This window comes from Mannheimia cairinae (assembly GCF_028649535.1).
Classification (GTDB): Bacteria; Pseudomonadota; Gammaproteobacteria; order Enterobacterales; family Pasteurellaceae; genus Mannheimia; species Mannheimia cairinae.
Window position 1 is genome coordinate 55,921 of sequence record NZ_JAQSJE010000005.1, and the last position, 40,830, is coordinate 96,750.

Genomic DNA, 40,830 nt, shown 5'->3' on the forward strand with positions numbered 1-40,830 from the left:
GCCATAAAGGTTAGAGCGTCAGAAATCACGACATCTTTGCCGATACGCACGTGTTTGAGCTTCATTCCTTTTTCATATTTCCCTGAAACCACACGCATAAAGGCAACACGATCTCGGTGTTTTGGATCCATATTCGCTTGGATTTTAAATACGAATCCGCTGAATTTCTCTTCACTTGCTTCAACGGTACGGCTGTCTGACTCACGAGGTTGCGGAGCAGGAGCCCATTCGGTTAAGCCATCTAAGAAATGATTTACCCCAAAGTTACCAAGTGCAGTACCGAAGAATACCGGTGTTAATTCGCCTTTGATGAAAGCATTATGTTCAAATTCGTTAGACGCCCCTTGCACTAATTCCAATTCATCACGTAATTGCTGGGCTAAATCATCGCCAACTTCTTGATCTAATTCAGGATTGTTTAACCCTTTGATTACACGCAATTCTTGAATAGTATGTCCTTGCCCTGTTTGGTAAAGATAAGTTTCATCTTTAGCAATATGGTAAACCCCTTTGAATAATTTACCGCAGCCAATCGGCCAAGTGATTGGAGCACAACGGATTTTTAGTACGCTTTCCACTTCGTCTAATAATTCCATTGGGTCACGAATATCACGGTCAAGCTTATTCATAAAGGTAAGAATTGGTGTATCACGCAGGCGAGTAACTTCCATCAATTTGATTGTACGTTCCTCAACCCCTTTGGCGGAATCAATTACCATTAAGCAACTATCGACAGCGGTTAAGGTTCGATAAGTATCTTCCGAGAAGTCTTCATGCCCCGGGGTATCGAGTAGATTTACCAAACAATCGTTGTAAGGAAATTGCATAACGGAGGTAGTAATAGAGATCCCACGTTGCTTTTCCATTTCCATCCAGTCGGATTTTGCGTGGGCAGCGGAGCCTTTACCTTTTACCGAACCAGCTGTTTGGATGGCATTTCCGTATAAAAGGACTTTTTCAGTAATGGTGGTTTTACCCGCATCGGGGTGAGAAATAATCGCAAAGGTGCGACGTTTATTAACTTCTTGTGGATATGACATTCTTTTCTCGACAAATTTAAATAAAAAAGGGCGGAAAGCCGCCAAAAAATTGCCGTTATTTTCGCTGATTTAAGCTCATAGGGCAAGCGGTTAAATTTTTCAAAAAATTTACAAAAATATAGAAAAATTTAGCCGCTTGCACTTTGGCACAAGGTTAGAAAAAAGGTAGAATAGCCTACTTTAACTCTTAAATTGAAAACATAAATGAAAAAACTACTTCCTTTAATAGTTGCTGCAATGGTGCTAAGTGCTTGTTCTTCAAAGCCTGCGACTAACGTAAAAGCCCCTCCTCGCATTAAAGCGACGGCCGCTTATATTCCAACTGAAAATTCAGCTTATGTTGTATTTGATTTAAACCAGAAAAAGTTTTTAGAAGGTAAAAATTTTAATTTGGTTCGCCCGATTGCTTCGGTAACTAAATTAATGACAGCGATTGTTTTTTTAGAAGAAAACAGATATGGCAATGCCTGTCAAACGGCTATTTTGCCTTCAGACGCAGATTTTATTAAAGGCACAACCAGCCCACTGCCGAAAAATGTGAATATTCCTTGTAATGAATTATTAAAAGCGATGCTAGTTCGTTCAGATAACTACGCTGCCCACGCACTAGCTCACGCTACTCATTTAAATAAAGCACAGTTTATGGCTCGTATGAATAGCAAAGCTCGTGAAATTGGCATGACACAAACCTATTTTGCCGATAGCTCTGGTTTATCGCCAAATAATGTTTCAACCGTGGTTGATTTAGCCAAATTGGCAGGCTATGCAGCAGGCAAAGCAGAAATCCAACAGCTTTCTAATGCTCCATTAATAGGGGTGAATGCAGGCGGTAAACATTTTTCAATGCGTAACACCAATAGCATTGTACGTTCACAAAGTTATCCTGCAATGGTAAGTAAAACAGGCTACACCCGTGAAGCTGGGTATAATTTAGCCTTTATTGCTCAGCAAAATTGTAATGGTAAACGCATTGGTGTGGTCAGCTTAAATAATGAAAGTGCAGCTTCCCGAGTTGATTTTACCGAAGCGATGCTGGCGAAATATCAATGTAGAAGACAATATAATTCTTAATCAGTGATTTCTAAAAACGCAATTTTCTTTTAACCTTGAGGAAATTGCGTTTTTTCTCTACAATATCGCCCTTTAATTAGCGTAAATTGAGACAATATCGTGTCAGACATTAAATTAATCGTTGGGCTTGCCAACCCTGGGGCAAAATATGAAGATACTCGCCATAATGCAGGGGAGTGGCTTATTAATGAACTTGCTCGTATGTATAATGTTAGCCTAAAAGAAGAGGCTAAATATTTCGGTAAAGTGGCAAAAATCAATACGGCTCGAGGCGAAGTTCGTTTGTTAGTGCCAACTACATTTATGAATTTAAGCGGTAAGGCAGTTGGAGCATTAGCGAATTTTTACCGAATTAAGCCAGAAGAAATTTTAGTCGCCCACGATGAGTTAGATTTACCCCCAGGTTCTGCCAAAATTAAAAAAGGTGGCGGACACGGTGGGCATAACGGCTTAAAAGATATTATTGCAGCTTTAGGGAATAATAAAGAATTCTACCGTGTGCGAATTGGCATTGGACACCCGGGGCATAAAGATATGGTTGCCGCTTATGTCTTAGGCAAACCGGCTCCACAAGAAAAAGAGTTAATCAATGCAACGGTAGATGAAGCCAGCCGTTGTGTTGAAATTTGGCTTAAAGATGATGTAACCAAAGCAATGAACCGCTTAAATGGGTTTAAGGCATAAAGAATTATTTAAAATAGGAAACAAAAAATGGGATTTAAATGTGGTATCGTCGGTTTACCAAACGTGGGTAAATCAACACTTTTCAACGCACTTACAAAAGCAGGTATTGAGGCGGCAAACTATCCGTTTTGTACTATTGAACCAAACACTGGTGTAGTACCAATGCCAGATCCTCGCTTAGATGCATTAGCGGAAATCGTAAAACCTGAACGTGTACTACCAACCACAATGGAATTTGTGGATATTGCAGGTTTAGTGGCAGGTGCAAGTAAGGGCGAAGGTTTAGGCAATAAATTCTTAGCTAATATCCGTGAAACTGATGCAATCGGGCACGTTGTGCGTTGTTTTGAAAACGATGATATTGTACACGTGGCTGGAAAAATTGACCCTGCGGATGATATCGAAATCATTAACACCGAATTAGCATTAGCTGATTTAGACAGTTGCGAGCGTGCTATTCAGCGTTTACAAAAACGTGCAAAAGGCGGTGATAAAGACGCAAAATTCGAACTTTCGATTATGGAAAAAATCCTGCCTGTACTTGAAAATGCAGGAATGATTCGCTCAATCGATTTAGATAAAGACGAATTGCACGCAATCAAAGGTTATAACTTCTTAACCCTAAAACCGACAATGTATATTGCTAATGTGAACGAAGACGGTTTTGAAAACAATCCGTATCTTGACCGTGTGCGTGAAATTGCCGAAAAAGAAGGTGCGGTGGTTGTGCCGGTATGTGCAGCGATTGAATCGGAAATTGCCGAGTTAGAAGATGAAGAAAAAGTCGAATTCTTGCAAGATTTAGGTATTGAAGAGCCGGGCTTAAACCGTGTAATTCGTGCGGGCTACCGCTTGTTAAACTTACAAACTTACTTTACTGCTGGGGTAAAAGAAGTACGTGCTTGGACTGTTGCTATTGGAGCAACAGCACCAAAAGCAGCAGCGGTTATCCACACCGATTTTGAAAAAGGCTTTATCCGTGCCGAAGTTATTTCTTATCAAGATTTTATCGATAATAAAGGCGAAGCAGGAGCAAAAGAAGCAGGTAAATGGCGATTAGAAGGAAAAGAATATATCGTTCAAGACGGCGATGTAATGCATTTCCGTTTTAATGTGTAATTTGCAAAATTCATGAGAAAAAAGACCGCTTGTATTAAATACTTAGCGCTTTTTTTATATCAAAAAATATTCCATAAGTTAGAAAATAGAGTATTATTTTTAAACATTTATTTATTTTTAAGGAATCAATATGTCTTCAGTAACCAAGTATCGTTATTTAGCAGTCTTAGGTGGTATTTTAGCTGTGGGCTTAATGGCGGCAGCTTTTATTCTAGGGAATCAATTTAAAAATTTGCAACAAACTGGTGTTATTACCGTTAAAGGACTTGCTGAGGCAGAGCACAAAGCAACATTAGGAGCATGGAGAGTATCGGTGTTTGGTTGGGGACCAACCTATAACGAGGCAATGAAAGCTAATCAATTGAACTTAAATCAAGCAGTAAAATTCTTAAAAGAACAAGGTTTTACTGATACAGATAGAGAAATTACTGATATTTCTGTTAATGAGCGTACAGAATATTATGTCGATGAGTTTGGTAAAGATCGTTCTCGTAAAAATGGTTATAATGCAACTCGTTCGATTGTGCTTTCAACCAAAGATTTACCTAAGTTGCAAAAGGCTCTTGCACAAATTCAGTTTTTACGAGCTGAAAATGAAGCAATTGATTTTAGCAACCCAGATTATTATTTAGAAAATCTAGAAGAAATTAAACGTGATCTTATTGCCAAGGCAACGCAAGATGCTTATGTAAGAGCAGAAGAATTTGCCAAAACCAGTAATGTAAAAGTTGGCTTACTTCGCTCAGCTTCGCAAGGATCATTTGATATTAAATCGACCCGCCCAAATACAGAAGATAGCGATGACAGCTATGGCGGTAGTTACGACACTTCTACCATTGACAAAAAAGTGCGTTTAGTTGTAACTATTCAATATGCGATTAATTAATACTAATTTGCAAAATTTCTAACAAAAAAGACCGCTTGTGTTACATTAACAAGCGGTCTTTTTTTATCAAAAATTTACAAACTATTCACTTAATGCTTTACGTTGTGCATCTACAAGTTGAGCAATGCCTTGTTTTGCTAAATCTAATAAGGTAAGTAATTCCTCGTGTGAGAATGGTTCGCCTTCAGCGGTGCCTTGTACTTCGACTAAACGTCCGTCTTCCACCATTACCACGTTCATATCGGTTTCTGCGTTAGAATCTTCAATATATTCCAAATCACAAACGGCTTGCCCTTCTACAATGCCCACCGAAATTGCTGCCACTAAGCCTTTCATCGGGTTGGTTTTTAAAACGCCGTCTTTTACTAATTTATTCATCGCATCGTGTAGTGCGACACAAGCCCCTGTGATAGAGGCAGTACGAGTACCACCGTCTGCTTGAATAACATCGCAATCTACGGTAATAGTGCGTTCGCCTAGGGCTTTTAAATCAACTACTGCACGTAATGAGCGGGCAATTAAGCGTTGAATTTCCATTGTGCGACCGCCTTGTTTGCCTTTTGCTGCTTCACGCTGGGTGCGAGAGTGTGTGGCACGTGGCAACATTCCGTATTCTGCTGTTACCCAACCTTGTTGCTGACCTTTTAAAAAGCGTGGAACGGTTTCTTCAACGGTAGCGTTACATAACACTTTAGTATTGCCAAACTCAATCAGCACAGAACCTTCGGCATAAAGGGTGTAATTACGGGTGATTTTGATGTCTCTAACTTGATTAACTTCACGATTATTTGGACGCATTTTCTTTTCCTTTTTTCTAAAATTTTTACCATTTTAACAAAGAAAACAGTAGAATGTGATGTTTATTCATAAAAGAATATTTCTACCATTTCCCCTTGAGAGAGAAGGGAACAATATAAAACAAGGAATAACAATGATTTATAGTATGACCGCCTTCGCCCATTTAGAATTAAAAAAAGAGTGGGGTAATGCCGTGTGGGAAATCCGCTCGGTCAATCAACGTTTTTTAGAAACCTATTTCCGCTTGCCTGAACAATTCCGTAACCTTGAAATGACCTTGCGTGAACGTCTAAGAGCCTCTTTAACCCGTGGTAAAGTGGAATGTAGCTTGCGGATTGATTTAAGCAAAACGCAAAATAGCGAAATCGCCTTAAACCAAGAGTATGCGACACAGGTTATCCACTCATTAAAATGGCTGAAAGAAATTGCAAATGAAGGGGAAATCAATTTGGTTGATGTATTACGTTTCCCGGGGGTTGTGGATAACGAAAGCCAAGACTTAGACCAAATCGCCCAAGATTTATTGGCAGGCTTTGAGCAAATTCTGGCAGACTTTATCGCAATGCGTGCCAGAGAAGGGGAAAACGTACAGAACTTGATTCAACAACGTTTAGATGCGATTTCTGTCGAAGCAAGCAAGGTTCAAGCCTTAATGCCTGAAATTCTGCAATGGCAGAAAGATCGCTTACAACAACGTTTTGATGAGCTCAATTTACAGCTCGATCCGCAACGCTTAGAACAAGAAATGGTGCTATTAGCACAACGTGTGGACGTGGCGGAGGAGTTAGATCGTTTACAACTTCACGTGAAAGAAACCAGCAATATTTTGAAAAAAGGCGGAGCCGTTGGGCGTAAGTTGGATTTTATGATGCAAGAGCTTAACCGTGAATCTAACACACTTGCTTCAAAATCGATCAATGCCGAAGTAACTAATTCTGCGGTTGAGCTTAAAGTGCTTATCGAGCAAATGCGTGAACAAATTCAGAATTTAGAATAGGAGCAGAATATGAAATATGAGAACCAATATCCATCAAATCTCTGCGTGCAACTTGCTCAGTATCGTTTAATTGAAGTAGCAGGTGCAGATGCTGAGAAATACCTACAAGGGCAATTAACCTGCGATGTGGTAAAACTGGCGGTTGGCGAGCATACTTTAACCTCTCATTGTGATCCGAAAGGCAAAATGAGTGCCTTATTCCGCCTATTCCGTGCAGAAACTGAAAAATTCATTGTGGTTATTCACACAAGCTTACTGCCAGAGGCCTTAACCCAATTAAAAAAATATGCGGTCTTTTCAAAAGTAACTTTCACGGAATTAGACACGCTAATTTACGGCATTATGGGCGATGAGGTTTTTGCAAAATTAACCGAAAATTCGACTGCTTTAACTTTAACTCAAGGGCAAAAACGAGCTTTTGTGTGGGGCGAAACCTTAACACCTAATGCAGATGAAAGCCTATGGACACTGCTTGATATCCAACACGGCATTCCTGTGCTACTTAAAGAAAATCAATTTGAGCTGATTCCGCAAGCGACAAACCTACAAGCGGTCGAAAATGCGATTTCTTTTACCAAAGGTTGCTATATCGGACAAGAAACCGTAGCTCGTGCCAAATACCGTGGGGCAAATAAACGAGCGTTATTTACCCTAGTTGGCGAATTTGAAGGTGAAATAACCCTGCCAGAACCCGCCTCAGCGGTTGAAATGCAACTGGGCGAAAACTGGCGAGCAACAGGCACAGTTCTTACCAGCGTTGCTCACAACCAAACACTTTGGGTGCAAGTAGTGTTAAATAAAGAAGTGGAAACCGAAACTCCGTTCCGAGTGAATGGGGTAAATTTGAAAATGGTCGATTTGCCTTATAGTTTGGAAGAAGGATAAGAAAATAAACGGTCATATTTTTTATATGACCGTTTTACTTTATCTGTCCGTAAAATTATCTTAACTAAAACTTATAACTGAATGTTCCTACAATATTTCGTGGAGTGCCGTAAGAGTGCGAATTTGGGCTCGTGCGGTAAGTTTTATCAAATAGATTATCGACATTCAACCCCAGTTCAGTGTGTTTGCTGAAACGGTAACGTGCCATTAAATCGACGACCGCATAAGATTTTTGTGTGGAGACGGCACGGGCTTTAGCAGCTAGCTCTTCACTTGCACCATAATTTAAGCCCCAAGGCGTGCCTTCGTAGATTTTGCTTTGCCAACGAACACCACCACCGACCGTCAGATCACCTGCGGTATAACTGCTGAACAGTTTAAATTGGCGACGCGGCACTTCCGGTTTAAATGGACTGCCGTTACTGTTTTTGCCGATAGCTTGGCTGAAACCGGCAGAAATGAGCCAATTCTCTGTTACTAAGCCGTTGATTTCTACCTCAAAACCGCGGGTTTTAGTGCTTGGGTCAAAGTCATAGTAGTCGCATGTCAAACCACCTGCGGTATAAGCTGCACAAAAGCCGACGTTCTGTTTACGGGTTTCAAACAGTGCAACTGCACCGTTCAGTTTGCCTTCAAAAAATTCCCCTTTTAAACCAGCTTCTAAATTACTGCCTTTTTCTGCATTAAGATAGCGATTGGCTTGATCACGTTTGGTCTGTGGTTTAAAAATCTGCGCATAGCTGGTATAGACTGAGAGATTATTGCTCACATCATAAACAATGCCGGTGTAAGGCGTAAAACTGCCTTGGCTGTTCTGCCCGTTGGTGATGTACTGTGTGTCTTCGGTCACGTTAAAGCGTGTATAACGTCCACCTAAAATCACGGCGAGTTTATCCGTTGGACGTAAACGGGTGGCAGCATACGCACCGATTTGGCGAATTCTGTTGTAATCTTGACCGCTTGCTATCCAATCAGGCAAAGTATAGTTGCCGTCAAATCCGCCCATTACCGCAGGATCGCGGAAAATTCGGGCAATTTGGCGTGCGTAGCGTGGTTGGTCACTTTTCAGATGATAGCCACTGATACCAAACATAGCATCGTGTTCACGTCCCCATAGACCGTACTGCCCGTTCAATGCCAAAGTAAAATTGTGTTGGCTTGGGCGTTCATCACTTTTCACAATCGCACCAGCAACCATTGGCACATTCGGAATTGCAAACGCTGAGCCGGCAATACCAGCAACTTGATCACGGTGTCCTTTGGTGTAGCCGTATTCTGTTTTCAGTTCCCAGTTATTCGCAAAGCGGTGTTTCAATTCGGTAAACAGGTTTAAATTGCTAAAACGGGTATAAGAGCCGTTGATTGTCGCATTGCTTTTGCGTGTAGCAGGGATTGCATTACCATCGGTATCGTACAGCACCAAGCCAAACATAGAGCTGTTTAAATCGCGCATATATTGGTGCGTACCGCCTAAGGTCAGTGTGGTATTTGGCGTAATATCCCATTCGGTAACAGCATAAACCATACCATTGCGGTTATCGGCACGATCACGGAAGGTATCTGTGCCGCTGTAACTGGCGACAATCCGCCCGCGTACGGAATTATCACTATTTAAACCACTGGAAAGATCAAGCTCCGTGCTATGCAGATTAAAGCTACCAACTTTGGCACCAATTGAACCTTGAAATTCTTTTGTCGGGCGTTTACGGTGTAGACTGACCGTTGCACTCGGCTCGCCTGAACCATCCATTAACGCGGTTGCACCGCGCAACACTTCAATACGATCATATTGCGCAGTATTCAGCACACTCCACGCATTCGGCTCATCACCTGGCCCTTTTCCACCCAAGCCCACATTACTGGTCGGCATCCCATCCAACTGGAAATTCTCCACACGATTACCACGGGCATAAAGCACGGAATAGCCTGATGTCGTCGAGCCTTTCACATCCGTATAAAGCCCAACCGCTTGATTTAAAGCTTTGCCTAGACTATCCAAATTCTGATCTTTAATTTGCTGTTCGGAAATAATACTCACATTTTGAGGAGTATCTCTTAATGTTAATGGTAAGCCGGTTGCGGTACTCGTTCCATAAGCTCCATACCCTTGGTTATAGCTGTTTGTGGGGGAAGAGCTAATTACCTCTATGGTTGAAAGAGTCGTATTTTCTGCAGAGGAATAAGCAGAAAGTAGTGCAATATTTAGTGTGGTTAATAGAAATTTGCTACGTTTCATTGTTTTTCCTATGATATTATGTAAATAAGAATAATTTTCATATCATTTTATGCGAAGATTTTTTTATAAAACACACTAAATAAACAATTTTAACCCCCTAAGGACACAATACTTCAATGCTCACTTCGAAAAACTACCGCCAAATCGATCCAACCCCGGAATTATTGGGTATAATGAATTATCGTGAATTTAACAACGGTTTTGCTTGGAAAATTGCTCAGTTGCACTGTCAGCAAAAGGAATTTCACACGCCTACCTATTTCCATCCGAGTTTACGACTGGTGTTTACGCTTAAAGGGACAACCCATTTAACCTTTGGCAAGAAAAGTATTTTGTTGAATGCGGGCGAAGGGGCAGTACTACCGAATTTAGGTATGGAGCAACAAGGTCAAAAAAGGTTTTATGCCGGCAAAATGCAAAAAGAACTGGTTCTATTTTTCGAGCCTCAGTGGGTGGCAATGAGTGGCATTGATCTCCGCTTGCTCCAACAGTTGGAAGACGGTTTACAGCCACGTCAGTTTCAGATTAACAGCTCAATGCAGCTACTGCTGGCTCAACTGCTACACAGCGAGCAAAACCCGACCCAATGGCAATTACCGATACAGTGCAATTTATCGTTCAGCCTGCTGCTGGAAGTGATGCAAAGCCTGTTCCCGGCAAAACCGTTGGATAATGAAAAAAGCCCGAGCCACAAGCGGTTAGACAAACTGTTTGACCTGCTCCACAGCGGTGAAGCAGATAACTGGACACTTGCCAAAATTGCCAAAGCCTGTTGCAGCAACCCAACCACGTTACAGCGGGAATTTCAGCAGCAGTACGATTTCACGATTATCCACTACCTGCGAAAACTCAAAATGCAACGGGCAAAACAAGCCTTGCAGGGCGGAATGAGTTCAGCGAAGCGGCACAGCTCGCAGGTTATCGCAAGGTGGAATGTTTTAGCTGCCAGTTTCAGTCCGAATTTGGGATCAAACCGAGCAGCGTGAAGTAACAAGCGGTCGAATTTCGCCGATTTTTTGCAAAATCATACAAAATGAACAGAGCCTTTACTTACTTCCTTTTCATCTTTGCCTATATGAGCCAACATATCGGCTCAGGCTTTATTGCGATTACGCTGGTGGTCTTATTGCGTGAGCAAGGAGCAAGCCTGGCGGAACTTGGCTGGCTACAACTGATTATCCTGCCATACTCTCTGCGTTTTCTTTGGTCGCCACTGGTTGATCGGTTTGGCTTTACGCATAAAGGACATTTTCGCAACTGGCTGCTACCGGTGCAGTACGGCATTATGCTCTGCTGGTTGGCATTAAGCCAAATTCAGCCGCTTTCTCACTTTCCGTTTCTGTTTGCCGTGTTGCTGCTGTTTGCCTTGATGATTGGCACGCAAGATCTCGCCTTAGACGGCTTGGCGTGCACCGCCTTTTCCAGCCAAGAACGGCTCACAATCAACACCATTCAGATCGCCAGAGGAATGATCGGCAACTTAATTGGTGGTGGTTTAGTGATTCTTTATCCCCACTTGGGTTGGCAGAATTCGCTGCTGATTTTAGCCGCATTGTCTGCCCTGCCGATTTTCTGGATTCTCCGCTATCAAGAACCGACGCCACGCACAACACAACCTGCCACCCTCGCCCAAAGCTGGCAATCGCTCTTTCTGTTTTGGAAAGGCAAAGCGGCGTGGCTGGCAATGCTCGCCCTGTATGCTATCAGTTTTTCCGGCGGCTTTGCGATACTTTATCCGGCACTCGTGGATGGTGGCTGGACAATGGCGGAGATCGGCGTATTGATGAATTACGGCGTGATTATCGGGCTGGTCGCCGTCATTGTAATTATGCCGATCAACCGCAAACTGCCAAGAGCCACCGGCAGCCGCCTATTTACCCTGATACAAATGTTCAGCCTACTGGCACTGCTCCCGCTCGCCTTGGGTCACCACAGCCCAATCTGGGTGTATATGGCGGTTACGGCTTGCTATCTGAGCTTCGCCCCAATGTTTGCCACCAACAGTGCCACGATGATGGACATTGCTTCCCGAGAAGCAACGCCTACCACCGCCTACACCGTACAAATTGCCGTGGCAATGCTGTTTTCCATTCTTGCCAATATGCTCTGTTTACAGTTGGCAAATGCGTTTGGCTATGCCTCCGTCATCTTTTTATCCCTTGCTGCGGCAACGGTGGCGAGCCTGTTTATACCGAAAATCATAGAGAGAATGTTGAATGACCCGCACTGAAATCGCTAATCAAGCCTACAAAATTGATATTTTAGAACACCTAAACGAAGATCACGCCGCTGAGTTGTTGGAAATAGCCCAAGCCTTCTGCCACTCAACAGTACAAGTGGTCACTTTGCGTGATCTTTTTGCAGAAGGGGCGTTGGTGGAAGCTGACGGCACAGAATACTTCGTCCCATTCAATTTAGGCGGCGACGATCTGCACGAAAAAGTGGAATATCTCGCTTACTCCGCCAAAGTCAAACTCGGCAAACCGTTACACGCCAAAGCCAACCACTATTTTGAAGTGCTGGAAAATGAGCGAATTACACCGAATATGTGCCGTTTAACGCTAAAAAGCGAAGTAGCACTACCAGAAAATGAGCCGGGATTTGCGTGGGATTTTGCCCTCAAAACCCTCGCCCAAGCCCCGAATAATGTTGCAAAAAATGCCACAAAACTGACCGCTTGCGGACAGCTCTGGCAACGCCTGTACTGGTGGGGATTGAAATTTCTGCCAAGTGAAAAGCGTGAGCGAATTTTGCACTCCTTCCATAAAGATCGCCGCTACTACACCTTACGCAAAGCCTTCAAAAGCGGCGACAAACCGTTCTCAGATTTGGCTTGGGTCGATATTTTCCTACACGGCGAAACCCACGGTGGCACGTGGGCGAAAAATCTACAAAAAGGCGATTTAATCTACGCCTGTGCCGAATACCACGAAAATACCGACCACCTACACAGTGGGCAAGCCGTACTGATTGCCGATGAAATCAGCCTACCCACCGTGGCTGATTTACTGGAACAGTGGAAAAATTCCGTACCACCGGTAGTCATTTGCTTAACGGCTGATCAGCATGAACAAGCTTATTTGCTTGATGAAATGTTACCGCAAAGTAGCCAAATTCATCGCTTGGTAGGTCAGCAAAGTGCTGAGAAAATCATCAATATTTTGAAAAGTCTGCCACACATCGACAACGTTTGGGGTGCATTCGAACACCATACAGCCAAAGCAGTAAGACTCTATCTACGCAACGAGCGTGGGCTGAGCGCGAAACAAAATCGCGTGAAAGGGTATTGGATTGACTCTATATAACGGATGAAGAGCAAGAAAAAGCCTTGAACTATTGAATTTCAAGGTTTCCAGTGATTTGTAGGTAGGAAATATTTCAGTTTGATATAATTGATTTTTATATTTTATCCGGGTGATGAATCATCACAAACCTTTCCCAAAGCTGTTCTTCGGTTTCCTCATTATCAGGGTCTTTCACAATGCAGTTTGTGATTGGGCAAACTTTCTGACAAGTCGGTTTTTCATAATGCCCAACACATTCTGTGCAAAGGATAGGATCTATCACATAGATATCATCCCCCACCGAAATCGCCTCATTTGGGCATTCAGGCAAGCACATATCGCAGTTGGTACATTTGTGAGTAATCAATAAAGCCATAACGTTATTATCTGAAAATATAAATTAAACAAGCGGTAGATTTTGCAAAAAAGTTTACAAATCTGACCGCTTGTAAGCAACATTACCTATTATAAAACAAAATAGTGTGAACTACTTCACATTTTTGCAATTTGAAGATTTATTGTTTTGTGGGAATTATTTATTATTTCATCGAAACGTTTCGATATCTTTTGTCGAATTCTTCTCTCTCAAACCATACTCAGTGAGGAACATTATGAAAATGACATTTGTTAAAACATTGCTTGCAAGTTCAGTCTTTATTGCATCAACAGCTTTAGCTGCTTATCCAGAAAAACCTATTACAATTATTGTTCCTTGGGGAGCTGGTGGAAATACGGATACTATTGCTCGTCTTGTTGCTAAAGGTTTACAAGAAGAGTTAAAAGTTAATGTAAATGTCGTCAATAGAACAGGTGGAAGTGGCGTTGTTGGGCATACTGCAATAAAAACAGCTAAACCAGATGGCTATACATTAGGTGTGGCTACTGCTGAAATTGCAATTATGCGTCACCAAAAAATGACAGATTTAAGTTATAAAGACTATACCCCGATTGTTCGTCTAGCCGTAGTTCCTGGTGGTGTACAAGTGGGTAAAGATTCACCTTATAAAGATATCAATGAATTATTGGCTGATGCTAAAGCAAATCCAGGTAAATTAAAAGCATCTGGTAGTGGCTTAAACTCTATTTGGCATTTAAATTTATTAGGTATGTTAAAAGCTTCAGGCTTATCTGAAGATACAATTAAATTTGTACCATCACAAGGAGCAAGTGCGGCATTACAAGAGCTTGTTTCTGGCGGAGTAGATTTGGTAACTTCATCACCAGGTGAAGCTAAAAGTATGACAGATGCTGGGATGGTAAAACATCTTGCAATTACCTCAGAACAGAAAGATTCTTTATATCCAGATATTCCAGTTTATAAAGAGGCAACAAAAACAGATTGGGTTGTAGGTGGTTGGAATGTGTTGTCAGCGCCAAAAGATTTACCAAATGATGTAAAAGAGACATTAGAAAAAGCTATGAAGAAAGTTTATGCTAGTGGTGAATTACAGCAATTCTCTCATAAACAAGGGTTTGACGTTGGCGAGTTATATGGAACTGAGCTAGAACAATTTATGCTAGGTGAAGATCAAAAATTTGAAAAACTATTAACTAAATAAAATAAGTATCGGAGTTATAGCCTCTAGGGGAACTAGAGGCTATAAATATTAATATGATCAGATTTATAACCCCAGTATTACTTTGTATTTTTGGATCAATAATCGCTATTTATAGCTATACAACTTATGGTGATTTTGATTCATATGGAGCAGCGTTTTTTCCCACAATTATTGGTGTATGTGTAGTTGTTTTTTCATTATTAGATTTAATCATCGAAATAAGTATAAGAAATAAATATGTTTTCCAAAATTTTAATATCAAGCAGGATGTTAAAGTTATTTTAGCTATTTCATTTTCTGTTTTATTTTATATTTTTGCTTCGGACTTTATAGGATTTGTTGCTACAACATCATTAATATTGTTAGGGCTTACCCTGCCTTTTGTAAATAAAAATAGGCTAATATTGACTATATTCTTAATTATATTATCTATTTTAATCTATTTACTTTTTGCTAAAGTTTTATTAGTTCCATTACCAGATGGTACTTTATTTTCATAGAGGTAATTTATGGATATTTTATTAAAAGCATTCGCTTATATTGATTTAAACGCCATTATTGCCATTCTAGGTGCTGGATTATTTGGGTTATTTGTTGGTTCTATTCCTGGTTTAACAGCTACAATGGCTGTTGCATTAATGGTTCCATTTACGTTCTTTATGGATCCTATTCCTGCATTGGCACTAATGATTTCAGTTGGTGCTTCATCAATTTATGCGGGAGATATTCCTGGCGCATTATTAAGAATACCTGGTACACCAGCTTCGGCAGCTTATGTCGATGATTCCCATTCATTAGTTAAACAAGGGAAAGTAAATCGTGTTTTAGGATTAGGTCTTAGTAGTTCGGTAATTGGTGGCGTAATTGGTACTATTATTCTTGCTCTGGCTGCCCCATTATTAGCTCAATTTGCCTTAAAATTTAGTTCTTTTGAATATATGTGGCTGTCTCTTATTGGTCTTAGTTGTGCAACTTTGATTTCAGGGAAGTTTATTGCTAAGAGCCTATTAACATTATTATTTGGTATTATTATTTCAACAATAGGATTTGATGAATTTACAGGTCAGCCTCGTTTTACATTCGGATTTGTTTCACTTTATGAAGGAGTAAGTTTTATTCCTGCAATGATTGGTTTATTCGCTATTTCAGGAGCTATTGATTATTATGTAAATCGTAATAAAGCTAATAGCTTAGCTATTGATACTAATGAAATAAAACAACCAAAATCATTAAATGTTTTTAAAGGGTTAGCTAAGCCGTTAAATAGCCGTAAAGGTAGTATTTTACGTAGTAGCACAATGGGAACCCTAATTGGTGCATTGCCAGGGGCTGGAGCAGATATTGCAGCTTGGATTTCTTATGCTGTATCTAAGAAGTTCTCTAAGAAACCTGAAGAATACGGTAAAGGTTCTGAAGATGCCATTATTGATGCATCAAGTAGTAATAATGCAAGTTTAGCAGGTAGTTGGATTCCTTCTCTGGTTTTTGGAATTCCGGGTGACTCTGCCGCAGCTATTATTATTGGTGTGCTATATATGAAAGATATGCAACCTGGCCCATCACTTTTCTTATTCCAACCAGATAAACTATATGCTGTTTTTATTCTATTTTTAATTGCTAACTTAGCTCTTATTCCACTAGCATTAATTGTAGTAAATTTCTTAAAAAGGATAGTTTCGATTAATAAAGATATTTTATATCCAATCGTTATTATTTTTAGTTTAGTTGGAGCCTATGCGATCAATAACTCAATGGAAGCCATAGTTGTAATGCTAATTATGGGAATCGTTGGGTACTTCTTACAAAAAAATAGCTACCCAATTTCACCTATTATTTTAGGTATGATCTTAGGACCAATGTTAGAGCGTAATTTATTGGCATCTTTGACTAAATCTGATGGAGATTTAGTGGCTTTTGTTGAACGACCGGTTTCAGCAGTATTAGCATCTTTCTTCACTGTAATCGTTATTTTGCAGGTGTGGGGAATTATTAAGAATTTTAAAGAAAAAAATTAATTTTATGGAGAATTTTAAAATGAATATCCAAGGTATTATTCCTGTTATGCTAACCCCATTTAATGATAACAATGAGGTTGATTATGAAAGTTTACGTAAATTAACTGATTGGTATATTGAAAATGGTGCTGATACGTTATTCGCAGCTTGTCAATCAAGTGAAATTCAATTCTTAAGTTTAGAAGAGAGAGTTAAAATTACAGAAACAGTAATTGACCAGGCTAATGGTAGAGTGCCTGTTGTGGCTTCAGGGCATATTAGTGATTCTCTCGAAAAACAAATTGAAGAATTAAACGCAATTTATGCAACGGGAGCTGATGCAGTTATTTTAATTACTAATCGTTTGGATATTAATAATGAAGGTACCGCAACATTAAAAGCTCATTTCGAAACCTTATTAGATCATTTACCAAAGGATATTACGCTAGGTTTGTATGAATGCCCAGCTCCTTATCGCCGTTTGCTTACGGATGAAGAAATTAGCTATTTTGCAAGCTTTGATAATATGGTTGTATTAAAAGATGTATCTTGTGATTTAGAAACAGTCAAACGTCGTGTTCAATTAACAAAAGATAGTAATCTTAAAATTGTTAATGCAAACGCAGCAATTGCATTTGAAGCAATGAAAGCTGGTTCTGAAGGATTCTCTGGTGTATTTAATAATATTCATCCTGATCTATATGCCTGGATTTATAAAAATAAAGATTCGAATCATTCGTTGGTACAAGAAGTTGCCCATTTCTTAGCTGTGAGCGGAGCTGCGGAAAGTTTCGGTTATCCGGCATTTGCTAAGCTAATGCACAAACAGATGGGGATATTTAAAACATATAATTGTCGAGTAATTAAAGATGATATTCTTGTGAAATATTGGGCAGTAGATGTTTTATTAGATCATATAGTGAAAGGCTCAGATCTTTATCGTGAAAAAATCAGAAATGTAAATTTATAAAATTAAAATAGGGACAAACTATGAAAAACCTTACCGTTCTCGGCAGTATTAACGCAGATCACGTTATTTCAGTTCCCTATTTTGCTAAGCCTGGGGAAACTTTAACAGGGCATAGCTACCATATTGCCTATGGCGGTAAAGGGGCGAATCAAGCTGTTGCTGCGGCTCGTTTAGGGGCGAAAGTTTCCTTTATTGGTTGTATTGGTAATGATGATATTGGGCGAGCAATGAAATCGGCATTTGCCCAAGATGGCATCAACACTCACCCGATTAAAACAATTGAAAATGAAATGACGGGTATTGCGATGATTCAGGTTGCAGAATCGGGCGAAAACAGTATTGTGATTTCCGCAGGGGCAAATGGGCATTTAGATGAGGCAGTTGTTGCGGAATATCAAACAGAAATTGTACAAGCTGATTGCCTGTTAATGCAGTTAGAAACACCTTTACCAGCTATTATTCAAGCTGCCAAAATTGCAAAAGAAAGCGGTACAAAAGTCATATTAAATCCTGCACCTGCTCAGGCACTTCCTGATGAGTTATTAAGCTTGCTTGATATGATCACCCCAAATGAAACCGAGGCTGAAATTTTAACAGGGGTGAAAGTTATTGATGAAAGCTCGGCACAGCAAGCAGCCCAAGTTTTCCACCAAAAAGGTATTGAAACAGTGCTGATTACGCTAGGCTCTAAAGGTGTATTTGTGAGTGAAAACGAAGTTGGGCAAATTGTAGCGGGTTTTCGTGTAAAAGCTGTTGATACTACGGCAGCCGGCGATACCTTTAATGGGGCTTTAGTTACCGCAATGTTGGAAGATAAGCCATTAAACGAGGCAATTGTATTTGCTCACGCATCGGCTGCGATTAGTGTTACTCGCAAAGGGGCTCAGCCTTCTATTCCAACTCGACAAGAAACTTTAGAATTCTTAAAGCAACAGGGCTAACAAGCGGTTATTTTTGATAAGGATTTTGCAAATGGCAACAATGAAAGATATTGCCCGTTTAGCTCAGGTTTCAACCTCTACCGTTTCGCACGTAATCAATAACAGCCGTTTTGTGAGTGAGGAAATTCGGGAAAAAGTACAACGTGTAGTAAAAGAACTCAATTACACCCCCTCAGCGTTGGCTCGTAGCCTGAAGATTAATGAAACTAAAACAATCGGAATGTTAGTAACGGCAACCAGTAACCCATTTTTTGCGGAAGTGATGGCAGGGGTTGAGCAATATTGTCAGCAACATCAATATAATTTAATCATTGCAACGACCAATGGCGATAGTGAACGTTTGCAGCACCATTTACAAATGCTAATTCAACGTAAAGTTGATGGCTTATTATTAATGTGTGGTGATGCAAGGCTGAACTCTGCAGAAAGTTTAAATATTCCGTTGCCTTTGGTGGTTGTAGACTGGTGGTTTACCGAATTAAATGCCGATAAAATCTTTGAAAATTCCATATCTGGAGGCTATCTTGCCACAAAAACCTTAATTGAGGCAGGGCATTCTAAAATAGGTATTATTACCGGAAATCTTAAAAAATCGCTCGCTCAAAACCGTTTAAAAGGCTACAAACAAGCTTTAACAGAGGCTAATATCCCTATCAACCTAAATTGGATTATTGAAAGCCATTTTGATTTTGCCGGCGGAATTTCAGGTATGAATGCCTTACTAGCCCAAAAGGATAAACCTACCGCTGTATTTGCTTGTAGCGATACGATTGCTGTTGGTGCATATCAAGCTGTTTGGCAACACGGGCTTAACATACCAAAGGATATTTCGATTATCGGTTATGATGATATTGAGCTGGCAAAATACCTTTCCCCACCGCTTTCAACCATTAGCCAACCTAAGAGCGAATTAGGGAAACTTGCAGTAGAGACTTTGCTAAAACGCATTCGTTCAGAATCTATAGAATTTCAAACCATAATGCTAGAACCTGAATTGGTACTACGCAACTCTATTCGTCACATAAACAAAAATGCTGAATAACGTTTGATTATTCAGCATTTTAGCGTTTGATATTTGGGGTATTATCCCTTTTGTTGTTCTAAATAAAGCACAGTTGCTGCAACTCGGGAATGAACGTTGAGTTTACGCAGTAAATTGCGGATATGCACTTTAACCGTTTCTTCCGAAATAAAAAGTTGTGCAGCAATTTGCTTATTAGACATACCTGTGGCAATCCATTGTAGAACATCTAATTCACGGTCGGTTAAACTGCTTAAGGGATCATTTTCGGGTTGGCGGTTAAGTAAATGTTGGCGAACCGTCTCGCTTAACACCATTTCGCCACTTGCCGCACGGCGGATATTATCAAGCAGTTCAGGGGTGTCAGTATCTTTTAATAAATAACCATCAACTCCTGCATCCATCAGGGCAAAAATATCGGATTGTTCATCTGAAACGGTTAGCACAATAATGCGAGCATCAACCCCTTGTGCCCGTAATGAACGTAGAGTATCTAAGCCTGAAATCCCTTTCATATTTAAGTCTAAAATAATCACATCAGGTTCAAGCTGTAAGGCAAGCTTAATGCCATCTGTACCATTGCTGGCTTCGCCGACTACGGTAAATGTGTCGTCTAACTCTAATAATTGACGCATCCCTTGACGCATAAGTGGGTGGTCATCAATTAATAAAATACTAGTTGGAGCAGTCATTAATTTCTCCTTTTTATTACTCTTTTTAAGAGATTAATTTTGCTATTATTGAGTAAAAATAGCAAGTTGGTGCTTTTAATAAATGTGGCTTTTTTGATCTGAGCCAATTTTTAAATTAAAAAAGAAATTGCAAAACTTTGTAAGAAAAAGACCGCTTGTTCGGCTATAATTAGGCAAATTTTATTTTGAGTAAAAGATAATGACAAATCAAACAACTTATTTCGCAACTGCTGCTCGTGGTTTTGAAGAAATGTTAAAAACCGAACTAGAGCAAATCTGCGGTGCAACCTGTAAAGTTGCACAAGGTGGCGTGCATTTTACTACAGATCAAAAAGGGGCTTATCAGGCATTATTACACAGCCGTTTGGCATCTCGTATTTTATTGCCGTTGATTAGTACCAAAATTTTCAGCGACAGCGATTTATACGCTTCAATTATTGCCTTTAATTGGGCAGATTTATTTGACCCTCGTGATACTTTCTACATTGATTTTAACGGCACTAACCGTGAAATTCGCAACACTCAGTTTGGGGCGATGCGTGTCAAAGATGGCATTGTGGACTATTTTGAGCGTAAAGGTTTTGCCCGCCCAACGGTGGATAAAATCAAGCCAGATGTGCGTATTCACGTCTATTTAGATAGAGATGACGTGGTTATTTCCCTTGATTTAAGTGGCGACGCTTTGCATATTCGAGGCTACCGTGAAGAAACTGGTAAAGCCCCATTGCGTGAAACTTTAGCTGCAGCCATTATTTTACGTTCCGGCTGGAAAAAGGACACACCTTTGGTTGATCCAATGTGTGGTTCGGGCACGCTTTTAATTGAGGCGGCACAAATGCAGGCGAATATTGCCCCGCAACTTCATCGTAAATATTGGGGTTTTAATGCGTGGAAAGGGCATAATGTGGAACTGTGGAATAATGTGTTAGAAGAAGCTTTCCGTAAAGTTGAAACGGATAATGAGCCATTATTCTTCGGCTTCGACTTAGATCATCGAGTGCTTACTAAAGCAAAACAAAATGCGAAAAATGCCGGTGTGGATCACTTAATCCAATGGCAACAGAGCGATGTTGCAGCCCTTAAAAACCCAATTCCAGAGCAAATTGGCACAGTGGTGTGTAACCCACCTTATGGTGAGCGTTTAGGCACAACACCGGCACTCATTGCTCTTTATTCAGTATTTGGGCAACGCCTAAAACAACAGTTTGCAGGCTGGAATGCCTCGATTTTTAGTGGCGAACCAGAGCTACTAAATTGCTTACGTTTGCGTTCAGACCGTCAATTTAAGGCAAAAAATGGTCCGTTAGATTGTGTGCAGAAAAACTATCATATTAGTGAAAATGCCAACAAGCGGTCGGATTTAGCCGAAAATTTGCAATTTGAACAAAATTCTCAAGTAGCTCCAGATTTTGCCAACCGTTTAGCGAAAAACATCAAAAAAATTGAAAAATGGGCGAAACAGCAGGGTATAGATGCTTACCGTTTATACGATGCTGACTTGCCGGAATATAATTTAGCGGTGGACAGATATGGCGATCATATCGTGGTGCAAGAGTACCAAGCTCCGAAAAATATTGATGAACAAAAAGCTCGCCAACGCTTATTAGATGCGGTTTCGGCAACGCTTTATGTAACAGGGGTAGAAACCAATAAATTAGTGCTGAAAGTTCGCCAAAAACAAAAAGGCACCAATCAGTATGAAAAATTAGCCAATAAAGGCGATTATTTCTACGTCAATGAATATGGGGCGAAGTTGTGGGTAAACTTAACCGATTATTTGGATACCGGCTTGTTCTTAGACCACCGCTTAACTCGCAAAATGGTAGGCGAAATGGCGAAGGGCAAAACCTTCCTTAACTTGTTTGCTTACACGGGCTCAGCCACGATTCACGCTGCACTTAACGGTGCAAAATCGACCACTACGGTGGATATGTCGAACACTTATCTGAACTGGGCAGAGCAGAATTTAGAGCTGAATAATTTATCACTTCGCCATAATCGCTTATTCCAAGCAGATTGTTTGCAATGGTTGGCTGAATGCCGTGAACGATTTGAGTTGATTTTTGTGGATCCGCCAACCTTCTCTAATTCAAAACGAATGGAAAATAGCTGGGATGTGCAACGAGATCATATTGAGCTGATGAAACAGCTTAAACGTATTTTAACCGCAGACGGTACTATAGTGTTCTCCAATAATAAACGTGGTTTTAAAATGGATTTTGAAGGTTTGGCTGAGTTAGGCTTGCAGGCAGAAAATATTTCTAAAAAAACCTTACCGCTTGATTTTGAACGTAACCCGCATATTCATAATTGTTGGATTGTGAAACATAGTTAAATTTTCCCCCTACCCCGCCTACGGCGATACTTCCCCCAAAGGGGACGAAAAATGTATTACGCTAAAAGCGAGGTAGAGGTATTAGAGAAATAAAAAATGTTAGATATTGTTTTATACGAACCAGAAATTCCACAAAACAGCGGTAATATTATCCGCCTTTGTGCGAATTGCGGTTTTCGTTTACATATGATTGAGCCATTTGGCTTTGGTTGGGATGATAAAAAACTCCGCCGTTCAGGGTTGGATTATCACGAATTTGTCGATATCCAAAAATACAAAAATTTTGAAGATTTCTTAGAGCGTGCCAAGCCGAAACGTCTATTTGCTTTAACCACTAGGGGCGAGCAAAATCACAGTGATGTTAAATATGAGTTGGGCGATTTCTTGATGTTTGGCCCAGAAAGCCGAGGTATTCCAAAGCCATTATTGGCGGAAATGCCGATGTCGCAAAAAATCCGGATTCCGATGTGTAAAGACAGCCGCAGTATGAATTTATCTAACTCGGTAGCGGTTGTGGTTTATGAAGCGTGGCGGCAATTTGGCTATCAGAATGCGGTGGCAGCCCAGTCTATCTAGTATTATTCAAGCGGTTTGATTTTGGTAAAATTTTGCAAAAATCAGACCGCTTAAATTTTCTGTGATCTGGATCACAAAAACAGCATAAATAATAGAAATTGAAGTTATATTTCATTAAAATAAAAAAAATGAAGTGAGATTCTCAAAAAATTCAAATTTAAGGAGATATTATGCGTTTGATTCCATTAGAAACAGATCACGATGTAAGTGTTTGGGCTGCTCGTCATATTGTTGAACGTATTAATGCGTTTAAACCAACTAAAGAAAAACCATTTGTGCTTGGCTTGCCAACAGGTGGCACACCAGAAAAAACTTATAAAGAATTAATTAAACTCTATAAAGCGGGTGAAGTGAGCTTTAAGAATGTCGTTACCTTTAATATGGACGAATATGTAGGCTTACCTAAGGAACACCCTGAAAGCTATCATAGTTTTATGTTCAAGCATTTTTTTGACCACGTTGATGTACCGCTCGAAAATATTAATATCTTAAATGGAATGGCGGAAGATGTGGATGCTGAGTGCGAACGTTATGAAGCTAAAATTCGCTCTTATGGTAAAATCCATCTGTTTATGGGGGGCGTTGGTGTTGATGGACATATCGCTTTTAACGAGCCAGCCTCATCACTTTCATCTCGTACTCGTATTAAAACTTTAACGGAAGACACACGCATTGCAAACTCTCGTTTCTTTGATAACGATGTGAACCAAGTGCCAAAATTTGCTTTAACCGTTGGTGTCGGAACATTGTTAGACGCAGAGGAAGTGATGATTTTAGTTACAGGGCATAACAAAGCTCTAGCATTACAAGCTTGTGTGGAGGGTTCTGTTAATCATCTTTGGACGATTAGCTGTTTACAATTACATCGTCGTGGTATTGTGGTATGTGATGAGCCGGCAACCCAAGAGTTAAAAGTCAAAACAGTGAAATATTTCAAAGAGTTAGAAAAAAATGTAGCTCGTTAGGCTACTTTTAAGCAAGCGGTATTTTTGCAAATTTTCCAGAAAAAATAACCGCTTGCATTAATTTAAGGAACAAAAAATGAACCATTATGCATTAACAAATTGTGTGATTTATACAGGCGAAAAAGTCTTGTATCAACACGCATTGGTGGTAAAAGACGATAAAATTGAATCTATTCTTTTGGAAGAAAATCTTCCACAAACATTAGAAAAAATCGACTTAAATGGTGCAAATCTTTCAGCTGGTTTTATCGATCTGCAACTTAATGGTTGTGGCGGTGTGATGTTTAATGAAGAAATCACGGTTCGCACTTTGGAAATTATGCAAGAAACTAATTTGCGTTCTGGCACAACCAGTTACTTGCCAACCTTTATTACTTCGCCTGATGAGGGAATGAAGCAGGCGGTTTCAGTAATGCGTGAATATTTAGCCAAGCATAAAAACCAAGCCTTAGGTTTGCATTTGGAAGGGCCTTATTTAAGTGTCGAGAAAAAGGGGGTACATCGACCAGAATATATCCGAGAAATTAGCCCGGAAATGCTAGATTTCTTATGTGAAAACGGCGATGTTATTACCAAATTAACCCTTGCGGCAGAAAACCCAACGGCAAATTATATTAAGCGTTTTAATGATGCTGGCATTATCGTTTCTATTGGGCACTCAAACGCCACCTATGCACAAGCGAAGCAACGTATTGCAGAGGGCATTAGTTTTGCTACTCACTTGCATAATGCGATGTCGCCGGTCAGTTCTGGGCGAGAAGGTGGTGTTGTTGGAGCTGTGTTAGATAGTAATATCTATGCTGGTATTATTTGCGATGGCTTACACGTGGAATGGGGAAATGTCCGCATTGCGAAAAAAGCCAAAGGCGATAAGCTGATTATTGTAACCGATGCAGTTGCCGCTGCAGGAGCAGATATTGAATCTTTCATTTTCGTCGGCAAAAAAGTGACAGTAAAAGACGGCAAATGCTACGATGAGTTTGGTGCTTTAGGTGGGGCTGCGGTAACAATGATTGAATCTATCCGCAATGTAGTGCAATTTGCCGATATTAGTCTTAATGAAGCAATTAGAATGAGTACGCTTTACCCTGCAAAAGCAATCAATGTTGAAGACAAACTAGGCTCACTTGAAGTGGGTAAAATTGCAAACCTTGCGATTTTTGATAACCAATTCAATGTAAAAGGCACGGCTGTAAATGGTGTACTGCATTGGAATTAATATATTATAAAATTTCATTATAAGGCTACATTGCGTAGCCTTTTTATAATTTTAGTATGTTATTAATTTTAATATAATAGTTCTCAAGTTCTGCTCTATTAGTGAATAGATTTGCTTGTGATGGCAACATTTCATTCAACTTTTCTTGCCATTGAGAAAACTCATCAGAAAAGCATTTGGACAGAATATTTAGTACTTCTGCAACCGAAGCAGAAGCCCCAAATGAAGAACCTAATAAGGTGGCAATAGAGCCGTCTTCTGAGATAATTGGCTCGGCACCAAAGCACCGTTTTGCTTTTTCATTTGGGGTGTTTTTAATAATTTGAACTTGGTTACCTGCAGTAACAATATCCCAATCTTCACTTTTTGCTTGTGGAATAAAATGACGCAACTCATTCATTCTTTGCTCTTTGGTAAGAAATGTTTGTTTAATTAAGTAATGAGCCAATGGAAGATTTTTGATTCCAGCCCAATGTACTTCCACAAAATTATGAGGATTTAGCGATTTCGCTAAGTCAAAAATAGAACCAGACTTCAGAAATTTCATCGTAAAGCCAGAGAATGGCCCAAAGAATAAATATTTCTTGCCATCAATAAAACGAGTATCTAAATGTGGTACAGATATTTGCGAGGTATTTGTGTTGGATCTCCCATATACTTTTGCGTGGTGCTGAGCAATGATTTCTGGATTATGGCATACCATAAAAAGACTACTCATTGGAAAGCTTGCTAAATGTTTACTTTCAGGAATACCTGTTTTTTGAAGTAATGGTAAAGAACCGCCTCCACAGCCAATAAAAAGAAATTTGCAAAAATGCGTAATATCTTGACCTTTTGCATTCGTAATAGAAATTCGCCAGCCTCCCACTATTTTTTGAATATCTTTTACCTTGTGGTTGAGTTTTAATTCAACACCTTCTTGTTGAAGATAGTCAAATAATTTGCGAGATAAAGCACCAAAATTTACGTCAGTTCCATTTGGCACGTAGGTTGCAGCAATAGGCTCAGAAGTGTCTTGTTTAGACATTATTAATGGCATCCATTCTGCCAATGTTGTTGGGTCTTCTGAATAGAGCATATTTGTGAATGCAGGCTCTTTTAGCAGAGTAGAAAAACGTTGTTTTAGAAAATGAACATTTTTCTCGCCTTTTACAAAACTTATATGAGGAAGCCTGTGAATAAAATCTTCAGGCGATGAAATTCGCCCTTGTTCTATTAGATAGGCCCACATTTCTAATGAGAGTTGAAATTTTTTGTTAATGTTTAAAGCTGTGCCGACATCAATAGAGCCATCAATGTTTTCTGGTGTGTAGTTTAGTTCACAAAATGCTGAATGACCTGTTCCAGAATTATTCCAGCCATTTGTGTTTTCTAACCCAATATCAGGTTGTTTTTCAAAAATAGTGATACTTTTATAAGGTGCAAGTTCTGTTAAAAATGTGCCTAGTGTAGCACTCATAATGCCAGCACCGATTAAGGCAACATCAGAGCGATAAACCGCCTTCCCCATAGAATTTACCTTTTGATAACAATTAATCTCTATAATTTTAACTATTATATATGATAATAAATACCTAATGTTAGTTATTTATTAAAAATAATTAAATTAATATATCCTCAAACTAGGACTCCTTACTGATTTTTCTATAAATTTTATTAGCAAAATCATATAATCCAAGAATGGGTACGTATTTTTTATTGAGGAGAATGAAATGCAATTTAAAGATTATTTAGCTACCTTTCCAGCGATTGACCATTTAGCTGGCTTAAATGTAGTGAATGAACAAGGGGAAGTGATTCACAATATTCCGGCAGTTGAAGGGAAACTTGGTTCATTAAAATTGTATAATGCATTAGCAGAGCAATTTACGAACCAGCTAAATGCAGAGAGTGCCACACAAGGCATTGTGTGGTTTGCAGAACACGTTGAAGATGCAAAGCATAATATTGGAAAACATCCAAATATTGATTTGCTACTAAAAGTAGTTGATGAGAATTTAGGACTTATTTTACAGCCTATCAAAAAATAGAGTGGCTGTAATAACCAGTATAAAAAATAAGCGGTTGAATTTTGCAAAAAGATTGCAAATTTTAACCGCTTACTAATTTAAAGTGATTATTTTACTGTGATACGAGCAAATTTACGCTTACCTACTTGGTAAACAAAAGTACCTTTTTGAGCGGTTTGTTTAACATCTTCGACTTTTTCGCCATCAATTTTCACACCGCCCTGTTGTGCAGAGCGAATCGCTTCCGACGTTGAAGGAACAAGCCCTGCTTCTTTTAATAGCGTTGCCAAGCCGATCTCGCCTTCAAACGTAAATTCTGGCATTTCATCCGGAATTGCACCTTTTTGGAAGCGATTGATAAACTCTTGTTCTGCTGCATTTGCCGCATCTTCATCGTGGAAACGAGCGATAATTTCTTTCGCTAGTAAAATTTTCACATCACGAGGGTTTTTTCCTGCTTCAACATCAGCTTTTAATTGAGCAATTTCATCTAATGGGCGGAATGAAAGTAGGTTGTACCAATCCCACATTAGATCATCAGAAATCGACATAATTTTACCAAACATCTCACCAGGAGCTTCGGTTACGCCAATGTAGTTACCTAATGACTTAGACATTTTTTTCTCGCCGTCTAATCCCACTAACAGTGGTAATGTCATTGCAGCTTGTGGTTTTTGCCCTGCTGATTTTTGTAATTCACGTCCAACTAATAGGTTGAAAGTTTGGTCTGTGCCACCTAGCTCAACATCTGCTTTTAGTTCTACTGAATCGTGCCCTTGTAGTAATGGGTAGATAAATTCGTGAATTGCAATAGGTTGTTGATTACTAAAGCGGTTTTTAAAATCTTCACGCTCTAACATACGAGCAACGGTATAGTTAGAGGCTAAACGAATCATTCCTTCCGTGCCTAATTTCCCTAACCATTCAGAGTTGAATACGATCTTAGTTTTTTGCGGATCTAAAATTTTAAAGATCTGCTCTTTGTAGGTTTCTGCATTACGTAATACATCTTCACGGCTTAGTGGAGGGCGGGTTGAATTTTTGCCTGACGGATCGCCAACCATACCAGTAAAATCACCAATTAAAAAATAAACTTCGTGTCCAAATTGCTGGAATTGACGTAGTTTATTTAATACAACGGTATGCCCTAAGTGAATATCAGGTGCCGTAGGATCCGCTCCTAATTTAATACGTAACGGGCGGTTTTCTTTTAATTTTGAAATTAGGTCTTCTTCTGAGTAAATATTTTCTACACCACGTTTAAGTTCGGCGATGATAGATTCAATAGATTGAGTCATTTATCTTCCTTTACTAAGTCTATAAATATAAAAAATGTTTCTATTATAGCGGTATGAATTGAAATTGATAGATTTTTTGGGGTGAAGGTTAAAAAAAACGCCGTATTTTGTGGGGGAATACGGCGTAAAGAGTTGGAGTGATTACCTATTATTTTTGAAGTGAGTTAATGATAATGATTATCATCTACAAAGTCAATGCTTTTTTGTGATTTTTTAAATAAAAATTATTATCATTAAAGATGCAGATTGAATAGTACGATAATTGAACATTAATGTACAGTGTAATTTTGATCTTTCTGGTATAGCCAGTTGGGTATTTTGTAAAAAGAAAACCTCCAAAAAATTGGAGGTTTTGACTATTTAAGGGTAATTACATCATTGTGGATATATATTTTAGCATTACACCTGCTGCGATAGCGGAGCCAATAACCCCAGCTACATTCGGTCCCATTGCGTGCATTAATAAGAAGTTTTGCTTGTCATATTCTTGACCAACTTTATTTGATACACGTGCTGCCATTGGCACGGCGGAAACACCGGCTGATCCAATTAGCGGATTGATTTTGGTTTTACTAAAGCGATTCATAATTTTTGCCATAATGACACCGCTTGCCGTACCAATACAAAATGCTACTACACCTAAAAGTAGAATCCCTAAGGTTTGTGGTTGTAAAAATTTATCAGCAACTAATTTAGAACCAACAGATAAACCTAAGAAAATAGTAACAATATTGACCAGTGCATTTTGTGCCGTATCATTTAAACGTTCTACGACACCGCTTGTTCGCATTAGATTACCGAAACAGAACATGCCTAATAACGGTGCAGCATCAGGTAATAAAAATGCAACGAGCAAGAGTAATACAATCGGGAAAATAATTTTTTCACGGTTGCTTACGTTACGTAACTGTGTCATACGGATTTTACGCTCTTGTTCCGTAGTTAATGCTTTCATAATTGGCGGTTGGATAAGTGGCACCAATGCCATATAAGAATAAGCGGCAACGGCGATTGCCCCAAGTAATTCTGGTGCTAATTTACTTGAAAGGTAAATGGCGGTTGGGCCATCGGCTCCACCAATAATCCCAATGGCTGCCGCTTGCGGTAGGGTAAAGTCAATAATACCCATCCAATTCAGTCCTAAAGCTCCTAATACGGTGGCAAAGATCCCAAATTGTGCTGCTGCACCAAGCATTAACATTCTTGGGTTTGCAAGTAACGGGCCAAAGTCTGTCATCGCACCAACCCCCATAAAGATAATTAATGGGGCAACGCCATAGCCAATCGCTACTTTGTAGAATAGAGCAAGTACACCAGCTGTATAGCCCATATCGCCAGCTATTACCTCAAGCTCATTTTGCACTGATGGTGCCGCTAAGGTAATCGCTTCTTTAATGCTATGAACATCGAAGTTTGCACTATTTACTTTAGCTGCAATAATGGCGAGTTGTTCGGTTGTTCCGCTATGCAATAAGTTATCTAAAGCAGTCATTGCTAGTCCTGCTTCAGGAATGTTAGATAACAAGCCACCAAAACCGATAGGCAATAAAAGCAAAGGTTCAAATTTACGGGCGATAGCAAGCCAGAGTAGTACAAGGCTTACGATAATCATAACCGCTTGCCCAAACTCTAGATGCATTATCCCCATACCTTTAAATAGAGCAATAATACTTTCCATAAATTGCTCCTTATGCAAGGCTTAATAATGTATCGCCAACGGCAACGACATCGCCTTGTTTGGTATTAATACCTTGAACAGTACCTGCTTTTGGTGCACAAATTTGTGTTTCCATTTTCATAGCTTCAAGAATGAGCAATACATCACCTTCAGCAACTTGTTGCCCTTCTTTTACCTCAACTTTGAGGATATTTCCTGCCATTGGTGCCGTTACTGGTTCTGCATTTGCAGATTTTGGTGCAGAATTGACCGCTTGTGGAGCCGCTGTTGGAGTTGTTGGGGCAATATTAGTGATTTCGCCACCTTCACTCACTTTAACTACAAAGGCTTTGCCTTCAAGCTCAACGGTATAAACAGCAGAACCAGATGGTTGTGTTGGTGCCGCTTTAGGTGCAGCAGCTGGTTTAGCATCATCTGCACTTGGTACAGGCTCAAACGCTGATGGATTATTGCGATTTTCTAAATATTTCCAACCAACTTGTTGGAATAAGGCAACAATTAACACATCATCAATACTATTTTCAGATAGGCTAATACCTTTTTCTTTCGCTTGAGCAGTTACTTCAGCTACTAATTTATCCATTTCTGGCGGAATATGATCAGCTGGGCGATCAGTCATTGGGGCGGCACCTTCTAATACTCGGTCTTGTAACGCTTTATTAACCGGTGCAGGAGTACGACCATATTCGCCTTTTAAAATGCCCGCAGTTTCTTTGGCAATCGTTTTATAACGTTCACCCATTAATACGTTCATTACTGATTGTGTGCCTACAATTTGAGAGGTTGGTGTAACAAGTGGGATATTCCCTAAATCTTCACGCACTCGAGGAATTTCTTGTAGCACTAAATCTAATTTATCAGAAGCGTTTTGTTGTTTTAATTGGCTTTCGAGGTTAGTTAGCATTCCACCAGGTACTTGTGCCACTAAAATACGGCTATCGACACCGCGTAATTGCCCTTCAAATTTAGCGTATTTTTTACGAACATTGCGGAAATAGGCTGAAATTTTTTCTAATTCAGGAATACTTAAACCGGTTTCATAAGGCGTGCCTTGTAATGTTGCCACAATAGATTCTGTTGCAGGGTGCCCGTAAGTGCCAGACATTGAAGAGATAGAGGTATCAACACCATCAACACCTGCTTCAATCGCTTTAAGTAGAGCCATTTCTGCCATACCGGTTGTAGAGTGGCAGTGCAAGTGTAGTTCAACATCGTAGCGTTTTTTAATTTCGCTAACTAATTCATAAGCTGCCATTGGTGTTAAAATACCTGACATATCTTTGATAACGAGTGAATCTACACCAATTTCTAATAGTTGTTCGGTAACTTCTAGCCAAGTTTCTAAGGTATGAACAGGGCTGGTTGTGTAACTTAGCGTACCTTGTGCGTGCCCGCCGTGTTTTTTAACCGCTTGTAATGCTGCTTGCATATTACGAGGGTCGTTTAATGCATCGAATACTCGGAAAACATCCATTCCGTTTTTCACGCAACGCTCTACAAATTTATCAACAACATCATCAGCATAGTGGCGGTAGCCTAATAGATTTTGTCCACGTAATAACATTTGCAATGGTGTATTTGGAATAGCTTTTTTCAATTCACGTAAACGTACCCAAGGGTCTTCCCCTAAAAAGCGGATACAGCTATCAAAAGTTGCACCACCCCAAGCCTCTAGCGACCAATAGCCAATTTTGTCGAGTTCTGAGGCAATAGGTAACATATCATCCAAGCGTAAACGAGTGGCAAATAAAGATTGATGGGCATCACGCAAGACCACATCAGTAATTGCAATTTTTTTTGGTTGAGTTGTCATAATAACTTCCTTCTAATTATTTATTTTAAATTCTTTTTTAATGTTGCCCTTGTACTCTACGATGATGAGCGATAGCAGCAACAATTACAGGGCGTAAATGTTCTAAATCATCAGAAGGCGATTGTGATACCGCTTTAGGGGCTGGAGTAGAGATAGGTTCGGGAAAATATCGATTGATGATGGTTGAAATAAAACTAATTGCGTAAATCAGTAGAAGTAAAAAAATGAGTACGAAACCCATTCCTGAAAGCATTAGGTTTATCCCTTCACCAAAGAGTTCTGCGTTTGTCATAGGAACATCCTTAAATTATTAAAGTTATATGTGAAATGTAGGAAAATTCTAGCTTAATTTCAAATAATTTCATTAATAAATGATGATTGGATCACAAATTATTTTGACAAGCGGTTAAAATTTACAAAATTTTCACTCGATTTAACCGCTTGATAACAGTCAGAATTTGGTCAAATAGCTATTCTTCTCTTTTACGTAAAAATGTTGCAAATCTTGGTTTGCCAGATTCGGTTAGCCCTCGATATTGATAAGTAACAGTAGAGCCAATCGGTGGTGGATTTTCTCTTTCTTTATCTTTAAAGCCTGAGCCAATACGAAAACGTCCTCGATGGTTCTCACAACTAATCGCCCCCATTTTATCGGCATATTTTCCCTTGCCTTTATGATGGGCAACCACCGTGCATTCTTCATCTAATACAGGTTTTATTTTCAGAATTTGGGCTGAACGGCCCTGAATATAATGTGTATTCGGATTTCTTACCACTACACCCTCTCCACCTTTTTCTAAAATAGATTGATAAAATTGTTGAAGATGATCTTTATTTTGAATAGGAATTTGCTCAATAATTTCAATATGTGGATTAGGGTTTTGAGCAAGATATTGTTGTAGAACATTTAATCTCTCAAATAAATTGCCCTCAGCATTTGGTACATCAAACACGTTCAATTTGAGTTTATACCAACCTTTTGGTTCGGTGGCTCGTACGGTTGCAGAGATTTCCTCAAATTTTCCACATTCGCTAAATAATTCGCCGTCAATGGCAAAAGGTGGGAAATGCTGAATAAAATAATCGGGCGGATTAAATGGGTAGCCTTGTCGGCTAATTAGTTGCGAGCCATCCCAAAAGCCTCGCACGCCGTCAAGCTTTTCACTCATTACCCAGCCGGTCAAATCTTGATCTTTATATTGCCCAAGCAACATTAAATGAGGAGATTTAGCAAAAAGTGAGCTACAAAAACAGAAAAGGAATAGAAATAACGATTTTTTCATAATGCCTCCAATGGTTGAAGGCACTATAAAATAAAGTAGGAAATCGGTCAGAATTTAAGATAAATTTTTCGATGCAGATCGCAAAATTTTCTAAAAATATCACCGCTTGCAAAGTATTAACGAACGGTTTGGATAAGAGCGGAAATATCTTCGCTAAAGGTTTCTAATTTTGCCATTTCCTCAATTTGGGCATAAGTATATTTTTTGGCATTGTAAACCACAACCATACTCACATCGCCAACCTGTAAGAAATTGCTTTCCCCAAATGGCGTGTAGCGGGTTGCCCCAATGCTGATAATCGCTTTCGTTGGATAATTTGCTTGTTTGAGCATTTCCGCAATATGATTCATCGGGCCTTCATCGGGCTGATTATTCATTCGGTCAATAATCCAATCTAATAATTTTTGGTGAAAATAGCTATATTCTACCGCTGGACTATCTACCCCATAAGCATTTAATTCGCCATTACACTTATGGAAACAAGCGATATTATAATTATCTAAATTGCCCCCTTGCGTGAAACTATCTAAAGGCAACTGAGTTGTTGAAATTCCTTTGGAAGAGGCTCCCCAATTTTTCTTCTCACAAATTTTACGAGCATTCGGACGGCGGATAGAGCAGTCGTTATAAGCGGCAAAATGCGTAGGCGTTAAAGCAACGACTTTATTTTCTTGATATTGAATATCGCAAATAAGAGCAATTTCCGGCTCAATTTGTAAATTATCCGCATCTTGTGGGAATTGAATCGCATCGTGAGAGAGGGGATAAGTGGATAAAAAGTGATAGTCTCCTAGATTTTCCGCAGGTACATAAAACGGAAAAATTGCCTTAGGCTGAATCGCTTCTGCAGTTTTCACTTTGGCAAAATCCGCCGCCTCCCCAGCTTGTTCCAAATGCCCCGTAAAATTGCCAGCAACCCCTAAACCGATAAACTGTTCTGAACGCATAATAACTCCTTATTTTTGCAAAAAGTTAAGAAAATTCTACCGCTTGTATGAAAAAATAGCGAGTGTTTGTTATATATAGATTTTCTGTTGCTATATTTTTTTAGGTTGTAGGCTCTTTCTCATTTCGCAGTGCTACAATTTGATAATCCAACAATACAACGAAATCAGCGTTGTAGCTCCCTTTCTCATTTCGCAGTGCTACAATTAAGGTGGCGATATGAATATTGAAGAATGGGTTGTAGCTCCCTTTCTCATTTCGCAGTGCTACAATGTTTTAGTACGAGTGTCTGCAAAGAACACAGTTGTAGCTCCCTTTCTCATTTCGCAGTGCTACAATGATATGTAAAAATATAAAAAAAATGGTTTAGTTGTAGCTCCCTTTCTCATTTCGCAGTGCTACAATGATATGCAAAAATGAAAAAAAAATGGTTTAGTTGTAGCTCCCTTTCTCATTTCGCAGTGCTACAATTTGAAAAATAACGCAATAATCTGTAGATCGGTTGTAGCTCCCTTTCTCATTTCGCAGTGCTACAATTCTTCTTCTGTCAATTCATTATCCCACTTAGTTGTAGCTCCCTTTCTCATTTCGCAGTGCTACAATGCTTTCTGTAAGCTCAACAAGCTCAAGTCGGTTGTAGCTCCCTTTCTCATTTCGCAGTGCTACAATATTATCTGATTGTGTAGGCGTTTATGGTTGGTTGTAGCTCCCTTTCTCATTTCGCAGTGCTACAATAATACATCACCAGCAGCAACATCACCGACAGTTGTAGCTCCCTTTCTCATTTCGCAGTGCTACAATTCGGGGCTGATTGTGTCGGTGGAAACTTCCGTTGTAGCTCCCTTTCTCATTTCGCAGTGCTACAATCAGTAGCAACATTTCAAAAAAAGTTATAGAGTTGTAGCTCCCTTTCTCATTTCGCAGTGCTACAATTCCACTTGAGTTTTCAACAAGCTCAATAGTGTTGTAGCTCCCTTTCTCATTTCGCAGTGCTACAATATTTATGAATACCCCTATTTTGTTCTGCTGGTTGTAGCTCCCTTTCTCATTTCGCAGTGCTACAATTTATGCAAGGTTGATTTTTTGATCCCCAACGTTGTAGCTCCCTTTCTCATTTCGCAGTGCTACAATATACGTTCCTTTTCAGCAAGTAAACCTTTAGTTGTAGCTCCCTTTCTCATTTCGCAGTGCTACAATAGGTAGGGAAAACTATTGTGGAGTTGGCTCGTTGTAGCTCCCTTTCTCATTTCGCAGTGCTACAATAAACCAATGTAGCACATATTACCAATTCTTGTTGTAGCTCCCTTTCTCATTTCGCAGTGCTACAATTAAAATTTTAATGTTTTTACGTTAATAACAGTTGTAGCTCCCTTTCTCATTTCGCAGTGCTACAATTTCAGCACTGTATTTTCTTCGCCAAGCAATGTTGTAGCTCCCTTTCTCATTTCGCAGTGCTACAATAGGAACGGCTTAGAGCTTGATAAATCAAGAGATTATCCTATTTTTATACTTGAAAAAAATAAGATAGGTATCTTCTATAAGCGGTTATTTTTAGAGAAATTTTTGCAAGAAGTTGCAGAAAAAATGCTAAAAATAACCGCTTGCTTTTTAGTCGGAAGGCATTTAATTGAGATTGAGTTAAACATTTCTAGTTAAAAAAACATCACTTAAAAACTGGTTGGATCTGTAGCATATATAATTATTCAAGTTGTTTTATCTTTAAAAAAGTAGCAATTGGTTGCTGTTTACTTTTTTTTCTTGTGGTTTTAATTCACCAACCAATAGACTCATATTGGTAAATTGCTTTTCAGTTACTTCTAAGCAGCGTATTGAGCCTTCTTCGGGCAAATGTTCACAAAGCCGTTTATTATGTTTCTCCAACGAATCCCTACCTCGCACAATACGTGTATAAACAGATAGTTGTAACATTTGATAGCCATCTTTCAATAAAAATTGGCGAAATTGGCTAGCCGCTTTGCGTTTTGCTTTTGTGGTAACAGGCAGATCGAAAAAGACAATGATACGCATAAAAATCGCCTCACTCATAGCAGTGTTCCTTTAAAGGGAGTAGTTCGGGTAATTTGAGTAATTTAGGATCTTTTTGGCTGATTGCATTTTGTAGGGAACCGATAGTTCTATCAATAGCGGCAAGTGTGCTGAATGTTTGATTTTGAAATCGCATTTGGTAATGCAATAAACCAATAAGCTTTTGTTTTGTATGGGGTGTTAGCCCGTTATCTAATTTACCTTCTTGCCATAATTGCCAAACCATTAGATCTACAAGTGGTCGGAATGGTTCAATAAAATCATCAGCAAGGTTAAAAGGGTTAAGTTCACTATGGTGAAATAGCCCTAAGGCCGGTAGCCAGCCGTAAAGCACTAATGTACGTGCAATTGCAGAGCGTAGTACTGTATAAGCATAATTTAGATGAGCATTAATTTGATTTTCTTGCCAGCGTCGAAAATCTTTACCGAATGCTGTTTGAAAGTAAAGAATCGCAGACTGAGCCTCAATATTATCGCTATCGCCAGACTTCACTCGTTTTGCCATATTTTGTAACTTTTCGGCTATATCTAACCGCTTGGTTTGGGTCAAAACAAAGGCTTGATTACGAATTTTCTGTTGTATGATTGCTTGCCAAAGCTGTTTTTTTAAAGGTAGGCTCATTTCAAGCTGTAATTTCAATGTTTTTAATTGGCGGTGATATTGTGAGAAAGGCAACCATTGTCCACAGGGGATAAATTGTTCATCACAGGTAAGTAGTGTTATCCCATTTAATGCAAGGGCTGAAAGTAGTGGGGTTGTTATCACGACTTCTCGGTTTTCAATAACAATAATGGCAATATCTTCTAATGGCACAGTAAATTCTTGTTCTTCTTGCCAAATCACCATTTGGTTTTTTCGTAGAGATAATTTACCCCCTTTACTGATTAAAATACTCCGCCAACTCATAATGCCTCCTGATAAAAATCCCCATACTCAGAGAGTATGGGGATCGGGATTAACGAACAGTTTGTCGTTTGTTAGAGCGACAAGGACGAATATTTTTTCCAAGTTCATCAACTTGGTATTTTTCAAGAGAAAGAGCAGTTTTTATACCAATACTACGATGTAATCCTGATTTCCCTTTATGTATGTTATTATCGGGTTCTTTAATATTAATTGCCCCTGTGGCACGATCAAGTCCATTGTAATAGCCAAAAAACGTTTCTTTTCTTGTTTTTACCTTGATTAAATCATTTGGAAATATTGAAAATTGAAATTGTGCTGTTTCGTCCATCTCTTCCCATTCATTTTCTGGTGTATAAGCAATAATAGCTTTGTTTGGCAAAATCCCTTTTGCTACCTGCCAAGTATAAATAGGAACAAGGAAGTATTTACCTCCTTTAATAAATACATCAACTCGAACCATTGAAGCATTATCTGCCACACCATTACCATTTCTTACTAACACACCAGATTTTTGTACTTGTTCTATACGGACGGATTTTACTTGTGCTCCTCCTTTTTTATAAAAAGGTTCAGCAAAGGCTTTGGCAGGATCATCATTAAAGGCAACAAGGCGTGCTTTTAGTGCTTCGTAAAGATGGATTTCTCGATCTTTATTTACCATATTTTCTAGATCTTTTAGTTTGAGTTGGGTGAGAGCAACTTTGGAGATACTGATACCCTCATCTAAACGTTTTGCAGACTTAATCGTTTCCATATGCCCTTGTCCACTCATTTTACGACTCGGTGCACGAGAGACAAATAGAGGCTGTACAAATTCGTGGTTAGCTTGTGGGCGATCTGGTAGTTGAATAATTAAATCTTCTTTTGGATTCTCACTAAATACACGGATCTCTACTTCTTTATTGAAAAATTGCCAAGGAGCAGGGAAGTGTAGAGGGATAATTTCCCCAGTTTCTCGATCAATTCGTTCTGCAGTCTTTAAATTACCCTCTTGATATTTTATAAAACGAGTAATTTTTTGTTGCATAGCTACAGTAGAACAGGCGACGACTACGGCATCAATAGCGTGATGGCGATCACTTTCTTCACGTACTTTCTTCAAACCCCAACGTCCACGTAAGAAAGCGGTAATTTGCCCATTAGAGGCAAATACACGACGCTTACCTTTACCGGTTAAGTAGAGATTATCAGCGACAAAATTAACTAAGAAACGAGCAATATAGCGAGTGTCATTTAAATTACGTTGGATAAAGCCTTCGGAATCTAATTTTTTTGTCAGAATACGTTGCTTTTTCGGATAAGTAAAATGGCTTGCATTCACTCTAGCAGTGAAGTGTGCCCATTGTTTTTCGTCTTTACCTAACCATTCGTAAGGTGTTTGGTTTCCTTTGTTTTGATTTTCACCAGAAAGCACTAGTACTTTATTATTAAAGCTATCGTCCCAAGTCCGAGAAAATGGTAATGCGTGGTCAATTTCGGCGTAACCTTTTTCTAATAATCTATGTAAATCGAGCGGCTTGCCACTATATATGCATTGCCCATTTTGGTGATTATAAAGTCGCATTACTAAAATATCTTTAGCTTTAGGCTCACCTACAAAATCTGGAAAGGTTTCTTTAAATTGTTTTATTGATTTTTCTCGTTCGGCTCTATTTTGTTCTTGTTGTTTTTCGATTGCTTTACGATCTTTAAAAGATTTGCCGAGTTCTCTTGCTGTTTCAATATGGACACGAGCTGGTGAGCCATAAAGGCGAATAATGCCATTAATGACTTTGCGAGCTTGAGAGAGTGAACGTAAAACAACAGGATTGCGGATTTCGTTTGCAGGAATAGGTGGCAGCAAGCGGTCGGCTTTTATGGACTTTTTACCATAATGATCACCATAAATTGTTTGGCAAGCTTGGTCATAGCGTAATCCTTTTTCCATTAACGGCAGAATTTTAGATAAGCTTTTTAGAGAAAGCTGAATAAATTGATCGAAATTCAAATTTTCTAATAAGCTATTTAGGATATGTTTTGGCAGTTTATCCGCTAAATATTGGCAAATATCTTCATCTGTTTTATAAAGGGAGAAAGCAGTACCAATATCATCTAAAAGAATAGTGTTATTTTTTACGGTTTCCCATACTGATTTGTCTTCTTTTTCAATGGCTTTACGAATTGCATGGTAAGCTTTCATTTCCATTAATGTGGTATCTTCAGCTTTATCTTTACCATAGCGAACACTATTGAAATGACATTCATCAGATAAATTTAGTAGCTTGCGGACTTGTGTATAAGTAAGTTTGGCTTTTTCATAGGGTTGAGATAGCAATAATGCTCGCTCTTCTTGATTAAGCCCTCGTTCTGTCCCATTCTCTAAAATGCGTAAGTTATTTAACTTCGTAAGCCAAATAAAACGTTCAGCAGAATAACTAGATTTAGCAGCTTTGTACTCATCTGGCTCAAAAGTGCATTTGCCGAGCATTTTTAAAATAGCTTCTCCTGATAATGCAGGTTTCTGCCACATTAGTAATTCGCAAAATTCTGCTTCTAATTGACCGCTTGTATATAAATTCCCTAATTCCCGCTGGGTTTGGAAAAGTAACCTCATTTCAGAAAGTAAATCTAAGCGATTAAATGTATGAGTGTAAGCTCCGCGTTGGTTACGAATATGCCCCTCTTCTTGTGCAAATTTCTTAATAGCGAGTTCTGCGGGGGTTCGATATTCATCTGAGGTAAGTAATTGAGTATTACCTGTTACTCCGGAAAGTAGTGCACCAAGCTCTTTATTACCACTTTGATTTTCATTCTTACGTTGAGAAAGATAGCCACGATGTTTTAGCATATGTAACAAAACAGCTGACCATTCCCGATTGTTTAATTGTCGGCTTAATCCTTCTACACGTAGCTCCCAACAATGATTAGGCAGTTTAGTTAAATCATCTTTGGTAATAACATCGTTATTAGTCAGTAAACGTTTAGCTTTTAATAAACGAAAGGCTCTACGACGGATTAAACGGCGAGTGGAACGTGCAAGACGGCGAGAGAGGGCTAGCGATTCCCCAGTCTTAGGCACTTCGGCTCGCTCAAAAGTACGTACTCCTAAATCAACTAGCCGAATAGGATTTTCTTTTTCATCTATTTCAACAACACTCCACCCCACGGACGCAATACCTAAATCTAATCCAATAATGTAATTTAACTGTTCCATTTAGCTATTCTCCTATATGAAAAAAATGATTTGACAAAAATTATACAATAGTTAGAATACAAATCGTAGTACTGCGAAATGAGAAACGTTGCTACAATAAGGAATTCGTAAAGAATTACCGTAATGCTCTGCCCCTTAGTATCCTAGGATATTAAGGGGCATCATTTTTTATAAAGCTAATAAATAGCTAGATTGTGAGTAATAATAAATCATCCTGTCTTAAAATTATGCAAGCGGTAAATTTTTCCAAAATTTTTACACTTTTTTCATAAAAAACACTTGCACGGATTTTATTTTTCCCTATAATGCACCACACACAACGACGCACTGTTGTGAATAAGTTTAAATACAGTGCGTCGTTATTTTTTGTTCTTTAACAATTTATC

35 protein-coding genes and 1 CRISPR repeat array (1 of these 36 only partly in view) are annotated in these 40,830 nt (G+C 39.2%); of the genes, 20 read left to right on the forward strand and 15 right to left on the reverse strand.

Going from position 1 to position 40,830, the window contains the following annotated elements; genetic code table 11:
• A protein-coding gene (gene prfC, locus PTQ27_RS06180) for a peptide chain release factor 3 (protein ID WP_273749744.1) crosses the window boundary here: on the reverse strand, positions 1-1,040 show its 5' portion. 541 nt of this gene lie to the left of the window's left edge; 1,040 of the gene's 1,581 nt are visible here — the first part of the coding sequence; its start codon is at positions 1,038-1,040; the stop codon falls past the left edge of the window.
• 204 nt (positions 1,041-1,244) lie between these two features.
• Here prfC and PTQ27_RS06185 point away from each other — a divergent pair, with 204 nt between their 5' ends.
• The 4 genes from PTQ27_RS06185 to PTQ27_RS06200 all read left to right on the forward strand — a co-directional run bounded on the left by PTQ27_RS06185 (position 1,245) and on the right by PTQ27_RS06200 (position 4,800).
• Positions 1,245-2,111: a D-alanyl-D-alanine carboxypeptidase family protein gene (locus PTQ27_RS06185; RefSeq protein WP_273749745.1), complete on the forward strand. Its 867-nt coding sequence runs from the start codon at positions 1,245-1,247 to the stop codon at positions 2,109-2,111.
• Between the two features lie 99 nt (positions 2,112-2,210).
• The gene (gene pth, locus PTQ27_RS06190; RefSeq protein ID WP_273749746.1) at positions 2,211-2,795 is read left to right on the forward strand and encodes an aminoacyl-tRNA hydrolase; all 585 of its coding nucleotides are present in this window, start codon (positions 2,211-2,213) and stop codon (positions 2,793-2,795) included.
• Between the two features lie 27 nt (positions 2,796-2,822).
• Positions 2,823-3,914: a redox-regulated ATPase YchF gene (gene ychF, locus PTQ27_RS06195; protein WP_273749747.1), complete on the forward strand. Its 1,092-nt coding sequence runs from the start codon at positions 2,823-2,825 to the stop codon at positions 3,912-3,914.
• Positions 3,915-4,044: 130 nt separating this feature from the next.
• Entirely contained in the window at positions 4,045-4,800 is a 756-nt protein-coding gene (locus tag PTQ27_RS06200) for an SIMPL domain-containing protein (protein WP_273749748.1), read from the forward strand.
• Between the two features lie 81 nt (positions 4,801-4,881).
• On the opposite strand, the gene rph is transcribed toward PTQ27_RS06200, so the two are convergent.
• Entirely contained in the window at positions 4,882-5,598 is a 717-nt protein-coding gene (rph, locus tag PTQ27_RS06205) for a ribonuclease PH (protein WP_273749749.1), read from the reverse strand.
• 133 nt (positions 5,599-5,731) lie between these two features.
• On the opposite strand from rph, the gene PTQ27_RS06210 reads away from it, so the two are divergent.
• Together PTQ27_RS06210 and ygfZ are read left to right on the forward strand one after the other, a co-directional pair.
• Positions 5,732-6,595, forward strand: coding sequence for a YicC/YloC family endoribonuclease (locus tag PTQ27_RS06210; RefSeq protein WP_273749750.1), 864 nt, complete (start codon positions 5,732-5,734; stop codon positions 6,593-6,595).
• Between the two features lie 9 nt (positions 6,596-6,604).
• Positions 6,605-7,480 carry a CAF17-like 4Fe-4S cluster assembly/insertion protein YgfZ gene (ygfZ, locus tag PTQ27_RS06215; RefSeq protein WP_273749751.1) on the forward strand — a complete coding sequence of 292 codons (876 nt, stop codon included), beginning with the start codon at positions 6,605-6,607 and terminating at the stop codon, positions 7,478-7,480.
• 64 nt (positions 7,481-7,544) lie between these two features.
• On the opposite strand, the gene PTQ27_RS06220 is transcribed toward ygfZ, so the two are convergent.
• The gene (locus PTQ27_RS06220) at positions 7,545-9,716 is read right to left on the reverse strand and encodes a TonB-dependent siderophore receptor (protein ID WP_273749752.1); all 2,172 of its coding nucleotides are present in this window, start codon (positions 9,714-9,716) and stop codon (positions 7,545-7,547) included.
• Between the two features lie 173 nt (positions 9,717-9,889).
• Here PTQ27_RS06220 and PTQ27_RS06225 point away from each other — a divergent pair, with 173 nt between their 5' ends.
• Genes PTQ27_RS06225 through PTQ27_RS06235 form a run of 3 tightly spaced genes read left to right on the forward strand, consistent with a single transcriptional unit; the run spans position 9,890 to position 13,021 of the window.
• On the forward strand, positions 9,890-10,702 hold the full coding sequence (locus PTQ27_RS06225; RefSeq protein ID WP_273771120.1) for a helix-turn-helix transcriptional regulator: 813 nt from the start codon (positions 9,890-9,892) through the stop codon (positions 10,700-10,702).
• A 47-nt stretch (positions 10,703-10,749) separates the two neighbouring features.
• Positions 10,750-11,946 (forward strand): MFS transporter, encoded by a 1,197-nt coding sequence (locus PTQ27_RS06230; protein ID WP_273749754.1) that lies wholly within the window; start codon positions 10,750-10,752, stop codon positions 11,944-11,946.
• Entirely contained in the window at positions 11,933-13,021 is a 1,089-nt protein-coding gene (locus PTQ27_RS06235; protein ID WP_273749755.1) for a siderophore-interacting protein, read from the forward strand. The genes PTQ27_RS06230 and PTQ27_RS06235 overlap by 14 nt, the downstream gene beginning before the upstream one ends.
• A 94-nt stretch (positions 13,022-13,115) precedes the next feature.
• On the opposite strand, the gene PTQ27_RS06240 is transcribed toward PTQ27_RS06235, so the two are convergent.
• Positions 13,116-13,376 (reverse strand): YfhL family 4Fe-4S dicluster ferredoxin, encoded by a 261-nt coding sequence (locus tag PTQ27_RS06240; RefSeq protein ID WP_273749756.1) that lies wholly within the window; start codon positions 13,374-13,376, stop codon positions 13,116-13,118.
• Between the two features lie 235 nt (positions 13,377-13,611).
• On the opposite strand from PTQ27_RS06240, the gene PTQ27_RS06245 reads away from it, so the two are divergent.
• The 6 genes from PTQ27_RS06245 to PTQ27_RS06270 are packed head-to-tail and all read left to right on the forward strand — an operon-like array spanning position 13,612 to position 19,506.
• Positions 13,612-14,559 carry a Bug family tripartite tricarboxylate transporter substrate binding protein gene (locus PTQ27_RS06245; RefSeq protein ID WP_273749757.1) on the forward strand — a complete coding sequence of 316 codons (948 nt, stop codon included), beginning with the start codon at positions 13,612-13,614 and terminating at the stop codon, positions 14,557-14,559.
• A 53-nt stretch (positions 14,560-14,612) separates the two neighbouring features.
• Positions 14,613-15,059 carry a tripartite tricarboxylate transporter TctB family protein gene (locus tag PTQ27_RS06250; protein WP_273749758.1) on the forward strand — a complete coding sequence of 149 codons (447 nt, stop codon included), beginning with the start codon at positions 14,613-14,615 and terminating at the stop codon, positions 15,057-15,059.
• 9 nt (positions 15,060-15,068) lie between these two features.
• Positions 15,069-16,574 carry a tripartite tricarboxylate transporter permease gene (locus PTQ27_RS06255; protein ID WP_273749759.1) on the forward strand — a complete coding sequence of 502 codons (1,506 nt, stop codon included), beginning with the start codon at positions 15,069-15,071 and terminating at the stop codon, positions 16,572-16,574.
• 19 nt (positions 16,575-16,593) lie between these two features.
• Positions 16,594-17,523 (forward strand): dihydrodipicolinate synthase family protein, encoded by a 930-nt coding sequence (locus PTQ27_RS06260; RefSeq protein ID WP_273749760.1) that lies wholly within the window; start codon positions 16,594-16,596, stop codon positions 17,521-17,523.
• A gap of 20 nt (positions 17,524-17,543) precedes the next feature.
• Entirely contained in the window at positions 17,544-18,464 is a 921-nt protein-coding gene (gene rbsK, locus PTQ27_RS06265; protein WP_273749761.1) for a ribokinase, read from the forward strand.
• 31 nt (positions 18,465-18,495) lie between these two features.
• The gene (locus PTQ27_RS06270; RefSeq protein ID WP_273749762.1) at positions 18,496-19,506 is read left to right on the forward strand and encodes a substrate-binding domain-containing protein; all 1,011 of its coding nucleotides are present in this window, start codon (positions 18,496-18,498) and stop codon (positions 19,504-19,506) included.
• Positions 19,507-19,547: 41 nt separating this feature from the next.
• Here PTQ27_RS06270 and narL read toward each other — a convergent pair whose 3' ends face one another.
• On the reverse strand, positions 19,548-20,177 hold the full coding sequence (narL, locus tag PTQ27_RS06275; RefSeq protein WP_273749763.1) for a two-component system response regulator NarL: 630 nt from the start codon (positions 20,175-20,177) through the stop codon (positions 19,548-19,550).
• 199 nt (positions 20,178-20,376) lie between these two features.
• Here narL and rlmKL point away from each other — a divergent pair, with 199 nt between their 5' ends.
• From rlmKL to nagA, 4 genes are all read left to right on the forward strand, one after another.
• Positions 20,377-22,512 carry a bifunctional 23S rRNA (guanine(2069)-N(7))-methyltransferase RlmK/23S rRNA (guanine(2445)-N(2))-methyltransferase RlmL gene (rlmKL, locus tag PTQ27_RS06280; protein ID WP_273749764.1) on the forward strand — a complete coding sequence of 712 codons (2,136 nt, stop codon included), beginning with the start codon at positions 20,377-20,379 and terminating at the stop codon, positions 22,510-22,512.
• Between the two features lie 96 nt (positions 22,513-22,608).
• A complete protein-coding gene (gene trmL / locus PTQ27_RS06285; protein WP_006249846.1) occupies positions 22,609-23,088 on the forward strand; it encodes a tRNA (uridine(34)/cytosine(34)/5-carboxymethylaminomethyluridine(34)-2'-O)-methyltransferase TrmL in 480 nt (159 codons plus the stop codon).
• A 170-nt stretch (positions 23,089-23,258) separates the two neighbouring features.
• Positions 23,259-24,053 (forward strand): glucosamine-6-phosphate deaminase, encoded by a 795-nt coding sequence (gene nagB / locus PTQ27_RS06290; protein WP_273749765.1) that lies wholly within the window; start codon positions 23,259-23,261, stop codon positions 24,051-24,053.
• Positions 24,054-24,129: 76 nt separating this feature from the next.
• Complete coding sequence (nagA, locus tag PTQ27_RS06295; RefSeq protein ID WP_273749766.1) at positions 24,130-25,272, forward strand: N-acetylglucosamine-6-phosphate deacetylase; 1,143 nt, start codon at positions 24,130-24,132, stop codon at positions 25,270-25,272.
• A gap of 43 nt (positions 25,273-25,315) precedes the next feature.
• Here the strand turns inward: nagA and mqo are convergent, their stop codons facing one another.
• On the reverse strand, positions 25,316-26,782 hold the full coding sequence (gene mqo, locus PTQ27_RS06300; protein WP_273749767.1) for a malate dehydrogenase (quinone): 1,467 nt from the start codon (positions 26,780-26,782) through the stop codon (positions 25,316-25,318).
• Positions 26,783-26,984: 202 nt separating this feature from the next.
• On the opposite strand from mqo, the gene PTQ27_RS06305 reads away from it, so the two are divergent.
• Positions 26,985-27,302, forward strand: a complete 318-nt coding sequence (locus PTQ27_RS06305) for a DUF2322 family protein (protein ID WP_273749768.1) — start codon at positions 26,985-26,987, stop codon at positions 27,300-27,302.
• 86 nt (positions 27,303-27,388) lie between these two features.
• Here the strand turns inward: PTQ27_RS06305 and tyrS are convergent, their stop codons facing one another.
• From tyrS to cas9, 9 genes are all read right to left on the reverse strand, one after another.
• Positions 27,389-28,579, reverse strand: coding sequence for a tyrosine--tRNA ligase (gene tyrS, locus PTQ27_RS06310; protein WP_273749769.1), 1,191 nt, complete (start codon positions 28,577-28,579; stop codon positions 27,389-27,391).
• 370 nt (positions 28,580-28,949) lie between these two features.
• Positions 28,950-30,257, reverse strand: coding sequence for a sodium ion-translocating decarboxylase subunit beta (locus PTQ27_RS06315; RefSeq protein WP_273749770.1), 1,308 nt, complete (start codon positions 30,255-30,257; stop codon positions 28,950-28,952).
• A gap of 10 nt (positions 30,258-30,267) precedes the next feature.
• Complete coding sequence (oadA, locus tag PTQ27_RS06320) at positions 30,268-32,070, reverse strand: sodium-extruding oxaloacetate decarboxylase subunit alpha (RefSeq protein ID WP_273749771.1); 1,803 nt, start codon at positions 32,068-32,070, stop codon at positions 30,268-30,270.
• A 37-nt stretch (positions 32,071-32,107) separates the two neighbouring features.
• The gene (locus PTQ27_RS06325; protein WP_273749772.1) at positions 32,108-32,362 is read right to left on the reverse strand and encodes an oxaloacetate decarboxylase subunit gamma; all 255 of its coding nucleotides are present in this window, start codon (positions 32,360-32,362) and stop codon (positions 32,108-32,110) included.
• 178 nt (positions 32,363-32,540) lie between these two features.
• Positions 32,541-33,353 carry a DNA ligase gene (locus PTQ27_RS06330; RefSeq protein WP_273749773.1) on the reverse strand — a complete coding sequence of 271 codons (813 nt, stop codon included), beginning with the start codon at positions 33,351-33,353 and terminating at the stop codon, positions 32,541-32,543.
• A gap of 116 nt (positions 33,354-33,469) precedes the next feature.
• Positions 33,470-34,300, reverse strand: a complete 831-nt coding sequence (locus PTQ27_RS06335) for a DUF5718 family protein (RefSeq protein ID WP_273749774.1) — start codon at positions 34,298-34,300, stop codon at positions 33,470-33,472.
• A gap of 169 nt (positions 34,301-34,469) precedes the next feature.
• A CRISPR array of direct repeats spans positions 34,470-35,759; the repeat unit is 36 nt; unit sequence GTTGTAGCTCCCTTTCTCATTTCGCAGTGCTACAAT.
• A gap of 258 nt (positions 35,760-36,017) precedes the next feature.
• Positions 36,018-36,344 (reverse strand): CRISPR-associated endonuclease Cas2, encoded by a 327-nt coding sequence (cas2, locus tag PTQ27_RS06340; protein WP_273749775.1) that lies wholly within the window; start codon positions 36,342-36,344, stop codon positions 36,018-36,020.
• Complete coding sequence (gene cas1, locus PTQ27_RS06345; RefSeq protein WP_273749776.1) at positions 36,337-37,251, reverse strand: type II CRISPR-associated endonuclease Cas1; 915 nt, start codon at positions 37,249-37,251, stop codon at positions 36,337-36,339. The genes cas2 and cas1 overlap by 8 nt, the downstream gene beginning before the upstream one ends.
• Positions 37,252-37,300: 49 nt before the next feature.
• Positions 37,301-40,444 carry a type II CRISPR RNA-guided endonuclease Cas9 gene (gene cas9, locus PTQ27_RS06350; RefSeq protein ID WP_273749777.1) on the reverse strand — a complete coding sequence of 1,048 codons (3,144 nt, stop codon included), beginning with the start codon at positions 40,442-40,444 and terminating at the stop codon, positions 37,301-37,303.
• Positions 40,445-40,830 lie beyond the last annotated feature (386 nt).

What these genes read in the sequence shown, in the direction of transcription:
- PTQ27_RS06185 (WP_273749745.1), top strand. Translation starts at nt 1,245, where the DNA reads ATGAAAAAACTACTTCCTTTAATAGTTGCTGCAATGGTGCTAAGTGCT.
- ychF (WP_273749747.1), top strand. Translation starts at nt 2,823, where the DNA reads ATGGGATTTAAATGTGGTATCGTCGGTTTACCAAACGTGGGTAAATCA.
- PTQ27_RS06200 (WP_273749748.1), top strand. Translation starts at nt 4,045, where the DNA reads ATGTCTTCAGTAACCAAGTATCGTTATTTAGCAGTCTTAGGTGGTATT.
- rph (WP_273749749.1), bottom strand. Translation starts at nt 5,598, where the DNA reads ATGCGTCCAAATAATCGTGAAGTTAATCAAGTTAGAGACATCAAAATC.
- PTQ27_RS06210 (WP_273749750.1), top strand. Translation starts at nt 5,732, where the DNA reads ATGATTTATAGTATGACCGCCTTCGCCCATTTAGAATTAAAAAAAGAG.
- ygfZ (WP_273749751.1), top strand. Translation starts at nt 6,605, where the DNA reads ATGAAATATGAGAACCAATATCCATCAAATCTCTGCGTGCAACTTGCT.
- PTQ27_RS06220 (WP_273749752.1), bottom strand. Translation starts at nt 9,716, where the DNA reads ATGAAACGTAGCAAATTTCTATTAACCACACTAAATATTGCACTACTT.
- PTQ27_RS06225 (WP_273771120.1), top strand. Translation starts at nt 9,890, where the DNA reads ATGAATTATCGTGAATTTAACAACGGTTTTGCTTGGAAAATTGCTCAG.
- PTQ27_RS06230 (WP_273749754.1), top strand. Translation starts at nt 10,750, where the DNA reads ATGAACAGAGCCTTTACTTACTTCCTTTTCATCTTTGCCTATATGAGC.
- PTQ27_RS06235 (WP_273749755.1), top strand. Translation starts at nt 11,933, where the DNA reads ATGACCCGCACTGAAATCGCTAATCAAGCCTACAAAATTGATATTTTA.
- PTQ27_RS06240 (WP_273749756.1), bottom strand. Translation starts at nt 13,376, where the DNA reads ATGGCTTTATTGATTACTCACAAATGTACCAACTGCGATATGTGCTTG.
- PTQ27_RS06245 (WP_273749757.1), top strand. Translation starts at nt 13,612, where the DNA reads ATGAAAATGACATTTGTTAAAACATTGCTTGCAAGTTCAGTCTTTATT.
- PTQ27_RS06250 (WP_273749758.1), top strand. Translation starts at nt 14,613, where the DNA reads ATGATCAGATTTATAACCCCAGTATTACTTTGTATTTTTGGATCAATA.
- PTQ27_RS06255 (WP_273749759.1), top strand. Translation starts at nt 15,069, where the DNA reads ATGGATATTTTATTAAAAGCATTCGCTTATATTGATTTAAACGCCATT.
- PTQ27_RS06260 (WP_273749760.1), top strand. Translation starts at nt 16,594, where the DNA reads ATGAATATCCAAGGTATTATTCCTGTTATGCTAACCCCATTTAATGAT.
- rbsK (WP_273749761.1), top strand. Translation starts at nt 17,544, where the DNA reads ATGAAAAACCTTACCGTTCTCGGCAGTATTAACGCAGATCACGTTATT.
- PTQ27_RS06270 (WP_273749762.1), top strand. Translation starts at nt 18,496, where the DNA reads ATGGCAACAATGAAAGATATTGCCCGTTTAGCTCAGGTTTCAACCTCT.
- narL (WP_273749763.1), bottom strand. Translation starts at nt 20,177, where the DNA reads ATGACTGCTCCAACTAGTATTTTATTAATTGATGACCACCCACTTATG.
- rlmKL (WP_273749764.1), top strand. Translation starts at nt 20,377, where the DNA reads ATGACAAATCAAACAACTTATTTCGCAACTGCTGCTCGTGGTTTTGAA.
- trmL (WP_006249846.1), top strand. Translation starts at nt 22,609, where the DNA reads ATGTTAGATATTGTTTTATACGAACCAGAAATTCCACAAAACAGCGGT.
- nagB (WP_273749765.1), top strand. Translation starts at nt 23,259, where the DNA reads ATGCGTTTGATTCCATTAGAAACAGATCACGATGTAAGTGTTTGGGCT.
- nagA (WP_273749766.1), top strand. Translation starts at nt 24,130, where the DNA reads ATGAACCATTATGCATTAACAAATTGTGTGATTTATACAGGCGAAAAA.
- mqo (WP_273749767.1), bottom strand. Translation starts at nt 26,782, where the DNA reads ATGGGGAAGGCGGTTTATCGCTCTGATGTTGCCTTAATCGGTGCTGGC.
- PTQ27_RS06305 (WP_273749768.1), top strand. Translation starts at nt 26,985, where the DNA reads ATGCAATTTAAAGATTATTTAGCTACCTTTCCAGCGATTGACCATTTA.
- tyrS (WP_273749769.1), bottom strand. Translation starts at nt 28,579, where the DNA reads ATGACTCAATCTATTGAATCTATCATCGCCGAACTTAAACGTGGTGTA.
- PTQ27_RS06315 (WP_273749770.1), bottom strand. Translation starts at nt 30,257, where the DNA reads ATGGAAAGTATTATTGCTCTATTTAAAGGTATGGGGATAATGCATCTA.
- oadA (WP_273749771.1), bottom strand. Translation starts at nt 32,070, where the DNA reads ATGACAACTCAACCAAAAAAAATTGCAATTACTGATGTGGTCTTGCGT.
- PTQ27_RS06325 (WP_273749772.1), bottom strand. Translation starts at nt 32,362, where the DNA reads ATGACAAACGCAGAACTCTTTGGTGAAGGGATAAACCTAATGCTTTCA.
- PTQ27_RS06330 (WP_273749773.1), bottom strand. Translation starts at nt 33,353, where the DNA reads ATGAAAAAATCGTTATTTCTATTCCTTTTCTGTTTTTGTAGCTCACTT.
- PTQ27_RS06335 (WP_273749774.1), bottom strand. Translation starts at nt 34,300, where the DNA reads ATGCGTTCAGAACAGTTTATCGGTTTAGGGGTTGCTGGCAATTTTACG.
- cas2 (WP_273749775.1), bottom strand. Translation starts at nt 36,344, where the DNA reads ATGAGTGAGGCGATTTTTATGCGTATCATTGTCTTTTTCGATCTGCCT.
- cas1 (WP_273749776.1), bottom strand. Translation starts at nt 37,251, where the DNA reads ATGAGTTGGCGGAGTATTTTAATCAGTAAAGGGGGTAAATTATCTCTA.
- cas9 (WP_273749777.1), bottom strand. Translation starts at nt 40,444, where the DNA reads ATGGAACAGTTAAATTACATTATTGGATTAGATTTAGGTATTGCGTCC.